General features: G+C 55.0%; 51 protein-coding genes and 1 pseudogene (1 of these 52 running past the window's edge). 5 read left to right on the plus strand and 47 right to left on the minus strand.

Annotated elements, in window-relative coordinates:
- The 3 genes in view from KCQ76_RS00725 to pyrR are tightly spaced (at most 1 nt apart) and all read right to left on the minus strand, a layout consistent with a single transcriptional unit that may run on beyond the window.
- A protein-coding gene (locus KCQ76_RS00725; protein ID WP_221914772.1) for a dihydroorotase crosses the window boundary here: on the minus strand, positions 1-1014 show its 5' portion. 351 nt of this gene lie to the left of the window's left edge; only the first 1014 of its 1365 coding nucleotides appear in the window; the start codon lies at positions 1012-1014; its stop codon lies off the left edge, out of view.
- A 1-nt stretch (position 1015) separates the two neighbouring features.
- A complete protein-coding gene (locus KCQ76_RS00730) occupies positions 1016-1972 on the minus strand; it encodes an aspartate carbamoyltransferase catalytic subunit (protein WP_046202276.1) in 957 nt (318 codons plus the stop codon).
- Positions 1969-2622 carry a bifunctional pyr operon transcriptional regulator/uracil phosphoribosyltransferase PyrR gene (gene pyrR / locus KCQ76_RS00735; protein ID WP_046202275.1) on the minus strand — a complete coding sequence of 218 codons (654 nt, stop codon included), beginning with the start codon at positions 2620-2622 and terminating at the stop codon, positions 1969-1971. Before pyrR ends, KCQ76_RS00730 begins: the two co-directional genes overlap by 4 nt.
- Positions 2623-3029: 407 nt before the next feature.
- On the opposite strand from pyrR, the gene KCQ76_RS10695 reads away from it, so the two are divergent.
- Complete coding sequence (locus KCQ76_RS10695; RefSeq protein WP_046202409.1) at positions 3030-4205, plus strand: phosphatase PAP2 family protein; 1176 nt, start codon at positions 3030-3032, stop codon at positions 4203-4205.
- A gap of 732 nt (positions 4206-4937) precedes the next feature.
- Here KCQ76_RS10695 and nusB read toward each other — a convergent pair.
- From nusB to aspS, 19 genes are all read right to left on the minus strand, one after another.
- On the minus strand, positions 4938-5513 hold the full coding sequence (nusB, locus tag KCQ76_RS00745) for a transcription antitermination factor NusB (RefSeq protein WP_046202408.1): 576 nt from the start codon (positions 5511-5513) through the stop codon (positions 4938-4940).
- 11 nt (positions 5514-5524) lie between these two features.
- Positions 5525-6088, minus strand: a complete 564-nt coding sequence (efp, locus tag KCQ76_RS00750; RefSeq protein WP_012731637.1) for an elongation factor P — start codon at positions 6086-6088, stop codon at positions 5525-5527.
- A 147-nt stretch (positions 6089-6235) separates the two neighbouring features.
- Positions 6236-7297, minus strand: coding sequence for a M24 family metallopeptidase (locus tag KCQ76_RS00755; protein WP_046202274.1), 1062 nt, complete (start codon positions 7295-7297; stop codon positions 6236-6238).
- A gap of 39 nt (positions 7298-7336) precedes the next feature.
- Positions 7337-7774, minus strand: coding sequence for a type II 3-dehydroquinate dehydratase (aroQ, locus tag KCQ76_RS00760; protein ID WP_046202407.1), 438 nt, complete (start codon positions 7772-7774; stop codon positions 7337-7339).
- A 23-nt stretch (positions 7775-7797) separates the two neighbouring features.
- The gene (gene aroB / locus KCQ76_RS00765) at positions 7798-8988 is read right to left on the minus strand and encodes a 3-dehydroquinate synthase (RefSeq protein ID WP_046205188.1); all 1191 of its coding nucleotides are present in this window, start codon (positions 8986-8988) and stop codon (positions 7798-7800) included.
- On the minus strand, positions 8985-9560 hold the full coding sequence (locus KCQ76_RS00770) for a shikimate kinase (RefSeq protein ID WP_046202272.1): 576 nt from the start codon (positions 9558-9560) through the stop codon (positions 8985-8987). The genes aroB and KCQ76_RS00770 overlap by 4 nt, the downstream gene beginning before the upstream one ends.
- Positions 9561-10781: a chorismate synthase gene (gene aroC, locus KCQ76_RS00775; protein WP_046202271.1), complete on the minus strand. Its 1221-nt coding sequence runs from the start codon at positions 10779-10781 to the stop codon at positions 9561-9563.
- A 138-nt stretch (positions 10782-10919) separates the two neighbouring features.
- Positions 10920-11426, minus strand: coding sequence for a prepilin peptidase (locus KCQ76_RS00780; RefSeq protein ID WP_046202270.1), 507 nt, complete (start codon positions 11424-11426; stop codon positions 10920-10922).
- A 119-nt stretch (positions 11427-11545) separates the two neighbouring features.
- Positions 11546-12526 carry a shikimate dehydrogenase gene (locus tag KCQ76_RS00785; protein WP_082089838.1) on the minus strand — a complete coding sequence of 327 codons (981 nt, stop codon included), beginning with the start codon at positions 12524-12526 and terminating at the stop codon, positions 11546-11548.
- Positions 12516-13682 (minus strand): endolytic transglycosylase MltG, encoded by a 1167-nt coding sequence (gene mltG / locus KCQ76_RS00790; RefSeq protein ID WP_046202269.1) that lies wholly within the window; start codon positions 13680-13682, stop codon positions 12516-12518. Before mltG ends, KCQ76_RS00785 begins: the two co-directional genes overlap by 11 nt.
- A 159-nt stretch (positions 13683-13841) precedes the next feature.
- Positions 13842-14366 carry a Holliday junction resolvase RuvX gene (gene ruvX, locus KCQ76_RS00795; RefSeq protein ID WP_046202268.1) on the minus strand — a complete coding sequence of 175 codons (525 nt, stop codon included), beginning with the start codon at positions 14364-14366 and terminating at the stop codon, positions 13842-13844.
- Positions 14344-17004 (minus strand): alanine--tRNA ligase, encoded by a 2661-nt coding sequence (gene alaS / locus KCQ76_RS00800; RefSeq protein ID WP_046202267.1) that lies wholly within the window; start codon positions 17002-17004, stop codon positions 14344-14346. Before alaS ends, ruvX begins: the two co-directional genes overlap by 23 nt.
- A 313-nt stretch (positions 17005-17317) precedes the next feature.
- The gene (locus KCQ76_RS00805) at positions 17318-18397 is read right to left on the minus strand and encodes a glycine betaine ABC transporter substrate-binding protein (RefSeq protein ID WP_231725283.1); all 1080 of its coding nucleotides are present in this window, start codon (positions 18395-18397) and stop codon (positions 17318-17320) included.
- Positions 18394-19245 (minus strand): ABC transporter permease, encoded by an 852-nt coding sequence (locus KCQ76_RS00810; RefSeq protein WP_200895291.1) that lies wholly within the window; start codon positions 19243-19245, stop codon positions 18394-18396. Before KCQ76_RS00810 ends, KCQ76_RS00805 begins: the two co-directional genes overlap by 4 nt.
- Positions 19238-20500: an ABC transporter ATP-binding protein gene (locus KCQ76_RS00815; RefSeq protein ID WP_046202266.1), complete on the minus strand. Its 1263-nt coding sequence runs from the start codon at positions 20498-20500 to the stop codon at positions 19238-19240. The genes KCQ76_RS00810 and KCQ76_RS00815 overlap by 8 nt, the downstream gene beginning before the upstream one ends.
- A gap of 2 nt (positions 20501-20502) precedes the next feature.
- Positions 20503-21144 (minus strand): ABC transporter permease, encoded by a 642-nt coding sequence (locus KCQ76_RS00820; RefSeq protein WP_046202265.1) that lies wholly within the window; start codon positions 21142-21144, stop codon positions 20503-20505.
- 150 nt (positions 21145-21294) lie between these two features.
- Positions 21295-22677: a replication-associated recombination protein A gene (locus tag KCQ76_RS00825; RefSeq protein WP_046202264.1), complete on the minus strand. Its 1383-nt coding sequence runs from the start codon at positions 22675-22677 to the stop codon at positions 21295-21297.
- Between the two features lie 19 nt (positions 22678-22696).
- Positions 22697-23974: a phosphotransferase family protein gene (locus tag KCQ76_RS00830; protein ID WP_046202263.1), complete on the minus strand. Its 1278-nt coding sequence runs from the start codon at positions 23972-23974 to the stop codon at positions 22697-22699.
- A gap of 86 nt (positions 23975-24060) precedes the next feature.
- A complete protein-coding gene (gene aspS / locus KCQ76_RS00835) occupies positions 24061-25854 on the minus strand; it encodes an aspartate--tRNA ligase (RefSeq protein ID WP_046202262.1) in 1794 nt (597 codons plus the stop codon).
- Positions 25855-26016: 162 nt separating this feature from the next.
- On the opposite strand from aspS, the gene ypfJ reads away from it, so the two are divergent.
- Positions 26017-26862, plus strand: coding sequence for a KPN_02809 family neutral zinc metallopeptidase (gene ypfJ, locus KCQ76_RS00840; protein ID WP_012731655.1), 846 nt, complete (start codon positions 26017-26019; stop codon positions 26860-26862).
- A gap of 67 nt (positions 26863-26929) precedes the next feature.
- The gene (locus KCQ76_RS00845; RefSeq protein WP_082089837.1) at positions 26930-28390 is read left to right on the plus strand and encodes an FAD-binding oxidoreductase; all 1461 of its coding nucleotides are present in this window, start codon (positions 26930-26932) and stop codon (positions 28388-28390) included.
- Here the strand turns inward: KCQ76_RS00845 and hisS are convergent.
- Positions 28379-29659, minus strand: coding sequence for a histidine--tRNA ligase (gene hisS, locus KCQ76_RS00850; RefSeq protein WP_046202261.1), 1281 nt, complete (start codon positions 29657-29659; stop codon positions 28379-28381). The genes KCQ76_RS00845 and hisS overlap by 12 nt on opposite strands.
- A 90-nt stretch (positions 29660-29749) precedes the next feature.
- Positions 29750-30463 (minus strand): MBL fold metallo-hydrolase, encoded by a 714-nt coding sequence (locus KCQ76_RS00855; protein ID WP_082089836.1) that lies wholly within the window; start codon positions 30461-30463, stop codon positions 29750-29752.
- A 134-nt stretch (positions 30464-30597) separates the two neighbouring features.
- Here KCQ76_RS00855 and KCQ76_RS00860 point away from each other — a divergent pair, with 134 nt between their 5' ends.
- Positions 30598-31410, plus strand: coding sequence for a peptidylprolyl isomerase (locus KCQ76_RS00860; protein WP_046202260.1), 813 nt, complete (start codon positions 30598-30600; stop codon positions 31408-31410).
- A gap of 149 nt (positions 31411-31559) precedes the next feature.
- On the opposite strand, the gene KCQ76_RS00865 is transcribed toward KCQ76_RS00860, so the two are convergent.
- A complete protein-coding gene (locus KCQ76_RS00865) occupies positions 31560-32225 on the minus strand; it encodes an MBL fold metallo-hydrolase (RefSeq protein ID WP_046202259.1) in 666 nt (221 codons plus the stop codon).
- A gap of 2 nt (positions 32226-32227) precedes the next feature.
- A pseudogene (locus tag KCQ76_RS00870) lies at positions 32228-33365 on the minus strand (S-(hydroxymethyl)mycothiol dehydrogenase).
- Positions 33366-33586: 221 nt separating this feature from the next.
- On the opposite strand from KCQ76_RS00870, the gene KCQ76_RS00875 reads away from it, so the two are divergent.
- A complete protein-coding gene (locus KCQ76_RS00875; RefSeq protein ID WP_046202257.1) occupies positions 33587-34396 on the plus strand; it encodes an Fpg/Nei family DNA glycosylase in 810 nt (269 codons plus the stop codon).
- A 5-nt stretch (positions 34397-34401) separates the two neighbouring features.
- On the opposite strand, the gene KCQ76_RS00880 is transcribed toward KCQ76_RS00875, so the two are convergent.
- From KCQ76_RS00880 to KCQ76_RS00980, 21 genes are all read right to left on the minus strand, one after another.
- A complete protein-coding gene (locus KCQ76_RS00880) occupies positions 34402-36672 on the minus strand; it encodes a RelA/SpoT family protein (RefSeq protein WP_046205186.1) in 2271 nt (756 codons plus the stop codon).
- Positions 36665-37216: an adenine phosphoribosyltransferase gene (locus KCQ76_RS00885; protein ID WP_012731664.1), complete on the minus strand. Its 552-nt coding sequence runs from the start codon at positions 37214-37216 to the stop codon at positions 36665-36667. Before KCQ76_RS00885 ends, KCQ76_RS00880 begins: the two co-directional genes overlap by 8 nt.
- Positions 37217-39121: an ABC transporter substrate-binding protein gene (locus tag KCQ76_RS00890; RefSeq protein ID WP_146003218.1), complete on the minus strand. Its 1905-nt coding sequence runs from the start codon at positions 39119-39121 to the stop codon at positions 37217-37219.
- Positions 39122-39366: 245 nt separating this feature from the next.
- Positions 39367-40605: a protein translocase subunit SecF gene (gene secF, locus KCQ76_RS00895; protein WP_046202255.1), complete on the minus strand. Its 1239-nt coding sequence runs from the start codon at positions 40603-40605 to the stop codon at positions 39367-39369.
- Complete coding sequence (gene secD / locus KCQ76_RS00900; protein ID WP_046202401.1) at positions 40605-42551, minus strand: protein translocase subunit SecD; 1947 nt, start codon at positions 42549-42551, stop codon at positions 40605-40607. Before secD ends, secF begins: the two co-directional genes overlap by 1 nt.
- A gap of 234 nt (positions 42552-42785) precedes the next feature.
- Positions 42786-43244, minus strand: coding sequence for a preprotein translocase subunit YajC (locus KCQ76_RS00905; RefSeq protein ID WP_052722262.1), 459 nt, complete (start codon positions 43242-43244; stop codon positions 42786-42788).
- 118 nt (positions 43245-43362) lie between these two features.
- A complete protein-coding gene (ruvB, locus tag KCQ76_RS00910) occupies positions 43363-44487 on the minus strand; it encodes a Holliday junction branch migration DNA helicase RuvB (protein ID WP_046202254.1) in 1125 nt (374 codons plus the stop codon).
- Positions 44488-44490: 3 nt separating this feature from the next.
- Positions 44491-45114, minus strand: a complete 624-nt coding sequence (ruvA, locus tag KCQ76_RS00915; RefSeq protein WP_046202253.1) for a Holliday junction branch migration protein RuvA — start codon at positions 45112-45114, stop codon at positions 44491-44493.
- A gap of 59 nt (positions 45115-45173) precedes the next feature.
- Positions 45174-45692, minus strand: coding sequence for a crossover junction endodeoxyribonuclease RuvC (ruvC, locus tag KCQ76_RS00920; protein ID WP_046202399.1), 519 nt, complete (start codon positions 45690-45692; stop codon positions 45174-45176).
- A 121-nt stretch (positions 45693-45813) separates the two neighbouring features.
- Complete coding sequence (locus KCQ76_RS00925; protein WP_046202252.1) at positions 45814-46566, minus strand: YebC/PmpR family DNA-binding transcriptional regulator; 753 nt, start codon at positions 46564-46566, stop codon at positions 45814-45816.
- Between the two features lie 125 nt (positions 46567-46691).
- Positions 46692-47327: a pyridoxal 5'-phosphate synthase glutaminase subunit PdxT gene (gene pdxT, locus KCQ76_RS00930; protein WP_046202251.1), complete on the minus strand. Its 636-nt coding sequence runs from the start codon at positions 47325-47327 to the stop codon at positions 46692-46694.
- A 5-nt stretch (positions 47328-47332) separates the two neighbouring features.
- Complete coding sequence (gene pdxS, locus KCQ76_RS00935) at positions 47333-48292, minus strand: pyridoxal 5'-phosphate synthase lyase subunit PdxS (protein WP_082089835.1); 960 nt, start codon at positions 48290-48292, stop codon at positions 47333-47335.
- 121 nt (positions 48293-48413) lie between these two features.
- A complete protein-coding gene (locus tag KCQ76_RS00940) occupies positions 48414-48914 on the minus strand; it encodes a hypothetical protein (RefSeq protein ID WP_052722261.1) in 501 nt (166 codons plus the stop codon).
- On the minus strand, positions 48911-50056 hold the full coding sequence (locus KCQ76_RS00945) for a glycosyltransferase family 4 protein (protein ID WP_046202250.1): 1146 nt from the start codon (positions 50054-50056) through the stop codon (positions 48911-48913). The genes KCQ76_RS00940 and KCQ76_RS00945 overlap by 4 nt, the downstream gene beginning before the upstream one ends.
- Positions 50057-50071: 15 nt before the next feature.
- Positions 50072-50968, minus strand: coding sequence for a phosphatidylinositol mannoside acyltransferase (locus tag KCQ76_RS00950; protein ID WP_046202249.1), 897 nt, complete (start codon positions 50966-50968; stop codon positions 50072-50074).
- Between the two features lie 9 nt (positions 50969-50977).
- Complete coding sequence (pgsA, locus tag KCQ76_RS00955) at positions 50978-51631, minus strand: phosphatidylinositol phosphate synthase (RefSeq protein WP_046202248.1); 654 nt, start codon at positions 51629-51631, stop codon at positions 50978-50980.
- A gap of 9 nt (positions 51632-51640) precedes the next feature.
- The gene (locus tag KCQ76_RS00960) at positions 51641-52237 is read right to left on the minus strand and encodes an ATP adenylyltransferase (RefSeq protein ID WP_046202247.1); all 597 of its coding nucleotides are present in this window, start codon (positions 52235-52237) and stop codon (positions 51641-51643) included.
- A complete protein-coding gene (gene thrS / locus KCQ76_RS00965) occupies positions 52215-54206 on the minus strand; it encodes a threonine--tRNA ligase (protein WP_180962458.1) in 1992 nt (663 codons plus the stop codon). Before thrS ends, KCQ76_RS00960 begins: the two co-directional genes overlap by 23 nt.
- A 241-nt stretch (positions 54207-54447) precedes the next feature.
- The gene (locus KCQ76_RS00970) at positions 54448-55716 is read right to left on the minus strand and encodes a Dyp-type peroxidase (RefSeq protein WP_046202396.1); all 1269 of its coding nucleotides are present in this window, start codon (positions 55714-55716) and stop codon (positions 54448-54450) included.
- A gap of 378 nt (positions 55717-56094) precedes the next feature.
- Positions 56095-56772 carry a copper chaperone PCu(A)C gene (locus KCQ76_RS00975; RefSeq protein ID WP_046202245.1) on the minus strand — a complete coding sequence of 226 codons (678 nt, stop codon included), beginning with the start codon at positions 56770-56772 and terminating at the stop codon, positions 56095-56097.
- 99 nt (positions 56773-56871) lie between these two features.
- On the minus strand, positions 56872-57546 hold the full coding sequence (locus tag KCQ76_RS00980; RefSeq protein WP_046202244.1) for a copper resistance CopC family protein: 675 nt from the start codon (positions 57544-57546) through the stop codon (positions 56872-56874).
- Between the last annotated feature and the right edge of the window lie 125 nt (positions 57547-57671).

A 57671-nucleotide genomic window follows, 5' to 3' on the forward strand; every position in this document is an offset into this window, starting at 1 on the left:
ACGGGCATGGTCGAACTCACAGCATTTCTCTTCGGATCCGTGCGGGGCGTGGTCAGTGGCGACACAATCGATGATGCCGTCACGCAGCGCATCACGAAGCGCGAGAACATCCCGCTCTTCGCGAAGAGGCGGGTTAACTTTGTTGACACCGTCATAGGTGCGAAGGCGCTCATCAGTAAGAATAAGGTGATGGGGCGTGACCTCGGCGGTGACAGGAAGTCCCTGTTCTTTGGCCCATTTCACCAAGGAGACCGTACCTTCGGTGGAGGCGTGACAAATATGGACGCGACCGCCATAGTCCCTGGTCATGATGGAATCGCGAGCGACAATTGATTCTTCAGCAACGCGTGGCCATCCGCGAAGCCCGAGTTCGGCGGCGACCGTTCCCTCATGGGCAACAGCGCCCTGTGTTAACCGTGCGTCCTCACAATGCTGGGCGAGTAAAACGTCGAGCCCCTTGGCATATTCCACAGCTCGACGCATCACCTCGGGGTCATTCACGCATGTTCCGTCGTCGGAGAACATCCGAACTTTAGCTTCTGAATCCCGCATCATGCCGAGTTCAGCAAGCTCTTTCCCTTCACGTTGTTTTGTGATGGCTCCGACGGGATGAACATCGCAGAGGCCGATATTTTGGCCCTTGTACCACACCGATTCGACGATGGATGGGTCGTCCATCACGGGTTTGGTATTCGGCATGGTGAAGACCGCGGTGAAACCGCCACGCGCTGCAGCTTGGGAGCCGGTTAACAACGTTTCGGTGTCTTCACGGCCCGGTTCGCGTAGGTGGACGTGGATGTCAACGAATCCTGGCAACAACACCTGACCGGACAGGTCCAGGACTCGAGCGTCCTCAGGTGCGTCGATTGTTGGGGCAATTTCCGCGATAACGCCGTCGGTAATCAGAACCGACGTGGGGTCGCCTTCACCGTACGGGCGCACTCCTGTGAGAAGGATCGAACCGCGTGCAGGTGGTGCCTGTGTGCCGGTTTCCGGCCACGACTGAGCACTCAATTTATGACTCCTTCTTTGTGTGAGATTGTCCGTGGGTACCGATGATGAGCGAGAACAAGACCGCCATGCGGACGTGGACGCCATTGTTGACCTGTTGCAAAACCGCAGTTCGGGGGGCATCCGCTACGGAGTAATTAATCTCCATGCCACGAAGCATGGGGCCTGGGTGCATGATGATGGCCTTATCTTTCATCTTGGCCTCACGCGCGGTGCTCATTCCGTATAACGTGGCGTATTCGCGGTGGCTGGGGAAGAACCCTCCGGCCATGCGTTCGGCTTGAACGCGCAGCATCATGACGGCATCGGCGTCGGCAAGCTCAGAATCCATGTCATAGGAAATCCGGACCGGCCACGTCTCTACCCCATACGGGAGCAGCGTCGGCGGGGCAACGTACACAACTTCCGCCCCCAGTTTTGTCAATAACTCGGCATTAGAACGCGCGACGCGCGAGTGGAGGATATCCCCCACGATCACGATTTTTCGCCCGTTGATTCCGCCGAGGCGTTGCCGAAGAGTAAGCGCGTCCAACAGCGCCTGCGTCGGGTGTTGATGGGCACCATCACCAGCGTTGATGACGCTGGGACCGTCGCCGTTGGGAGCCACCCAGTGCGCCAATTGCTGCGCCGCTCCGGAGCTGGGATGGCGAATGATGAGAGCGTCGGCACCAATCGCTGTGAGAGTTAAACCGGTGTCTTGGAGGGACTCCCCTTTTTTCACACTTGAGGATGATGCGCTGATGTTGATGACGTCGGCGCTCATCCACTTTCCTGCTGTTTCAAAGCTGGATCGTGTGCGGGTGGAGTTTTCGTAGAACACGGTGAAGATTGTGCGGCCTCGGAGGGTGGGCAGCTTCTTGAGCTCGCGTCCTTCGAGAGCTTCCTTAAAGTTCTGGGCTTCGTCTAAGAGGCCAGTGATTTCATCGGCAGAGAGATCCGCCATCGAGAGAAGGTGCTTCATGAGTTGCTCCCCTCATGAGTGGAGTTCTCCCCCGCGGTTTCGTCCGCCGACGACGATGAAGCGCCAGTAGTTGGCCGGCGCAGGACGACACCGTCATGGCCGTCGAGTTCTTCGAGGGAGACGATAACGTCTTCTGAACGGGATGTCGGAATATTTTTCCCGACGTAGTCCGCGCGGATGGGCAGTTCGCGGTGGCCTCGGTCCACCACGACAGCAAGTTGGACGATGCTGGCGCGCCCGATATCACGCAACGCATCTAGCGCCGATCGCACGCTTCGACCGGAGTACAGAACATCGTCGACAAGAATGACCGTCTTTCCGTCGATTCCGTCGTCGGGAATTGATGTGCGTTGGAGAGCTCGGTGGGGTTTATGACGAAGATCATCGCGGTAGAGGGTGATGTCCAATGCCCCCGTGTCTACCGTGACTCCCGCGAATTCGTGAATGAGGTGAGCTAATCGCTCGGCTAAGGGAAAGCCCCCACTGGGAATTCCCAACAGGACGACGCGCTTGGCGTCGTCGGCATCCAGTGCTGTTTTTTCGATTATCTGGTGCGCGATGCGTGCAACAGTACGGCCGACGTCGTCGGATGAGAGAATCTCTGTCTCCATCGCGTCAGTAGCCGGCGTAGACGTACGTGCTGTATTCATCGTGACCTCCTTCCCTGCCTCTCGGTGCAGTCCGTTAAAGGATGTCACTCCTAATGATGTGAAATTGTTGATATCGCTCAGGACTTTACCACGGCCATGAGACGATTGCAGGCTTTCTCAGCCCTCATTTGTGTGTATCGGTTCACGTGCTTTGACGCATATGAACAGTGTTTCTGGATTACGTCGAGTGAAGCCGAGTACCCTCAACACGTTATCTTTTGTCGGTCGACTCTGCTCAGCATTGTCACCTTTTGAAGAGTAAGGATGTCAGGACTATGGCAGAAGGAGAACGTCCCACCAGCGTTCCATCTGTGGAGCCCACACACGAAGCTGAGCTATCTCAATCTTCTCGGCCAGCGAAACAGAGTCCGAAAGAGTTTCGCCCCATCCTCCCACCGTTCAGGTACATGTCGACGAAACAGCTCACGTTTACCCGTCGACTTGCCGTCTCTGTGTGGGTACTTGGACTCATAGCGTGGATCACATTTCGAGGATGGCCTTTTGGCCGTTCAACGCTGTTTATTGTGTTAACTAGCGGGCTTGCCGCACTGTCGATCGGACGCCGCCACCTCTATCAATTGATCGTTGACTGGAGCCCGTTCTTCCTGTTTCTCGTTGCGTATGACAACACGAGAACGTGGTCTTTGCAGCTTGGACTGCCCGTTCATTGGCACTTAGCTCCGGATATCGATAAGGCAATGTTCGGCGCCGTCCCCACGGTCTGGTTGCAGGAGCAGATTCGCTTCGAGAACCCGCCATGGTGGGAACTTATCTTGGCCATTGTCTACATCTCTTACTTTGTGACGCCATATATTATGGCCTTCGGCGAATGGCTCCGGTCCCGCGCCGATTTCGCGCGCTTCGCTGCCGGCATGCTGACCGTGTCGTTTATTGGGCTTATCGGCTATGTATTCGTTCCTGCCGCGCCCCCCTGGGCTGCTGGTCGATGCGCACCCGCGGATGTTGCCGACGGGCCACGTAGCGTCCGATGCATGTTTGTCGACGATCACGCTGGTGAGGGTTCTATCCTCGGCCCTGTTCATGGAAAACACGATGATACTCATCCGTGGGTTGAGCGACTGAGTGCTCGCGGGTGGGAGAAGCTTAACCACCTCAGTTTCTCGGCGGCCGTAGCCCATGCTGAAGAGACCCCGAGCGATCGTGAGACCAAGACGGTCGCGGCCGATACGTCGGAGGGTGACTCACAGTCGTCGACCTCAGACGAATCTTCAGGGATTGGTGCGCTGATCGAACGCGGTCAAAAGGAATCGAACCTTGTCGCGGCTATCCCATCCCTCCATGCCGCGCTCACCATGTACTTGGCAACGTACATGTTTGCGCGACGACGTAAAAAACTTGGTGTTGTGTGCCTTATATATGCCTTCGCGATGGGCTTTACTCTGGTCTTTTTCGCTGAGCACTATGTGTTTGACATTTTGCTGGGCTGGGGCATCGCGATCGTTGTTCCGCTCGTCGGCGTCGCGCTCGAAAAATGGTGGACTCGGAATAATCTGAGTAGCCGGCTCCCATGGAATCGCGACGCATCGAATTCGAATCGCGAACTAGCCGAATCGCTGAGCTAATGTTCAAAGCTCTATCTAAGCCCCCTAGCGGGGCTTTTTTAGTGTGTTCTCGTATGAGTGCAAACGGAGCCACAGCCGGGGTGTCATCCGCCCCCTCCGACCCAAAGCGTCTGTCACGATCCGCATTTCTCTATCGACCCAGATAGAGCCCCTCCTGCGGCGCGACGCGCTGTAGGGCCGGGATCCACAATGGTGACACCACGTCTACCGCTCCTTTGGCCCCCTTGATGAGCATGGCCCGGAATAGTGGGTAAACGCTGACTGGCTGTGGCTCCGTCGGCATGACTAGGTTATACGAACGGCAGTGGTTTTCTACATCCAGTTTTACAATGTCTTTCAATAGACCTTTCTGTCTGTTATCAGATTAATCTGGCACCGATTGCACAACGATAAGTTATTCCTATTCCAGCCATACTAAAACTCCAGCTCTTAGCTGTTATCAATCCGTAACTTTTTTGTTACATTGCTAATCGTAGAAATGACCCTCAGGTCCCTTAACTGAAATTATGGCGCAAAAATTACCCTATTTCGGGGTTATTTAGGGTGGCATGAGGGCCGGGATAGACCATGCCGCTCACCCTTCGCCGTGACTCAATTACGCCCAACGCAACGTGGTAGCGGACCACCGCACCATAAGAAAAAGGCATAGAAAAACTCCGCCGGTGAGTACTGACGGAGCTATTCGACTATGACTATTTCAGGCGCAGAGACTTCCCTACCGCGCACCGAATGTCATGATTCGCCATTCGACTGCGAACGCTGCACTTCTCCAGCGATGTCATCCAGAACCGCGTTGACATACGCCGGGGCAACATCCGTCGAGTATTCGGAAGCCAGCTCGATCCCCTCAGAAACTGCGACCTTCGGAGGCACTTCCTCATTGTGAAGCAACTCCCACGTCGACACCCTCATGACGGCTCGGTCAACAGCAGGGATACGGTCCAAGCGCCACGTCGAGGACAAGTGAGAGGCAATCGCGGAATCTATGCCGTCCAGGTTTTCTGCGACGCCTGCAACGATCGTCGCCGTGTAGTCGGACACAGGTAAGACACCGGATTCCAGATCTTGAGACAATTCCCGTCGCTGCTCGACGACATACACAGGATCTTGATCCCTGAATTCTGCCTCGAACAAAATATCGACGGCCCGACGTCGGGCTTTATAGCGCGACCCATGCCTCTTGAATCCACTACGAGTGGATTTTGACCGCTCCTGGGCGGAGGACTGGTTCTGGTGGGTCTGTTCGCCCGACTCATTCTGTAAGGGCGTGTCCGCAGATGAGGGCGCTCCAACGTTGTCGTCTGCCACGTCCATGTTCCTTAGTTATTCACGCGTGAAAGGTAGGAGCCATCACGCGTATCGATTTTCAGGACATTGCCGGTCTCAATGAAGAGAGGAACCTGCACCTCTGCTCCAGTCTCGAGGGTCGCTGGCTTCGTGCCACCCGTCGAACGGTCACCCTGCAAACCGGGATCGGTGTGCTTGACCTTCAGTTCCACGGAAACCGGCAACTCGACGAACAGGGGCTGATCCTCATAGAAAGAGACCTGGACGGGCATGTTTTCCAATAAGAACCGAGCACCGTCACCCATCAGCTCCGGCGAAAGAGGAATCTGCTCGTAGTTCTTATCGTCCATGACCACGTAATCTGTGCCATCGTTGTAGAGGTACGTCATATCACGGCGGTCTACCGTCGCGGTCTCAACTTTGACACCAGCATTGAAAGTCTTATCGACGACTTTCCCGGATACAACGTCCTTGAGCTTGGTACGGACGAACGCTGGCCCTTTACCCGGCTTGACGTGCTGAAACTCCACAATCTGCTGAAGTTTGTTGTCAAGTTTCAGAACTAGCCCATTTTTGAAATCGGCAGTAGTTGCCACTGAAAACTCCTCATCCTTCAGGACACACCATGATCCTGAGATATCGATGTCACATAACCTTGGCACTTCGTGAGTGGATATCGACAATCCGGGTTGGCTTAGCCCATTCCACTACCGTGACGAAGACCTCGTACACGATCTACCCTACTAGACGACGGTCAGCGCCGGACTGCTGGTATTGAGTGGCCGCGAACCGTCCTCGGTGACCACCAACGTGTTTTCAATTCGTGCCCCTGACAGACCGGGTACGTAAATTCCGGGTTCGATGGTCAGGGTTTGGCCGACGTCAATGGTCTTTGATTTATCGGTACGTGAAGCAGAGTATGGCCTCTCATGGACGTCGAGTCCCACTCCATGACCGGTCGAGTGGACGAAATACTCGCCATAGCCTGCGTCGTCGATAATGTCGCGGCACACCTTATCGATAGCGAACAGACCTGCTCCGGGCCGTAGCGCCTCACAACCGGCAAGGAAAGCGCGGTAGACAGTGTCCGCAATCTCGCGCTGCTTCTCCGGGGGCTCCCCGACCGATACCAATCGAGTCTGATCAGAAGCGTATCCGTTGAGGTACACACCAAAGTCAATGGTGATGAGGCCCTTGGGGATCGGGTCAGTACTTGCACTGTGGTGCGGTTTTGCACCATTAACTCCCGACGCCACAATCGTCTCGAAGGAGATTCCATCTGCGCCGAATTTCCTCATGCGGTACTCAAGTTCGGCAGCCACGATGTTTTCGGGAACGCCTTCGCGGATGACTTCATCCTCAAGAAGCGACAACCATGCCTTATCGGCCACAGCCGCTGCAGCGTCAAGCGCGGCAATTTCTGATTCGTCTTTGGTCATTCTCAGATCCTCAATGAGGTCTTGAGTGACCGTGTAATCGCCTAAGCGCTGCGCTTCACCAAGGTTGAGGCTAGTTTCAACGCTGATTTTTCCATCAAATGCTCTACGAACAGCAGGAACTGTGTCACGTTCGATGAGAACTTCAATGCCGGGGGCTTCGTCGGCAACCTGAGTGGTGTATCGACCATCAGTGCCAAGGAGTTCCTCGCCATCAGTGGTCAGCAGGAGTGCTGCGTTTGATCCACTAAACCCCGTGAGATAACGAACATTTTTTAAATTAGTAACTAAAAGAGCAGGTACATCGGCCTTGTTAAGCAACTCTCGCGCCGCATCTCGGCGTTGAGCATAAAGTTTTTCACGATCCATCAATCAATACCTCCTGAGTAGTGAAGTATTAGCAAAGTTTTACTTGTCACCGCGCGCAAGGAAATCCAGGGCGTAGGCGTAGCCCTCAACTCCCAAACCCACAATAACCCCGCGGGCAATCGGGCTCAGATAGGAATGCCGTCGGAAATCCTCACGAGAATGCACATTTGAAATGTGGACTTCTATAAAGCCCGCACCGTCAGCGATCTCAGCCAACGCATCGCGGAGGGCCACCGATGTGTGCGTCCATCCCCCCGGATTAATAACGACGGCTTCGCCCTCATCGGCGGCACGATGAATACGATCGATCATGTCGCCCTCATGGTTCGACTGATAAAAGCTCACGCTAATACCGAAGGATTCAGCGCGTTCGCGGAGCATGTTTTGGACGTCTTCGAGCGTCGTGGACCCGTAAATATCCGGCTCCCGTTTACCCAGACGATCCAGGTTGGGGCCGTTGGCAACTAATACGCGCAAAGCTGGCTTGTTATCAGTAGTCACTACGACTCTCCCCTATCATTCATGCGCATAAAGGCAGTCTGAAGGTCTTCATAACTAGGCCCAGCTAGCCGGATAGGACGTGGAACCTGGCTGGAATTATCCCCAGCCGACAACCCACTACCCGTGTCAGAATCGAGGGAATCCGAATCATGGGAAGAAAGGATCACGAATCGGATGTTCCCGTCCCTGTTCTTCTTATCCATCTTCATCGCATCGATGAGATCATCGAGCGCGGCAGCATCATAGTGCGTAGGCAAGCCCAATGATTGAAGAATCGTTCGATGCTGCTGCACGACCGCTTCACTGAGGTGCCCTGTCACGCAGGCAAGTTCTGCCTCAAAACACATTCCCACCGCAACCGCATGACCATGAGGCCATGTGTAGTGCTCGACCTTCTCAATGGCATGTCCAAAAGTGTGCCCATAATTGAGAATCTCACGCAAGCTTGATTCTTTAAGATCTTGCGAAACAACCGACGCTTTAACAGCGATGCTTCTGCGAATTAACTCGGGCAAATCCCCGGCTACATCGAGACACCGATCGGGATCACGCTCATAGAGTTTGGTGATCTCCGGATCCGCAATAAACCCGGTTTTCACGATTTCGGCGCTGCCAGCGACGATCGCCTCACGAGGAAGATCGTTAATAAAGTCGAGATCAACAAATACAGCCGATGGCTCATGGAAAGCACCCACCAAGTTTTTCCCAGCTGGTGTATTAATACCTGTTTTCCCGCCGACGGCCGCATCGACCATTCCCAACACCGTGGTCGGTACTTGAATGACATCGATGCCGCGCATCCATGTCGCCGCCACGAATCCGCCGACATCAGTTGCCGCACCACCGCCCACGCTGATAATCGCGTCCCGTCGGCCCACGCCGTGCTTGGCGCACTCGTCCCAACGCCGAGTGACGACGTCGAAGGTTTTCCCTTGTTCAGCGTCGTCAATATCTACGAGAAAGGAGGATATATCGCGTGCCGCCAATGTATCGGCTATGCGATGGGCTGCGACGGCAACTGTGGGTTGGTGGATAATTCCGACTTTTGAGTAGGAATCTGCTGCAGCTCCGATTGAGCCTACGAGGTCATGGCCTATCACGACGTCATACGGTTTATTGCCGTTCACCGGGATTGTCCACGGTCCTGTACCGCTCGCCGTGTCGGTCGACTCGCGACTAGGTGTACTCATAGAAATTCCTCTACTGCAACAGCGGATTCGTCAGCGGTGTCGGGGATCATCGACCCCCGGGACTCACTGGTTTCAAGATAATTCAGAATGCTGGCGACGACTTTCTGGGGGCCACGGCGGTCACTCCGAATGCGAAGAGTCGCGACCTCCTCATAGAGGGGCCGACGTTGCTCATCCAAATCGCGATAGCGTTGCTCTGGGTCCTCTGACTGCAGCACGGGCCGAGTGAGGGAGCCGCGGGTGCGTCGATAACCTTCCTCTGCGGATACATCGAGGAACACGACTTCATGGCCGACGAGGCGCCGACGAGTCACCGGCGAGACGACTGCCCCTCCACCGAGCGCAACAATGCCTCCAGTGGTCAAGGCGTCGGCAATGACGTCCTCTTCCACTAGTCTGAATTGCTCTTCACCCAAATGATCATAAATACGGCCACATGTCATGCCGCCCCATCGTTGTTCGATGAGTTCATCGGAGTCAACGAGGTCGAGGCCAAGAGCACGGCTGAGCCGGCGTCCGATCGTGGACTTGCCTGCGCCAGGAAGACCAATCAATACAACTCGTGGTTTCATTCACTCTCCTAGCCCAGAGTCAAAGCTCAAGCGTTGACTAACCTGATGAAGATAGCTTTTAACATTGTGCTTGGTTTCCGCAAGGCTGTCACCGCCGAATTTATCCAAAGCGGCCTGTGTCAAGACAAGGGCTACCATTGCTTCCGCGACGACGCCGGCGGCAGGAACAGCACACACGTCGGAACGCTGATGGATAGCAGATGCTGCATCACCAGTCTCCATGTCAACGGTGGATAGCGCACGCGGAACTGTGGATATTGGTTTCATCGCTGCACGCACTCGCAGTGTTTCGCCATTTGTCATTCCGCCCTCGAGGCCACCGGCTCGGTTCGTCAGCCGTTTGACGTGTCCATCGTCGCGAACCATTTCATCGTGAGCCTCCGATCCACGCCGACGAGCTTCGGCGAATCCATCGCCTATCTCGACTCCCTTAATCGCCTGAATACTCATCAATGCGCCAGCGAGACGGGCGTCCAAACGAGTCCCCGCCGACACATGCGACCCCAATCCGATGGGGAGGCCCTCGACGATGACCTCAACGACGCCGCCTAGAGTATCCCCTGCTTTTTTGGCCGCCTTGATTTCATTGATCATGGATTCTTCAGCCCACGGGCTATAAGCACGGACAGGCGATTCGTCGATGCGTGTGAGATCGCTAAAGTGCGGCTGGGCTGAGTCATCAACCTCCGACGCACCAATACTGACGACGTGACTAAAGACTTCAACGCCAAATAGTTCACGGAGGAAAGAACGAGCAACGGTGGCGATAGCTACCCGGGCAGCAGTTTCCCGGGCAGAAGCGCGCTCCAAAATGTTCCTCGCGTCATGGGTCCCGTACTTTACCATGCCCGCGAAATCTGCGTGACCAGGACGTGGCCGAGTGAGTTGTGCTCCCCGGCCGGAGTTCATAGCTGCCTGGACATCTGGATCGTCACGGTCAATCGGATCTTGCGCCATGACGGTGGTCCACTTGGGCCATTCCGTATTGCCAATCACGATGGTGATAGGACTACCCAACGTGCGGCCGTGACGTACACCAGTGAGAAGTGTGACTTCATCTTGTTCAAATTTCATCCGTGCACCACGGCCGTACCCCAGACGACGTCGTGCTAGATGATAAGCCACGTCCTGTGTTGAGAGTGGGACGCCAGCAACCATGTTTTCCATTGTGGAGACAATCGCTTCACCATGCGATTCTCCGGCGGTGCTCCAACGCAACATACAGTCATTCTTCCACGTAGTAGCCATGTAAAGCTATCAGAATTCTAAATCTACAAGCTTGGGTTGTCAGAGGGACGATAACGGGTGCATCGTTCCTCGCGGGACCGACCCGGTCTGCCTGTATTGAATGTGACCGTTTTACATCATCCCAGTCATAGTGGCGACGACTATCCCACCCATCATCGCTGGAATGTGGGCTATTTCTGGTGGTCCATGGCGGTACACGGTGTACAGGCTGCATACGATCGAAATGATGTTGGCGCAGCCTATGGCCACAATGACCAGCAACACTCCCCCATGTGTGAGCCATGCTCCGCATGCCGCACCAACTAAAATATCTGCGCCACCAATTCCCGGCCGTCGAGAACCAAGGAATGCCCCCACGAGGGCAACAGAAGCGTAGAGACCTGACCAGATGGCAGAACAGCACAGTACGTCTGTCCACTCGTGAAAAAGCCAGGATTCTCCGGCAACGACCATCGCAGAACCGATCAGAGTTAGACGCCATGGGATGAGGCGATATCGGCAGTCGAACCACACTACCCCGAGCGCCCAGAGGATACTCGCCACAATGAAAGCGGTGACACAAATGTCATGGGGCGAGACGGGAAAGCCAAATAAGAGCGGATGCTCACTCTGTTGCATGGTCGCGATTTCATCACGATCAGGGAGGGCAGAGTGATTCTATTCGCGCTCACGAACACCGAAGTTGTGGATAAAACAAGCCTGTGGATAACTTCCGGTACTATCTCACCGGAATATCCTTAGCTCGCACTCCCCGGAGCGTCGAGAACTTCGACGGGTACCCCAGAGGCTTTTTCCAAAGCCTGTCGCATCGCCGCTTGAGGAGCTTGATGCCCGGTGAACTGCTCGAATTGGCTGAGTGATTGGTAAAAAAGCATCGTTGTTCCGCCGACGCACGGCGTTCCTACCGCGAGGCAGTGCGATATCAGTGGCGTCGGCCATGGACTGTAGATCACGTCGCATACCGCCGAAGCCTTCGCTAATAGCTCTACGTAGGGTTCTGCTGCCACCGATGGGACTGTTGACACCAGGACGTCGGCATTCGCACACGCCGTCTCCGAGTGTTCGAACAGCGTCCATGAAAAGTCGACACCCAGTTCTTCCGCTAGCGGACGGAGTTGTTCCGCGCGCGATGATCGAGCTACCACAGTGACGTTGGGGCATCCCAACTGAGCAAGAGCCCATAAAGCAGGCCGGGCGGTGCCACCGTTACCCACGATGACTGCATTCGTCGCCATCGCTGAATGGGAGTCGTTTTCGGAGGACGACGAAGTCTTGGCTGTGAGAAGCTCCTGAACGGCTCCTATTACGCCCTCACCATCGGTATTGTCTGCACGCCACTGAGTTGATCCAGAAACATCATCCGTTGACAGCGTGTCACTGCTTGCTGGTTTTATTTTCACCAGCGTATTGGCGGATCCGATGAGCTTCGCGCGTTGAGTAGCTTCGGTCGCAAAGTCGAGAGCTTCGAATTTGCCCGGCATGGTGACTGAGAAGCCCTCATACTCAGGGCCTAAAGAGTTGATCGTTTTTTCAAGTTCGCCCTTGGGACAACGGATACGTTCGTACGACCAATTCTCGAGGCCAGCCGCCCGAAAGCCGTTGCCATGGAGCACGGGCGAAAGAGAATGTTGGATAGGATCTCCCAGCACTGCGGCATAATGCCGATCGAGTCCTTCTCGACTGTCGCTTCCTTGTCCTTCTTCGGAACTAACGGGCACTGTCAAGCACTCCACTTTCTTGGGCTTTTTTAATCGCTGCCTCGTGATCGGAGAAATCGTGGCTGAACACGGTTGTCCCGTTCTTGTCGATCGTCACGAAGTACAGCCAGTCACCGTCGGCAGGTTTTTCCATCGCGTGCACCGCAGATAGCGATGGCGATGCGATGGGGGTCGCAGGCAATCCTTCCATTGCGTACGTGTTCCACGGAGTCTTTTTCTCACGGTCCTCGTTCGTCGTCGCGACCTCTTGCTCGTCCAACCCGTAGTTAACCGTCGAGTCGAACTCGAGTTTCATCGGTTTATCGAGGCGATTCTTAATAACTCGGGCAACCTTCGCAAAATCCTGCTGAGGCGCTTCACGCTCGACGAGTGACGCAGCCGTCAGTAGTTGATATTCCGACAGCCCCACGGTTTGCGCTGCTGATGATAATCCGGTGCCTTCGTATGCCTTGGCACCTTCGGTGACCAGTGTTTCGAGAATATCCGTAGGCGATGCAGTGGGGTCAAAAATGTGGACACCGGGGTTGATAAGCCCCTCCAACCGTTTGGAATCGTTTCCACGCGCCGACACTGCTTTGGACGCCCATGATGGAACGCCCAATTCCTCTAAACTGCTATTCGCCGCGGCTTTTTCAAGATCACTAGTAGAAACACAATCACTATCTTTAGAAACACATGCTTGTTTAGCAACTAAAGAAAAAATGCCTGCCCGCGTCTGTCCGCCGACAACATGAACATCGTGCAAGGTAGCCCCGGTCGGAATATCGACGACCCCTCGTCGAGCTTCGTCAGACATCAGCGCGTCGATAGCAGCTTGAGAGGACATTTTTTGATGCAGGACGTAATAGCCTTGCTGCAAGTTAACAGCATTGCCCTTGCTCTTTGCCGCATTCATCAACGAACGACGCGACGACACGATCTTCTTGTCCACCAACGTCGAGGACAGCGAGGAAATCGTGTCCCCTTCGTCCACTCTGACCAGGGCAGACGTTGAGTTTCCGTTCCCCGAAAAGTCGTCCTTGTCCCCTGCTACGTTGTGGTACACGACGTAAGTAATCACGCCGGCCAACAACACAGCTAATGCCACCGTCACGGCTATGGCGTTTTGTTTATGCCCAGCAAGATGACGGCGACGACGTGTTCGGCTCGATGGCACAAATTCTCCTAGCTCCGGGGACAGGGAAAATAGATACAGGACAAATAGGTAACTGTAGCCATTCCACTAAATCAGAGAGTGTGGACGTATTCAACTACCACAAATGCTCTCTGACTGTCGAAGAATTGCTACTTTTGGTGGGCGGTCAACGCCATTCCGCTAACGTCTCGGACGCTGATCTAACCAGGTCTGAAGGATCTCGACCGCCGCTGCCTGATCGATAACCGACCGCCCCTCTTTAACACTGATACCAGCGTCATGGAGGTTGGATTGGGCCATCACGGTAGTCATCCGTTCGTCGACATATCGAATCGGTACATCAACCCCGTCGCGTTCCAGTCGACGACGGACGCGGAAACCCACATCCTGAGCGTGTTTAACCGATGAGCCGGCGGATCCGTCCAACATCCTTGGCAATCCCACGATGACTTCAACCACCGAGTAGTCGTGCGCGAGCTGAACGATGGAATCAATGTCTTCGCCATCGGGCCCACGCCTTTTCGTCGTTCGCGCGACGGTAGAGACCGGCGTGGCAAGAATGCCATCGGGATCACTCACAGCAACGCCAATACGGACCGTGCCGACGTCCAAACCCAAGCGACGACCGAGGCCAGGATCATCCTCTCCTGGACGGTCAGGGACAATGTTTTTCACCAATAAATTATCCCTGCTTCTTAAGGTCATCGAGGACGGCATCCAGTGCGTGCGAGATGCCGGTGGCGTCACTACCCGAGCCCTGGGCCATATCGGGTTTTCCGCCGCCGCGACCATTGACTGATTGGCCGATCGTTTTCACGAGCGAGTTCGCGTTGATCCCGTTACCGGTTGCCTGTTCGTTCGCTGACACGACGAAGGGCACTTTATCGCCAGTAGAACTGATCAAAATGACGACTGCAGGCTCATTGCCTAACCGGTTTCGGACGTCTAGCGCCATCGGACGCAAATCCTTGGCCTCCACGTCCGACACGCTCTCCGCTACCACCGTCACGTTGTTGAGACGCTGGGCATGAGCCACGAACTCGTCCGCCTTAGATTGGAGAGCCTGCTGGTGGGCACGTGCAACAGCGCGTTCAGCGTCGTGAAGGCGAGCAGCTAACTGGTCGACGCGCTCAGGAACGTCATCGGCCGGTGCCTTGAGCGACGTCGCCACTGTGGTCAGCGTCGACTGCTGCTGAGCCAGGTAACGGAATGAATCCATACCTGTATAGGCCTCAATGCGGCGCGCACCGGATCCCACCGACGATTCGCCCAGAACAGCGATGGGGCCAACCTGTGATGCGTGGTCAACGTGCGTGCCACCGCAGAGTTCCATAGAGAACGGGCCACCAATTTCGACGACGCGAACCCAGTCACCGTAGCTTTGACCGAAGAGCGCCAGAGCCCCCATCTTCTTTGCCTCGTCGAGGGAGGTCTCGATGGTGTTGACGGTGTAGTCAGCGTCCACCGCGGAATTGGCGATGTCCTGAATATCTTTCAACTGGCCATCGGTAAGAGGACGATTGAAATTGAAATCGAACCGCAAGTAGCCAGGCTTGTTCATAGACCCTGCCTGGACCGCTGTCGGCCCCAACACCTGCCGCAGCGCAGCGTGAATCAGGTGCGTACCCGAATGGGCTTGGCGTGCAGCGTGCCGCCACTGGGGGTCAACTTTGCCCATCACTTTCATTCCGACGGCGATCTCGCCACCGCTTACTTCGGTCTTATGCACCCACAGTTTCTTGCCGATCTTCTGCACATCGTTGACCTTCAAGCGGGCACCGGCCGTCGATAGTTCTCCGTGATCGGCCATTTGCCCGCCGGACTCTGCATAGAAGGGAGTGCGATCAAGAATGACATCGACGTGGTCACCCTCAGTTGCTTTTTCAACGAGCTGACCATTGGACACCATCCCCAAGATGATTCCCTCATCTTCCAGGGTGTCATAGCCGGTAAAGACCGTCGCATGATTATCGACGAAGGGGCGATACACCGACAGGTTCGCGTGTCCATGTTTCTTCGCACGGTTATCGGCCTTAGCCCGGGCCTTCTGGTCCTGCATGTGACGATCAAAGGCGTCACGATCCAAGGTCAGCCCTTGTTCGTTAGCCATTTCGGCAGTCAGGTCGACGGGGAAACCGTGCGTATCGTGCAGGATAAAGGCGTCGGAACCGGGGAAAACAGATTCACCTCGGGCTTTGAGGTCCTGCGCGATGGTCGTGAAGAGCTTTTCGCCCGATTCCAGCGTCGCCAAGAATGCGCGTTCCTCGGCTACAGCGGTTGACCGAATGCGCTCCCAGCTGTCTTCGATCTCAGGGTACGACGGGGTCATGGTGCGACGGACGGTTTCCATAAACCGCTCCATGGTTTCGTGCGTCGCGCCCAAAAGACGAGCAGACCGAACGATTCGCCGCAGGAGGCGTCGCAAAATGTAGCCGCGTCCCTCGTTACTGGGGGCAACGCCATCGAGAATGAGCATCAATGCGGTACGGCAGTGATCGGCTATAACTCGGAATCGGACATCATCTGCGTGACGTGCCCCGTAGCGAGCTCCCGTCAGTTCTTCAGCAACATCAATAACTGGGCGAAGAAGGTCGGTCTCGTAGACGTTATCAACGCCCTGCAGGATGCAGGCGACTCGCTCGATACCTAAACCGGTATCAATGTTTTTCTTCGGGAGCGGCCCCAGAATTTCGAAATTCTCTTTGCCGGTCCCCTCGCCGCGCTCTTTTTCCATGAACACGAGGTTCCAGATTTCGATGTAGCGAGTGTCATCGACAACAGGACCGCCTTCTTTACCGTATTCCGGTCCGCGGTCGTAATAGATTTCGGAGCTGGGGCCACAAGGTCCGGGGATACCCATCGACCAATAGTTATCCGCCATACCCAGGCGCTGGATGCGCTCACGCGGAATACCTATCTTGTCGTGCCAAATGTCGCCGGCTTCGTCGTCATCCTGATAGATAGTGACCCACAACCGATCAGGATCAAGGCCGAACCCCCCGTCGTCAACTGAACTGGTGAGCAGCTCCCAGGCGTGGGTAATTGCGCCTTCCTTGAAGTAATTGCCGAAGGAGAAATTGCCCGCCATCTGGAAAAACGTGTTGTGACGTGTCGTGATACCAACTTCGTCGATATCCAATGTGCGAACACATTTCTGGATGGAGGTAGCCCTGTTAAACGGAGGGGTTTGTTGACCCAAGAAGTACGGCTTGAAGGGAACCATTCCCGCGTTAACAAAGAGCAGGTTCGGATCGTCCAGGATCAGCGACGCGCTGGGGACGGACGTGTGCCCAGCTTTAACAAAGTGTTCCGTGAACCGTTCCCTGATCTCGTGTGTGTACACGAACGAACCTCGCTTTATACATGGTGAAGCCCCACAGTCTATCGGCCGGCGTACGTCCCCCAGAGGGCGAAAGCCACGCAGCGCATGAGCGCCTAATGGTTAACATCCTCGGATGACCGTAGACCGACAGGTGCGGAGCTGAAGTTAACAAAATGGTCGGTAAACACTGTACCGTCTAGCCAACAGAGTACAGCGTGCCGCAGTACTAAGGACAACGGGCTTCGGACTATAAAGAACGGAATAGACCAAGTGCGTTAACCGACGGATCTCTGAGCCGGAATGCCCGCAGGATGTTTGGAAACTTGCGCTTGGTCTACTTCACGAAGCCCTCCTCGCGGAGCCAATCCCACGCTACCTCAGAGGGCTCATCGCCATCCACGTCGACTTTCGCGTTGAGATCTTGAAGAACATCATTGGTAAGTTTTTGTGCCACAGGCTCAAAGAGGGGTTCTAGCTGGGGATACTTCTTGATGAGGTCAGTGCGGAATACGGGAGCGACATTGTACTTGGGGAAGAAATGCTGATCGTCTTCCAGAGTTCGCAAGTTCAGCGCTTTAATACGACCATCCGTTGTGAAGACTTCACCAAAGTTGCATCCCCCACGATCAGTTGCGGAATAAATAGCGCCTGTATCCATCAATGAAATGTTGGACGAGGGTACTGGAGGAATCCCGTATTTCGCGAGCATCGGCTGGAAACCATCATTACGATTGGCAAATTCCGCCTCGAGGCAGAACGTTCTTTCGTTCAGCGGAAGATCCTTCAGCTGAGAAATCTTCGTGATATTGAGCTGCTTAGCTTTCCCCTGCCGTATTGCTAACCCATACGTATTGTTCATAGGAGCTGGCGGTAACCAAGTTAAGCCGTTCTTTCTATCAGCATCACGAACGGCAATGTACTGCTGGTGGCTATCCTCAATAGGATCATCGTGACCGAGATACGAGATCCATCCTGTGCCCGTGTATTCCCACTGCATGTCAATATTTCCGCGAAGCATCGCAGATCGAGCACTATTTGATCCCGGAATATTGGTCAGATCGTCAACATGGGCACCCGCAGATTTAAGAAGTGTGACCGCAATTTTCCCCAATACAATTTGCTCAGTGAAGTTTTTGGATCCCACGGCGACATGGGCTCCATCAACAGACTTCCCCTCGACGGGACCCGCTAGCTCACCATTGTGGGTAAAACCTCCCGACGTGCCCAATCCGCACGCAGTTAGCGAACCGATTAAGAACACCGATAACACGGAAGCAACGATCGTGTACGCGGCCCTCCCCACTGAGTAAGTAACGCGCTCACCTTTAACCGGCCATCTTCCGCCGTCCGGGGTTCTTGTGCTAGATGGATGTACACCGAAGTTCTTTGAACGGTTGTGTGAACCGGATCTCATGATATTCCCTTCGGAGTCACTGCTATCTCAACTATTCGGCCGATCCAATCCACAAACAATGCCAACAATGCGACGAGTATTGCTCCGGAAACCAAGACGCGGTAACGGAATAAGACGATTCCTGATTGAATCAGAGCACCGAGCCCACCAGCGTCAATAAAGGTAGCGAAGGCTCCGACACCTACTAATAAGACCAATGCAGTGCGAACACCATTAAGAATGACAGAGGACGCCAGAGGAATTTCGATGCGCCACAGTATTTGCCACGGCGTCATTCCCATGCCCCGAGCGCTTTCAATAAGTTCTTTGTCGACGCCCTGGAGTCCGGCGATGGTATTCGCCAATACGGGGAGAAATGCATACAAAGATAGGGACAAGATAGCGACTGGAGTGCCGAAGCCCAACCACATCGCCAGGAACACGATCACACCGATAACAGGCGCCGATTGCCCCGCATTACCAATCCCGGTGACGATGGGAACTAAAAACTTCATGCGTTGTCGTGTGAGCACAATCCCCAGAGGCAGACCCACAGCGAGCACAATAATCGCCGAGATTACGACGATGCGAAGATGCTCAAGAGTTCGACGGCCAATCACTGACCACGCCAATTGCCGCATTTCCACATCCGTCAGCGTTGCGGTCGTCCGCCATATGAACCAGGCCCCGAACACCACGAGGATAAGGATGGGCGTCCCAAAGACAAGGAGCTTATCCTCCTTAGTCATCTGCAGATTGCGCATCTTGCTGGAGAGCCCACGACGTGGTGCGCGATGGGTATTGTGCGGTTGCTCTGGTTGACGGCTTCGTGCCGTGGACAAGTCTTGTTGGTCCGTCACTTTAGACATCGACATCACGTTCCGTGCCCGAGTTCCAGAGGATGGGTTTTGCCTCGTGATCCGGTCGTGTTTGCTGGTGGACATACTGATTAACTTTGTCGTAGTTAATAGTGCCGACGTACCGGTCGCGATCTGTCACCATCGCACCCCCATGGCTCGAGGACAGCATGGAGTCCAAGGCATTGTTGAGCGTAGATCGGAGGTCCACGACGGTTTGAAGTTTCACCGTTGGCGTCGGCACGTAGTCAAACCGTGAAATACCGTCGAGATAAACCCAGTCTTTGGGCCTTCCGCGTTCGTCGAGAATGACGACAGAATTCTCTCCAGCGCGCATTACCCGTTCGGTAACCTCATCGACTCGATCACCTATGTGGCATATTGGCGGTTGATCGAGTTGCATATCCGATACCCTAAGAAGCGCTAACTGCTTCAAACGAGATCCTGATCCTACGAAATCAGCGACAAAATCATTAGCCGGGGATGCCAAAATATTGTGGGGCGTGTCATATTGCTCAACAACCCCACCAACGTTAAAGATAACGATTTTGTCGCCTAGTTTGATTGCTTCATCAATGTCATGGGACACGCAGATGATCGTTTTGTGAAGATCTTCTTGAATAGAAAGAAGCTCATCTTGCAGGTGGTTTCGCGTGATCGGATCCACGGCCCCAAAAGGCTCATCCATCAAAATGACCGGAGGATCAGCGGCGAGACCACGAGCAACGCCCACACGTTGTTGCTGGCCACCAGAGAGTTCACGCGGGTAACGGTCCCGATAGACCGATGGGTCGAGGCCCACCATGTCTAAAAGCTCGTCCGTTCGAGCGCTGATATCACTCTTTTTCCACTTCAAAAGTCCAGGAACAAGCCCGACGTTATCCCCCACTGTGAGGTGTGGGAGAAGACTTCCGCCCTGAATAACGTAACCAATTTTTCGTCGAAGCTCGGTGGCATTTTTCTTGGTCACATCATCACCGTCGATAAAAATATGCCCCGACGTCGGTTCAATAAGCCGGTTAATCATTTTGAGAGAAGTGGTTTTCCCACAACCCGACGGCCCGACGAACATGACGGTATTACCGGCTTTAATCGTGAGATCTAAATGCGTGACAGCCGGCGTCTCTTGGCCCGGGAATTTTTTCTGTACGCCGTCGAGCACAATATCGACGCCTGATCGGCCTGAGGTTTCGCCGACAGGGTTTGATCCTTGTCTCGTGTGTCCCGAGTCCTGGGTCCGGTGATGATGGGTATTTAATGATGACATTTTTACCTTCTCAAGCCTTGCGGGATTGTGAGCCGGCCGAATCCAATAAGCGCAAAATCAACAATGAGTGCGACGATAACAACGCCGACTGTTCCGACTACCGCGTAGTTCACAGCGTTCGCGCCGCCAATTTGGCTCAATCCGGTGTAGATATAGCCACCAAGACCAGGCCCTAGTGCATAGGCAGCAATAGCGGCCACCCCCATGGACATTTGAGCCGACACACGAATACCCGTCATAATGACTGGCCAGGCGATAGGTAACTTTACTTTGGTTAAAATTCCAAATGAGCTCATACCTTGCCCGCGGGCAGCCTCAACTAACGTCGGACTAACTCCATCTAAACCGACCACCGCATTTCGAAGAATCGGTAACGCGGCATAAAAACACACGACGACGATAGACGGTAGAGTCCCAATTCCAACTATTGGAATTAGCATTCCCAAAAGAGCGAATGATGGAATTGTGAGCCCGATAGCAGAAATAGCATTGGCAATAGGCGCTAGTGTGCGGAAAGACGTGACAATAACTGCCAAAATTAAAGCGATAATGGAAGCGATAATCAGCGACTGGATAACGAGACTTCCATGTTGGTAGCACCGGAAAAGAATGTCTTGCCACCGCGCAGAAATAAATTCCGCCATGCTGTGGTCAACTCCTCGATGGCCAGGCCTTCGCAATGGCCATCAATCGTTAGAAGTACGTAGTGACCACTATAGGCCCCAGCAAAGCATTCTGCAGAGTATCGAAAAAGAACAGTAAATGAATTTTTCGTGCGTCGAAAAATTCAACAGTTACGAATTTTTTCCTCTCACAATTTTTTCGATGGCCTCGAGACGCGATTGTAAGGCTCGCTCTTCGCCATGTGCAGTAGGCACGTAATAGTGCTGGTCTACCACCTCATCCGGCGGATATTGCTGTGTGACCACGCCACGAGGATCATCATGCGGATACACATACCCAACAGCGCTACCGATACGCTTCGCACCCTCATAATGACCATCACGCAAGTGTCGGGGGATCGCTCCAGCCTTCCCCTTCCTGACATCCTTGATCGCTGAGTCAATGGCCACAATCACCGCATTTGATTTCGCAGCGGTAGCAAGGTGGATGGTCGCTTGGGCAAGCGTGATACGCGCTTCAGGCATGCCGATCATTGATACCGCGTGCATCGCCGCGACGGCAGTCTGAAGGGCACTGGTGTCCGCCATCCCGATATCTTCACTCGCAAGAATGACGAGCCGGCGCGCTATAAACCGTGGGTCCTCCCCCGCTTCCACCATCCGCGCCAGATAGTGCAAAGCAGCATCAACGTCAGATCCACGAATTGACTTAATGAAGGCACTAATCACGTCATAGTGTTGGTCACCATCACGGTCATATTTCACCAGCGCGCGATCAACATTATTGGCGACGATCTCCGGCGTTATGGTCTCGCCATCGTCCAGTGACTGTGCTGACGCCTCCACATAGGTCAGCGCACGTCGAGCGTCGCCGCCTGCCATCGCGACAATCGAGTTCACAGCGTCGTCGTCGATACGAATTCTTCCAGCGAGCCCTCGCTGTGATGAGATAGAGCGTTGAATGACCGTGCGTATAGCCTCGTCATCCAGGGGCTCCAGCTGAACAAGTAATGACCGTGAGAGCAATGGCCCGACGACTGCGAAATTCGGGTTCTCAGTTGTCGCAGCAACAAGCAGCACGGTTCGGTTTTCGACGGCCGCGAGAAGCGCATCCTGCTGGGTTTTCGAAAACCTATGGACCTCGTCAATAAAAAGGACGGTCTGGACGCCGTCGATAAGGGCTTGACGAGCCTCCTTGAGAACGCTCCGAATCTCTTTGACTCCAGAACTCAGAGCGGAGAGCACCCGGAAGCGACGCCCCGTCGTGGAGGAAACAAGGGACGCGATCGTCGTTTTACCGGTCCCCGGTGGTCCAAAGAGGATCACCGACGAATCCCCTGCCCCTTCGACGAGGCGGCGTAATGGCGAACCCTGCCCAAGAACGTGCTCTTGGCCGACCACCTCATCCAAGTTACGCGGCCGCATACGCACTGCTAGAGGCGCCGACGACCCGGGATGAAAATAGTCCGCCGACGAATCCGTTGAGGAAGAAGAAGTCTCGAGCGGGTTGCCGAACAATCCGGACTGACCCGAGTTCGTGTCATCATCCGTCATATATGGGGTTCCTCATAAGTTACGAGCCGGAGCGCTCCAGATTTTTCACTGCCGTACAGACCTCTCGACTGAACGCTGAGACTGCGGGGAATCTGGGATCCTGGCCGCGCTCGGCTAAAGCTCCGAGAGCTTCGAACGTCTGAATAATGTCGCGACGAATGATTAATTGATCTCGCGTTCGCGCGCGACCATGGAGGATATGCTGTCCCCTAAAGTCAATGGACCGGTCCAGATCCGAATCCCCAGAGTCCTTCGTGCCGACGGTTCCACCGGCAGATGCGTTGTCTTCGCCGCTATCAGTGGTGAACCGTACCTTATCGATCAGCGCGGTGAGCCCTCCAGCTTCCAAGATGGCTAGTGACAGAAGCGACCACCCAACCAGGGCGGTGACTATTCTCGCCCGCAAGCGTTCATCGTTGAGGACATTAGGCCACATTCCGCTCACTTCGTGACGCCACGCATCAACGAACTTACGGCTGAGTTCTCCGTTAAGAGCAGTCCCCTCGGCGTATTGAGGGAAGCCAGCGATAACGCACGCAACGTCGAAGGTGACATCGCGGAATCCGGCCCACTCAAAGTCGAGATACGTGATCCTGTGGTTACCACACAGAATGTTGTCGGGTGAAAGGTCGAAGGGAGTAAAGGCCCTGTGCTGCCCCGACGCCAACCGTCGTGATGAATCGGCAGCAAAGTCTGACACCTCGGCCGGAACAGAAACGCCGAGCTTTCCCACCATGCTTAATCCGTAGTCAATCGCGTCAGTAAGAACACGTCCACGAGCGACGACTAACTCACGGCCGGCTTTTGCTCGGGACATCATGCGGCGGAGTAGCGTTGCGAAATCGTCTTCGGCTCCAGCGGTTGCACGATGCATGCGTCCCAAGGATGTGCCGAGCCGCCTCACCAACTTCGCTTTATCGTCGTCAGAGCTGGTGTTCCACACCTCGATCAGATTGTCGACGGAACCAGCGTCTGTAGTGACCATCAACCGTTTATCCAGGTCATATGCCAACATGACCGGACCAGGGCGAGATTCGTTCGCCAGCGAATTGGTGAATTGATAGGCGACGATCTCACGAATGAGTGCTGGATCAGGGCCGCTCAGCGACTCTGGCGGCAGTTGCTTAATGATCACTGTTCGTTCATGCAAGAACGGGTTAGTGGCGACGCGCGCACGCAAGACTAACGCAGACCCTGACCCTCCTAGATCCTCTGGATCGGATAGGTGGGGTTGGCCGCCAAGCCTGTTACCCAATAAGTCAGAGGCTGCGCTCATGACCGCATCAGTGGATAGCACTGTGTGCCACTACTCCTTGTCTACGCCGGGACATTCCCGTTCCATCACGTACAGTAAACCCGCCGAAACGCTGTTCGCATGGAAAATCAGTTCTTCGTTTCTTTCTTCTTCGGTTTAGCGTCGATGCCTGATTCTTTGCGCTGCTCAGGAGTGATGGGCGCTGGTGCATCAGTGAGAGGATCGACGCCACCACCGGACTTCGGGAATGCAATGACATCGCGAATGGACTCGAAGCCACCCAACAGGGAGACTATACGGTCCCATCCGAAGGCGATACCACCGTGCGGCGGTGCACCGAACTTCATTGCCTCAAGGAGGAATCCGAACTTCTCCTGTGCTTCTTCGTCCGAAATACCCATGACATTGAACACACGCTGCTGCACGTCCGAGCGGTGAATACGGATTGAGCCGCCACCGATCTCGTTTCCGTTGCACACGATGTCGTAGGCGTAGGACAGTGCAGACCCAGGATCTTTATCGAAGGAGTCCATGCACTCTGGCTTCGGGGACGTGAAGGCGTGGTGGACGGCGGTCCATGCGGAGTGTCCTAAGGCCACGTCGCCCTCTGCCGTCGCGTCAGCTGCCGGCTCAAAGAGCGGAGCATCAACAACCCAGGTAAATGCCCAATCGCCTTCCTTAATGAGACCCAGCTTCCGGGCAACTTCACCGCGGGCTGCGCCTAACAAAGCACGAGATGATTTAGCATCTCCGGCCGCGAAGAAAATGCAATCGCCAGGCTTGGCTCCGACATGGTCAGCGATACCTTCGCGTTCAGCGTCGGTAATGTTCTTTGCGACGGGGCCGGAGAGTTGGCCGTCGTCGCCAACGAGAATATAAGCCAAGCCTTTGGCGCCGCGCTGCTTTGCCCAGTCCTGCCAGGCGTCCAGCTGACGTCGCGGCTGGGAGGCTCCGCCCTCCATGACGATTGCGCCAACGTAGGGGTTCTGGAAGACACGGAATGTGGTGTTAGCGAAGAACTCCGTGCACTCAACAATCTTGATGTCGAACCGGAGGTCAGGCTTGTCCGACCCGTAGTACTTCATGGCGTCGGCGTAGGTCATGCGGGGGATCGGAGTCGGAATGTCGTACCCGATCTCTTTCCAAATGGCGGTGAGGATTTCCTCGGCGACGCTAATGACATCGTCTTGGTCGACGAAGCTCATCTCGACGTCGAGCTGCGTGAACTCAGGCTGACGATCAGCGCGGAAATCTTCGTCGCGGTAGCAGCGTGCAATCTGGAAATACCGTTCCATGCCGCCAACCATCAGCAGCTGCTTAAACAGCTGAGGAGACTGCGGAAGAGCATAGAACGAGCCCGGACGTAAACGAGCCGGAACGAGGAAGTCACGAGCACCTTCCGGCGTCGACCGCGTCAACGTAGGAGTTTCGATTTCATGGAAGTCGTGCTTCAGGAGCACTGACCTCGCAGCCTGGTTGACATTCGAACGGAGAACCAAGGCATCATGCTGGGTTTTCCGTCGAAGATCCAGGTAGCGGTATTTGAGGCGAGTTTCCTCACCAACCTCTCCGGACGATGACTGATCATCAATCTGGAAAGGCAAAGCCTCCGACGCGTTCAAAATGGTCAACTCATTGACGTTTAACTCGATGGCGCCAGAGTCCAGGTTAGGATTCTCGGAGCCCTCGGGACGAGCGTCGACGACACCCGTCACCCGGATGCAGTACTCGCTGCGAAGGTGGTGCGCCTGTGCAGCAACATCAGAATCGCGGAAAACAACCTGCGCCAGACCCGATCGATCGCGTAAGTCAATGAAAATCACGCCACCGTGATCACGACGGCGAGCGACCCAACCACTCAATGTCACGGTCTGGCCTACATGGTGAGAACGAAGTTCACCGGCAAGGTGTGTGCGATGCACAGGGCAGTCCTTCCAAAATATCCTGAGAGATCTATCACTAGAGTGAGGCGATACCACCTATAAACGGTTGTTGGCACACTCGGCCCCTCACTCTACCCGATACCCGATCCTATTTGGCGTCCGGCTCTCTACTTCTGTGCAGCATTTGGCAGAATATGAGATGTGACGTTTAAGAATGATTTTCAGGCCTCGGGCTCGCGCGCTTCCCACGGTGGTGGACGGATCGCTGCAGGTGGTGGCATAGGCTCCATCGTTATAGTCGGCTTATACCTCCTACTTGGTGGAAATCCGGCTGATCTCATTAATAGCAGTGGTGGGGGTGGACATGACCAAGCGAACCGCGAGGAATGTAAATCTGGTGCTGACGCGAACAAATATGATCACTGCCGCGTCGAGTACACAGGCATTTCCCTGGACCGGGTTTGGAGCAGGATTTTGCCCGAACAGGCAAATATCGACTACACCAAGCCGGGCTTAACCCTATTTTCTGGGTCAACCTCGACGGGGTGCGGGCAGGCTAGCTCCTCAACCGGCCCGTTCTACTGCCCGTCAGACTCCACAGCCTATTTTGATACGTCATTCTTCCAACAGCTGAAAGACATGGGCGGCTCCAACGGGCCTTTCGCGCAGGAGTACGTCGTTGCCCATGAATTTGGGCACCATATCCAAAACCTTCAGGGCACGCTGGGATTGAGCGACTACAACAACCCCGGAGAAGACTCCAACGCTGTCAAGATGGAGCTTCAGGCGGATTGTTACGCCGGAATATGGGCGAACCATGCTGCTCAAGGCGATGACGCGATCCTTGAACCACTCAGCGATGACCAAGTCCAGCAAGCAGTCACTACGGCCCAAGCCATTGGCGACGACGCCATCCAGAAACAATCAGGCCAGTCCGTCAACCCAGACCAGTGGACACACGGATCATCGGAAGAGCGTAAAAGTTCTTTCCTCAAGGGGTATAAGAACGGCACGATGAGCGCGTGTAAACAATCGTTTAACGAATAACACGGTGGCTGCTTTTATGCCCTCAACTACCGTCGAATACTGATTTATTAATCCTTAGGAGTTCACTATGCCCGTCCGTGTCCCGACCCCGCACTCGTCGGCTGACTCAGATTCACCAGAATCAGGTCGCGATAGGTTGGCTCGCGAACTTGCCATCCTTGTCGACGATTTTGACGGCACGATTACCTTTGACGACGATGTTATCGCTGCGCATTCCCACGACGAGGCTCCCCAACCGACAAGTGGTCGCGCCTTGGCCCTTGTGAGAGCCAGGAGCATCGCCGACGTCCAAGCTGTCGTCCGATTCGCATACGAACACGGCATCCCCGTCGTGCCTCAAGGAGCCCGAACTGGCTTAACCGGAGGGGCTAATGCTAAAGAAAACTGCATTCTGCTCTCAGTGAAGTCGATGGATCGCATCCTCGAAATTAGTGAACTCAACCAGACAGTCACGGTAGAGCCTGGCATTGTTAACCAGGACCTTAAAGATGCGCTCCGGCCGCACGGGCTACTGTATCCACCCGATCCGGGATCGGTGGGAATGTCCACCATCGGCGGAAATATTGCGACCAATGCGGGTGGAATGTGCTGCGTCAAATACGGAGTCACACGAGATTTCGTGCGTGAACTCAAAGTTGTCCTTCCCGACGGAACTCTGACTCGAGTTGGCCACAAAACTGCGAAAGGCGTTGCCGGCCTGGAGCTCGCTCAGCTTTTCGTCGGTTCAGAAGGAACCCTCGGAGTCATCGTCGAGGCCACCCTTCGACTAATCCCCCTACCACCTACTCCCTTGACCGCAGTGGCCACATTCGCCTCGGAGCGCGACGCTGCAGAAACGGTTGCCACCTACATGGGGGCTGGGTACCGCCCGTCCATGTTTGAGATGCTCGACGGTCTCACCATTTCTATGCTCAATGAGCTCGGGGATTTCGGTCTCGACGAAAATGTCGGCGCCATGCTGATCATGCAGTCTGATTCGACGACGGCGAAGGAAGACACCGAAGAATTCACAACGATTGCGGACAAACACAATGCCATCGACATTGCGTTTTCGGATAACCCCGCAGACAACGATGCTCTTGTTGCTGCTCGACGAATGGTTCATCCGGCCAACGAGCTGTACCAGCGGAATCACGGCGGCGGACAACTGATTGAGGATATATGTATTCCTCGCTCCTCCATGGCGGATTTCTTCGATGGTTTGGCCGCGATTCGGAAAAACACCGGGGTCGTCATTGCGGCCATTGCACATGCCGGCGACGGAAATACGCACCCGGCCTTATTCTTCGACGCCGATGATCAGGAATCCTGCGCTCGTGCCCAAGATGCGTTTGAGCAGATTATCCACCTCGGGTTATCCCTTGGAGGCACGATTACGGGTGAACATGGCGTCGGGGATCTTAAAAGCAAGTGGCTCCCCCATGAATTAGATGAGGGAGCGCAAAACCTGCACCTCGCTATCAAACAGGCGGTTGACCCGGATTCAATCATGAACCCCGGGGGCATGTACCACTATCTACGCCGATAACCGACCACGAATTTCCTGGACGACCTGATCAAGGGGGACGGCAGTTTGTTCGCCTTCGTGTAGGTCCTTGACCTGCACGATGGATTTGGCTAGCTCATCTTCCCCAATGACCAGGGCAAAACGCGCACCTGCGCGGTCAGCGGCTTTCATCGAACCTTTGAGCCCACGGTGCCCATAGGACATGTCCGCGCGCACTCCGGATTGACGGAGATCATTAATGATGACGGGCATGCGTCGGTGCGCCTCCTCCCCCATGGCCACCCCGTACACGTCCACTCGGCTCCCGTCGGTCACCGTCTTCTTCTCAGTTTCCAAGGCGAGAAGTGCGCGCTCCACGCCGAGTCCGAAGCCCACACCAGAGAGGTCACGGCCACCGAGTTCAGCCATCAGACCGTCGTACCGGCCTCCCCCGCCGATACCAGACTGGGCACCGAGGTCATCGTGGACAAATTCGAAGCATGTCTTCGTGTAATAGTCCAGGCCACGCACCATACGCGGATTGATCGTGTACGGAACCGACAGGTCATCCAAAATTCCGGTGACCGTCTCGAAATGTGCGCGAGCTTCGTCGGAAAGATAATCAAGCATGAGCGGTGCGTCGGCCGTCATTTCCTTAACTTCTGGACGCTTGTCATCCAGAACCCGGAGCGGATTAATCTGCGCACGGTGCTGTGTCTCTTCATCCAGAGGTAGCGACGTCAGGAAAGCCTGCAGTTTCTCCCGGTATACAGGACGGCAAGTGGAATCCCCCAATGACGTCAACTCCAGCCGGAATCCCGTCAGTCCCAAAGAAGTAAAACACCGATACGCAAGCGCAATGACCTCGGCGTCGAGGGCGGGATCATCAATACCAATGGCCTCAACACCGACTTGCTGGAACTGACGATACCGGCCGGCCTGTGGCCGCTCATAGCGGAAGCACGGTCCTGCATACACCAGCTTCGCGGGGAGCTGACCACGATCAAGTCCGTGCTCAATGACCGCCCGCATCACACCAGCTGTGCCTTCGGGACGGAGCGTCATCGAACGTCCGCCCCGGTCTTCGAACGTGTACATCTCTTTCGTGACGACGTCGCTGGACTCCCCAACTCCCCGAGCAAAGAGTGAAGTGTCCTCGAAGATTGGAAGCTCAACCGGCTCATACCCAGCTACCGTCGCGCAATGATGGAAAGTCGAGCGAACAGCGTTGAACTCGTGAGAATTCGGCGGAACATAATCAGGAACGCCTTTAGGAGCAGTGAATTTACGTGGCTTCGAGGATGTACTCACGGATTCACACTATAGCGAATAGGGGCAATCGGCTGGCCGACCGACGGCGACCCCGTTTTCTGTGACTGCCCCTCAACGAGGTGACAGTTTCTATAAGCCGCGGAGGAATGGGTTCTGCTGAAGCTCCTCCTCGATAGAGGTGCTTGGTCCATGCCCAGGAAGAATCATGGTCTTTTGCGGAAGCTTCTTAACGACGTCGGCCAGCGTCGATTTCATGGAATGCGGATTGGAGCCGGGCAAGTCCGTCCGGCCAATGCCACCGCGGAAGAGAACGTCACCTCCGAAACACGTCTCCCCCAGAAAAAGCATGGTCGATCCAGGAGAATGCCCAGGTGCGCCCACGACTGTGAGCATGCCGACGGCTGTCTCGAGGGTAGTCTGCCCGCCAATAGCGACTTCGGGATAGCTGCCACGCTGCGGATCGGTGACGGAGTCATCCATCCACGAAATGTCGTAATGCTCCACACGTTCAGGCTGTTCCATGTGGGCATGGTCAAGAATGCGATCAATGTCCCGAAAGGCGCCATCGCTGTCCTCGAGCATGAATACATCGGCCTCGTGAAGCCAAACCGGAACTGAAAAACGGTTGGCGATAATTCCCGCATCGCGGCTGTGATCCAGATGCCCGTGCGTCAAATACACTCCAGCCACGGTGAGGTCATGGTCGTCCATATACGATAAAACGGGCACATGGGCTCCGTGGCCTGGATCAATAACGATGGCCTCGTTGCCACGCGTACATATGTAGCAATTCGTGCTTAAGGCTCCCACTGTGGTCATGGTGATAGTCACGTCGTTAGTCATAAGACCATGGTAGGCATAGTAGGATGTCGGAGCGGGAAACTAGTCGCCGCCTATCACGTGCAATTATTATCACGTGCAACTATGGTTCTGCAGCCCCAACCGTCATTCACAAGACTGATAGAAAGTGATTGTTTGTGAGCACCAACAAAGAAAGGCGCGAGGAAGCCTTCTCAGCGCTAGAGAAAGAGCTGAAAAAGCGTAACCGTGTGGAGAAAGCACGGCCCCTCGGAGTCGTCGTCGCTACTGTCGTCATTCTCGTCGCAGTAGCTGGCGGGATTTATTGGGCAGCGACGTCTGGCGGTGACGACCATGATGATACAGCGGCATCTGCTGAAACAACTACCAACGGCGATTCGGTCACGTGTGACTACACCAAGGCGGACCAGCCTGATTCGAAACAAGCTGATCTCCCCAAGAGCGATAATGTGTCGAAAAAGGGAACAGTGAACGTCACCTTGCATACGAACCAGGGTGATATCCCTATCACCATGGATCGTTCCAAGTCCCCTTGCACGGTCAATGCGATTGAGTCTCTTGCTAAACAGGGGTTCTACAACGACACAGTGTGCCATCGGCTCACGACAGAGGGCATTTTCGTCCTTCAGTGCGGTGACCCCTCAGGCACGGGCAAAGGTGGCCCAGGTTTCACGTTCAAGGATGAATACCCTTCAAACTCTGTGTCCGACAGCGACAAGGAGGGGACATTTGACTACAAGCGCGGGACTCTAGCAATGGCGAACTCAGGAGAGGACACCAACGGATCTCAGTTCTTCCTTGTGTACAAGGATTCGCAGCTTCCCCCCAAGTACAACATTTTCGGTTCGATTTCCGACGACGGTCTGAAAACCATCGATGGTATTGCCGCCAAGGGCGCGAAGCCTCAGGATGAAAGCGGAAATACTGCCCCCAATGAAGAAGTCAAGATCACTAGTGCTGCGGTAAGTTAGCGCTTAAAGCTCCATCGCGATCGGGCTTCAGAATGCCGGCATCATCTTCGATGTCGGCATTTTCCATATATTCATATAACCAGTGCTGCGATACGAAAATGCCGCGTGACGGCATCTGATCAATGTGTCACGCGGCAGCACATCACCCGCTAGTATCCTCGTTCGATCCACTCCTCAAGATGCGGAGCTTCCTCACCGATCGACGTCGCATCACCGTGCCCCGTGTACACTTCCGTCCGCTCAGGCAGCGTCAAGATACGTGTCTTCAACGACTCGATAATCGTCGGGAACGATGAAAACGATCGTCCAGTCGCGCCGGGCCCACCGGCAAATAATGTGTCACCGGAAAGAAGGACATGTGCCTCGGGAAGGTACAAGCAGCACGACCCCGGTGAATGACCCGGAGTGTTAATGACCGACATCGCTGTGTCGGCGATGCTGAACTGTTCCCCATCTTCGAGGTCCTCATGAGCCACTCCGGGATGGGTTTGTTCCCACAACATCTGGTCACCGGGATGGACGAAGATCCGCGTGTCCAGTTTTTCCGCCAACTCTGGCGCGACCGTGATGTGATCGTTGTGCGCGTGGGTGCACACAATCCCTTTTACCGTGCGACCAGCGACGGCGTCGACGATCGGATCGGCCGTGTGGGCAGCGTCGATAATGATGCATTCAGAATCGTCACCGATGACCCAAATGTTGTTATCGACTTCCCACTCGCCACCGTCGAGTGCGAACACACCGTGCGTGACGACCCGGCTAATTTTCAGGCCCGATTCGCTCTGGCCTTCAGTTGTCAGTTTCCAGGAATCCATCGTTATACCACCACCACAGAGCGCAAAACATTGCCCTTCTTCATGGTCTCGAAAGCGTCCTCGACTTCATCGATGCCGACGCGCTCGCTGACGAACTTGTCCAAGGGGAATTTCCCTTGCTGGAAGAGAGAGACGTACATGGGGAAATCGCGTTCTGGTAGGCAATCTCCGTACCAGGATGGCTTGATGGCTCCTCCGTGGGAGAAGACGTCCAGGAAAGGTAGCTCGAGTTTCATGGTCGGTGTTGGAACACCAACGAGAACGACGCGGCCAGCCAGATCACGCATGTAGAACGCCTGAGTAAAGGTCTGCGGAACGCCGACAGCGTCGATGGCTACATCGACACCGAAGCCATCCGTGAGGTCCTTGACCGCCTTGACGACTGGTTGCTCTTCGGGAGATGCATCCTCATCGTCACCCTCGGAGGCCAACGACTTGGGGTTGATCGTGTGCGTCGCACCGAACTCCTTGGCTTTTTCTAATTTGTCATCGGAGACGTCGATAACGATGACCTTCGTCGCGCCGGCTAAAGCTGCACCAGCAACGGCAGCCATGCCAACACCGCCAGCGCCGATCACTGCGACGGATTCACCGCGCTTGACCTGCCCCGTATTAACGGCTGCGCCGAGTCCTGCCATCACTCCGCATCCCAACAGGCCAGCGGCGGCGGGATCGACGTCGGGATCAACCCTCGTGCACTGCTTCTCGTGGACCAGGGTCTTTTCGGCAAAAGCGCCGATTCCCAGCGCTGGTGTCAGCTCAGTTCCGTCGGTCAGTGTCATGGGCTTCGACGCATTGAACGTGTTGAAGCACAAGTGTGGCTCTCCCCGTTTACACGCGCGGCACTCGCCGCACACTGCACGCCAGTTCAAAACGACCGTGTCACCCTCGGCCACATGAGTGACTCGTGAACCAATCTGCTCGACGACGGCGGTCGCCTCATGCCCGAGTAAAAATGGATAGTCGTCGTTGATACCGCCATCGCGGTACGCCAAGTCTGTGTGGCAAACCCCCGCAGGTTTTAATCGATACAATAACGTCGTTATCGCCTGGTTCCGGAATAACGATGTCTGTTAGCTCAACGGGCTCCTTTTTTGCCCGGGAGATAACGCCCTTCACTGTTTGTGATGCTGCAGTCATTAAATATCGCCCTTTCTCATTAATGGACCGTCATCGAGTGTAATGAAGTCTTGTACACTCCGCTGTGTCATAGAAAAAGGAGATCGATCAGGGCTTATGCGATCGGGGCTGAGATTGCTGTTACCAGCAAATACACATTACTAAATATAAATTATTTTCAATAACGCACTGTAGTGCCCAATTACAACTTGTGCAGTTACCCCTCTGAAAGAAGTTAAGGAATGCCCGAAGGCCACGTCATTCATCGGCTCGCTTCATCACTGAACCGCGAATTCGCCGGACAAGAAACTGTTGTTAGCTCGCCACAGGGGCGATTCGCAACAGAGGCTGATCAGCTCAACCACACCGTGCTTAAGCACGCCGAAGCACACGGAAAACACTTGTTCATTGACTTCGAGGCTAACCGAGCAGCACACATCGTTTATATTCACTTAGGTCTCATTGGAAGCCTTCGTTTCTTAGATCTCGCGGAACCACGAGGCCAGGTTCGTTTACGAATAGCATCCGACACACGGGCAGCTGATTTACGCGGTCCACAGTGGTGCCGGCTGATCACCGATGAAGAAAAAGACGCCGCTATCGGGAAACTCGGGGCTGACCCACTCGACCCACATGCCGATCCCAGCCGCAGCTTTCAGCGAATCAAACGGTCGTCGAAACCGATTAGTACCTTGCTGATGGATCAGCACATCTTCGCAGGCGTCGGAAATATTTACCGCGCCGAAACGCTATTTAGGTTAGGGCTTAACCCTGAGCTGCGAGGTAAAGATCTTGCCGACGACGACCTTCACGCGATATGGAATGACCTCGTCGAAACGATGACGATGGGGTTGCGCGTGGGGAAAATCGACACCGTTCGGCCAGAACACATGCCTGAGGCCATGGGGCGGGAACCGCGCATCGATGCGCATGGTGGCGAGGTTTATGTTTACCGACGCGCCGGGTTCCCTTGCTACGTCTGCGGAACCACAATTGTCGAGCGCAAGGTCGACGGCAGGAACCTCTTTTGGTGCCCCACGTGCCAGGCGTGACGCCTCTAACCGCCCGACGTGACTCGGAAAACGTCGAAGACCCCTTCAATGTTCCTCAGCTGGGTCATCAAGTAGCCAAGCTGTTTGACGTCAGAGACCTCGAACGTGAAACGGACCACCGCAACGCGGTCTTCAGCAGTGTGAGAATTCGTCGCCAAGATAGCGACTTTCTGTTCTGACACGGCTCGAGTGACATCGGATAGCAACCCTTGGCGGTCAAGCCCTTCGATTTGCAGCGTCACTGTGAAGACGGCTCCACTACGTTCGGCCGCCCACGACACCGAAATCAGACGTTCAGGTTCTTCTTTCAGCTTCGGGGCATTAGTGCAGTCTGTGCGGTGGACACTCACCCCGCCGCCCCGGGTCACGAATCCGAAAATGTCGTCGCCGGGGACGGGAGTACAGCACTTGGCCAGCTTCGCCATGTAGTCGGCGTCGCCTTCAACAAGAACACCCGCCGAATCGGCACGAGAATTCTTCTTTGACCTGAGCTGGGACAAAGGAGTGCGGGCCGCAAGCGCATCTTCCGCCTCCTCCTGTCCCCCAAACTGCTCCATCAGCAGGTTAACGACGCGCCCAGCCGTGATGTTGTTATTGCCAATCGCGGTGTACAGCTGGTCGACGGAATTAAAACTCAACTGGCCTGCAATAGTTTGCATCGATTCGGGGGTAAAGAGCCGATGCATGGGCAGCCCGCCGCGCTGGATTTCCGCTGCGAGTGCATCCCGGCCTGCCTCCAAAGCAACTTCTCGACGCTCCTTCGCGAACCACTGACGAATCTTCGACTTCGCACGCGGCGACACGACGAATGATTCCCAGTCCTTCGATGGGCCGGCGTCCGGGTCTTTCGACGTAAAAACCTCGACACGATCGCCGGTGTGGAGTTCCGACTCGAGCGCGAGAAGCTTGCCGTTGACCTTCGCGCCGATACACCGGTGCCCCACTTCGGTGTGGACAGCGTAGGCGAAGTCGATAGGCGTCGACCCTGATGGCAGAGTGATCGCGTCCCCTTTCGGGGTAAACACGAAAATCTGGTTTGAGGAGAGATCAAACCGCAAATTCTCCATGAATTCGTTGGGGTCGGCAGATTCCCGTTGCCAGTCGAGAAGCTGACGCATCCATGCCATCTGGTCCAGTTCTTTTGCAGAACCTTTGTTGTGCCCCTTGGTCTCCTTGTATCGCCAATGCGCCGCAATGCCGAACTCAGCGTTATAGTGCATTTCGTGGGTCCGGATTTGGATCTCGAGAGGTTTATTATCCGGCCCAATCACCGTCGTGTGGAGCGATTCATAAACCCCATAGCGGGGCGTAGAAATATAGTCTTTGAACCTTCCTGGCATCGGTTGGTACAAAGTATGTACAGCGCCCAGAGCGGCATAACATTCCTGCACGGAATCGACGAGAACACGAAGTCCAACGAGATCGAAAATTTCATCAAAGTCTCGGCCACGAACGATCATCTTTTGGTAGATCGACCAGTAGTGTTTCGGTCGCCCCACTACCTCTGTACTGATGTGGTAGTCCTTGAGCCGGGCTTGTAGCTCTTTCGACACTCGGGCGATATATTCGTCGCGCTTCGGGGCCCGATCAGCCACCAATCGCACGATTTCTTGGTACTTCTTGGGGTACAAAATAGCGAAGGAGAGGTCTTCTAGCTCCCACTTCACGGTCGCCATTCCCAACCGATGAGCCAGCGGAGCAATGACCTCCAAGGTTTGCCGAGCTTTCCGTGCTTGCTTTTCCGGCGGGAGGAAACGCATTGTGCGCATATTATGCAGGCGATCAGCAACTTTAATGACCAGCACGCCAGGATCGTCGGCCATTGCGACAATCATTTTCCTGATTGTCTCGGCTTCCGCGGCTGACCCCAAGGCCACCTTGTCCAGCTTGGTGACCCCATCCACCAGGTGAGCCACTTCAGGACCAAAGTCGTGCTCAAGTTGTTCGAGCGTGTAATCAGTGTCTTCCACCGTATCGTGCAGCAGCGCTGCGACAATCGTGGTGGTATCCATGCCGATCTCAGCGCAAATCGTCGCTACGGCAAGCGGGTGAGTGATGTACGGTTCACCAGACTTACGAAAAACACCGTCATGCAATTGCGCCGCGGTCTCATAGGCACGGTTGATGAGAACAACATCCGCTTTCGGGTGAACCTTGCGATGAATAGTCAGCATCGGTTCCAAAACCGGATTATATTTTGCACGATTCTGCCCCGTCAGGCTTCGAGCCAGACGAGCACTCACCGAACCAACCCGAGAGGGCGACCGATCACTCACTACGCTCCCCTACCACCGTTAGAGGAAGGTCGGCCAGGCGTTTCCTACCTTCCAAAGCTTCAACTTCGAGAATAACGGCCAATCCAGCGACATTCGCCCCAGCTTCCTCCAGGAGAGCCCGGGAGGCACACAAGGTACCGCCTGTGGCAAGAACGTCGTCGATAAGAACAATATTCTTTCCCTGAATATTCAGGCCTTCTCGGGGAATTTCCAGCGCCGCATGGCCATATTCCAAGTCATAGCCTCGATGAAAAACCGGTGGCGGGAGCTTACCTTCCTTGCGCACTGCGAGGATTCCCAGGCCCAGTTGGTACGCCACAGCAGACCCCAAAAGGAACCCACGAGCATCGAGTCCGCCGATGATGTCTGCGTGATAACTCCGAGCAGCCTCGGCTAATTCGTCGACGATTAATCGGAAGGCGCCCGCATCTGCCAGCACCGGAGTGAGGTCTTCAAAAACCACACCTTCAGACGGAAAACCGGGCACGCGGCGAACTAAGTTTGCCACTGCATCGGCTGCGGATGAATACTCACTGTCGGTCATCTAATTCTGATCTTTCTTCCATCGATCCATGTTCCAGCCGACCCCAACATTCGAGGTGCTAGGAACTAGATTACTCACTGCGTTGTGTACGACCACGGTGCGGGGTTCAGCAGATAAGGGGATCGTCGGCATGCTATCCCATAATTCTTCTTCCGCTTGCCGGCGCTCATCAATGGTTCCACCGACGAATGTCGAGGTCGAAAAGTACGTTGTGGGGTCAACCGCCTGGAGGAAAATGTCGGCTCTGTCCGTTAGAGCAGTGCTATCCGCATGGTCTGTCGAGACATCATCGACGGTAATTCCACTCTCCTGGCAGGACTCGCGAATGGCATTTGCCATGGCGGCGTACCGATCATTCGTGCGGTCGTACGACAAACGAACTGTGGATCCCTTCGCTGCCTTTCGGGCGGCAGCGGCGTCGTGATTTCCATGCTTTAGCGCGACATCGCTGACCGCATCAAAGGATGAGCTCGTCGCCGGCGTCAATCGAAGTCCATAGGCTGGAACCTTCATCGATGAGTGGGCTGACGATGCTTCGGCAACAGCTGCCCGATCAACGCACTGCGATACTGCTTGGCGCATGCGTTTACTTGCCATGACCCCGTGGTCGGCAGGGATGAGCGAGTCAATCCGACGTGAGAGCATCGTCATTACACCGTATTTCTCCGAATCCACCGTCAAACGTGATGCAGAGGCCGAGGAGCCACCGTCGTGCGGAACTGAGAATGCGGGAAATCCCTCATTATCGTTCGTGGCTGGTTTATTTTCTTCCGACGACGGAAGCGATTCGCTGGGAGCGTTAGATACGGAGGAGCTGGGCGCCGCTGACGAGGTTGGTACTGCTGAAGACACCAAGGCGGCTGCCGATGACGTTTCAGATGCTGGCGATGTCGTGGATGGTGATGGCTCAGAGGGTTCTGCGGAACCTTTCCCCTGCGATAGACGGAATTCGGAGGGAAGAGCTTGATCATTATCAACGACTCGGAGTGTTTTGTGGTGAGCAAGGTCGCTTAAAGATGCTGAGCGCGGATAGACCACGATGTCATCGATTTCCGCCGGGTCACCCCACCAGTGAGGATTCTTTTGAAGCGTGACTGACCGCGTATGTGTAGTCGGATCCTTATCCGTGATCGACTTCACCGAATACGGTCCAGTAGACACAATATTCTTAAGATTGTCTTCCTTCAGGAGAAAGCTCTTTTTCCACAGATCACCCACTTTTTTGACCACCTGGTAGTCCGCAGATTCCAGCGCACCAGTTAAATCGTCAACCCCAGCGTGGGAGGCAATGATGTGGGAGGGCATAACGGACCCGGCCGGAAAAAGATTCTGGTATCGGGATCCGTATCCGCGGGCAAAATTTACCCGGAACTTTTTCTCGTTATGCCGGCATGTAACTGATTCAACCTGTTCCAGAAGAGGATTATCGGAATCGAAATATTCTTTCTTATGTTGGGCAAACCATGCCAGGTAAAAGTCATCACAGGTAACCGGTTTGCCATCCGAATATTGGGCTCGTGGGTTGATGACGTATTCAGCACTTCGGTTCTCGTCGGGTGCCTGGATTGACGTGAAAAGATCGTTATTGACGAAGGACTGACCGTTAGGCCCATCGATGAAAGCTCCGGGATATAAGCGGACGGATAATCGCGCTGCATCGGAGGCCTGTCCTTGTGAACTAGCACCGTTAACAGTGGTGAGGGTGCTGCCACTTACGTAGGCAAACCCGGCGTTTGTGTGGTCATCGTCTGCATCGTCATTGGTATCGCAGGCGGCTAAACCTGTGACTAATAAGGCTCCCGAAATGGCCGTCATAATCTTGCGGACGCGGGCACGTGGGGAACGCGGTAGTGAAGGCATTGCCGACGGGAACTGAGGACGTGACTTCTTGAATCGCTGTAACACGGATGGAGCCGATCGTGTCAGAAAATGGACGTACAAAGCGCACTGATGCCGTATTCGTAAGAACACAGGATGTGCTGTTAAGAAAAGTTTAGCGCCCTTGCTTCGGATTAATGAGCAAGGGCGCTGTACGGCGGAAATTCTAACTACACGAACGGTTAAGAACGTGCCATGCGGAACGCTAAGCCAGGAAACACGATGCGTCGATCTTCTATCCGAAGAATACGCGTTGGGTACCGACTCAGCTTCTAGTTTCCATCAAAAGGTGAGTTGTTGCGACGGCGGTTGTCGTCGGGACGCCATGACGCGCCGCCTCCTTCACGACTGTGGAATCTTCCCGCCTCGGGATCTCGATCGGAGTGGTGAGCGATACGCGATGATACTCTTCTCCGTGAAGAGCGTGCCGATGGCTCAGAATCAGCGTCTTCACTAGCAGTGATCTCTGATCCATCACTGGTTACGGCAACCCGTTGATCCTCTTGGTTCGACGACTCAGCCTTCCGAGATTCTTCGACACGTTTGGTGTGCTCGGAATATTTCTTCTGACGCGATTTGAGCGAAACCAAGATTGGCGTCGCCAAGAAGATGGACGAGAACGTTCCTTCGATGACACCAAGTAGCTGCACGAGCGAGAGGTCTTTGAGTGTTCCCACGCCGAGCAACCAGACCGCGACGACCATCAATGCGCCGATCGGGAGGATCGAGAACAATGATGTCGAAATGGAACGCATCATCGTCTGGTTCACGGCGAGGTTAGCTTGCTCGGCGTAGGTCGACGTAGTCGTCTTTGTCAACCCAGCGGTGTTCTCGTGAACCTTGTCGAACACAACCACGGTGTCGTACAGCGAGTAGGACAGGACTGTCAGCAAACCGATAACTGATGCTGGTGAAACCTCGAAGCCGATGATCGAATACAGCCCTGAGACCACAATCGCGTCAACGGCAAGTGCTGATATAGCCGCGATGGCCATATCGCGCTCAAAGCGAACCGTGATGTACAGGAAGATCAGCGCGAGGAAGACGATCAGCGCTAGAACCATGCGGTGAGTAATCGTCGACCCCCACGAGTTACTCACGGTCGAATCACCGATAGAGTCGGGAGTTTCTTTACCCGAGGCGTCTTTCGGGTGGTACTTCGAGAACAAGGCTTCCCGCGCCTCGGAGATCTCGTCGTCGTTAAGATGCTTTGACTCGATCTCCACATTGCGAGCGCTACCAGAGCCAATGATCTGGACTTGCTGGGCCTCGACCCCAGTGGCCTCGTGGAAGGTGTCGGCGACTTCGGTCTTGGACACGTCACCGGCGGGCATCGTTATCTTGGTGCCACCCTCAAAGTCGATGCCCAGTGTAAATCCACGGAAAATAATGGATACGAGGCAAATCACCAAGATGATGGCGTAAATGCCATACCAGCGACGCCGCTGCGAGACGAACTCAATTCCGCCTTCACCGGTGTAGATACGTTCGAAGAAAGGCCGTTTACTCATTACTTCTCCTCCTTCGAGGTATCGACACGCGATGAGCCGCCCGACGATGACTCATCATTTTCTGAGAGACTATCGGCGAGCTTGATGTGCCGCCGTACAGGTTGATCCTCTTTGGCGTTTTCAGCGCGCTCAACGTCATACGGAAGCTTGATACCGGCAGCGCGACGACGCTCCGCAACGCGCATAACCGCTCCGAGCCCGTTCACAGACGGCTTAGAGAAGAATGGCTTGCGCGACGCCAGAATAATCAGCGGTGCCGAAACCAGGAACACCACGAACAGGTCGAAGACCGTCGTTAAACCAAGGGTGAAGGCGAAGCCTTTAACGTCACCAACAGCCAAAATGTACAACACGACAGCTGCGATCAGGGAGACCAAGTTACCGGACAAGATAGTGCGGCGAGCGCGCTCCCAGGCCTTTGGTACTGCAGATCTGAATGTTCGGCCATCGCGTATCTCATCTTTAATACGCTCGAAGTAGACCACGAAGGAGTCTGCAGTAGTACCAATACCGATGATCAAGCCGGCGATGCCCGCGAGGTCAAGGCTGTACCCAACCCACCGTCCGAGTAGGACGAGGCTTCCGTAGATGAGTAGCGCCGAGAGCAACAGCGAGAAGATCGTGATAACGCCGAGTCCGCGGTAGTAGGCCAGCGCATACAGGGCGACCAAGATTAAGCCGATGCCTCCTGCGATGAGTCCTGCTTTCAGCGAAGCAAAACCAAGCGTGGCGGGAATGGTGGTGGCGGTACCACCCTTTTCACCGTTCTCACCAGCGAAGCTGATGGGCAGCGCACCATACTTAAGGTTATTCGCTAAGTCTTTAGCCTCGGCCTCGGAGAACTTACCAGTAATCTGGGTCGTCGAGCCGGCAGGCGTCGGTGACTGAATCGTCGGAGCAGAAATCACTTCGGAGTCTAGGGTGATTGCGACCTGCTGCCCCTGATACTTTTGCGTCACTTCGGCCCACGTGTCGCCACCCTTATCTTTATTGGATGTCTTGAACTTGAACGTGATGGCCATTTGCCCGCTGTTGGAGTCGTACCCACCAGTAATCGGAGAATTGGTATCGATTTCCTCACCAGTGAGCCGCTGGGGATCTTTCTTCCCCTCCTGCCCCACTAATACTGGTGCCGCATCGAGCAGGTGAACGCTCTTATCTTGATCACACGTCACGAGCGGTTTGGCCGGATCGTCTTGACCCGCCAACGGATCCGATCCCTTACATTCCAACAGGGATCCCGCCGCTTGCAAAGTGGTCGGGTCTTCTGATTGCCGATCCTTGAGCAGCATGGCGGATGTTTGTTCACGCTGCTTGTTTTCTTCGATGGAGTTGGCTGGTTTAGCCTCTGGCTTCGCTGTGATCTTCATCGACTCGGGAATAGCAAAAGCCTCTTGCCCCTGGGCTTGACCACTGCTGTTGTATTGCTCCAACTGTTTCTTCAGCTCGTCGAGGGCCTTCTGGGCATTATCCGGCGAAATCACATCCGCTTTTACCCATCGATTAGCCATATCGACGACGGTCTGCGCCAGCTTGCCCCGATCAACTTCCTGGGCAGCAGCTTGTTGGTTAAGCACTGGGCGGAACAACAATTGGGATGTCTGTCCCAGGTTCCTCGCTTGAGCGGAATCATCGCCAGGGACAGTAATAACGAGTGTGTTCCCGTCAGTTTGCACTGTTGCCCCGGACACGCCCATGCCATTGACGCGGTTTTCTAGGATTTTCCGTGCCTGCTCAAGCTGATCATTGGACGGCTGAGAACCTTGAGGCACCAAGGTCACTCGGGTTCCGCCCTGAAGGTCAATGCCTAACTTGGGTTCAGGCTTTTTATTCCCCGTGAGGAACACCAGAAGGTACACCGCTACGAGGAAAATGACGAAGATACCGATGGCGCGATACGGCCATCGGGATTTTGTGGAGCGAGCTCTGTTCTTCCGGGCTGCCAAAAGAGTCTCCCGTCGTATGAAGGTCACATTAGGCTCATGTCGGCCTATTCAAACTTGAGAAAGTCTACCCCTAGGCTTCACGCTGCATCGTCTTACCCCGGGGTCGGCGTTTCGCGTATAGCGTTCGAACCAGCATGAAGCCGAAGGTTATGTCATGTCTGCTGCCGATGTACTGTACTCGCGCATCTACTCTGCGCGATTGTCAGTCACGACCGAACACTATCGATTGCGATTTTACTTATCGTTGGTCGACGAGTCCGTGGAGGCATCGGTGCTGCCATTGTTCTGGGCCGGCGAGTGCCGGTGGTAATCAGCAGCGGTGTCCTCACTAGCGCTCGGCTCGACAGTAGAACCGTGATCCGTCGTTGTCTCCTGCGTCGACACAGTTGACTGCCCCTGGGACCCACTAGTGGCTGGCTCAGTAGTGCTTGGCGATTCCTGTTGTGCAACTGGTCCCAAAATGCCTTTGACGGCCCACTCAACGACAACCCCAGGCGCAATTTGCAAGTCGAGGACGTCGCCCCGTACCGCAACGACGCGACCGTGCAAGCCTCCGGCTGTCTCAACAGTCATGCCAGGCTGCAGTTGGGAGCGAAACTCCTGGATGCGCTTCATGCTCTTGTTCTGCCGGACAATTTGCATGATGGGCAACGCCAGGAAAAGGATGAGGATAATTATCCATAGACCGTTCATGGCACCATCTTGGCATAGAGCAGGGACATTGAGTCAATTCTTTTAACTTGGCGGACTATCTGGTGAGCATCCCGGAAAGCTTTACTCCTGGATAACACTGTATTGATCCAGAGGTCTCTTAGAAGAAGGCACCAATTGTCCCCTCTGGCGGCTCCAGCCCCTGATGTTTCCATGCTTCGGCTGTGGCGACACGACCCCGTGGTGTGCGAGCAATCATCCCAGCCCTAATCAAGTACGGTTCGCACACCTCCTCGACGGTGGTGGGCTCTTCACCTACGGCGAGCGCCAATGTCGAGACGCCGACGGGTCCGCCCCCATGTCCCCGGACGAGCGCATCGAGAACAGCACGGTCGAGCCGGTCGAGTCCCTTCTCATCGACGTCGAAAACTAGGAGTGCAGCTTTGGCTGCTTCTACTGTGATCACGCCCCCAGAGTGGACGTCGGCGTAGTCCCTCACCCGTCGCAGCAAGCGGTTAGCTATACGGGGTGTACCTCGACTCCGCGACGCAATTTCCTTCGCGGCGTCGGCCTTAATATCAATATCGAGTAGACGTGCCGCACGCGTGACAACTTTCGTGAGGTCAGCCGCCGAGTAAAACTCCATCTGAGCGGTGAATCCGAAACGGTCACGCAGCGGCCCCGTCAACATTCCCGCTCGGGTGGTCGCCCCCACCAGGGTGAAGGGGGGTAAATCCAAGGGGATGCTCGTTGCACCCGGGCCTTTTCCGACGATGACGTCGATGCGGAAATCCTCCATCGCCATATACAGCATTTCCTCTGCCGGGCGCGCCATGCGGTGAATTTCGTCGATAAAGAGAACATCCCCCTCCATCAAATTCGAGAGCATGGCGGCGAGATCACCCGTCTTTTCCAGCGCAGGACCCGACGTCATCCGCAATGACGTCCCCATCTCTTGGGCAATAATCATCGCCATGGTTGTCTTGCCCAAGCCCGGCGGGCCAGCTAAGAGAATGTGATCAGGAACAACTCGGCGAGCCTTGGCCCCAGAGATGACCAACTCTAATTGTTCGCGGACCTTGGACTGCCCAATGAACTCATCCAAGCTGCGCGGACGCAGTGACAATTCGGCATCTGCATCGTCGCTTTGCTCGCTCGGATCAACAGGACGAATTCCGGAAGCAAATTCGTCATCTTTTCCCATCGTGGGCGCCGCCCCGCCCCGATTCTGGGAGCCGCCTTTGTCATCGGGTAGTTGGAACTCAGTTTTTTCGATGTTGCCCATCTTTTAGTTCCTCTCGGATGACATCGATCGCAAGGCGCGCTTCAGAATCTCCGACACAGATCCTCCCTCAGCCGCAGCGGACGTGGCAGTCTTTTCGGCTTGTTTTTCCGGAAAACCTAGTTCGACAAGGGCTTGAGTAACCGTGCCCACAACGCCACTGTCGGCGTCGGCATCCGAATTTGCACCCACTCCCGATTGTGGTTCGCCAGCAGAATCTCCAGAATCGAATACAGCCACCTTCGACTTTAAATCGACGATGATTCTCTCCGCTGTTCTTTTACCTATGCCCTTGACATTTCTTAATTCAGCGTCATCCTCGTTAATGATTATTCGAGCAAATTCGTCGGGCTTAAAAATAGAGCAAATTGCCATTGCGGATGTGGGTCCTACCCCCGAAACCTTACGGAGCATCGCAAACATCTGACGGGCCTCGTCGGATTCAAAAGCGTAAAGGTCAATCCCATCGTCGCGAACATTCATCGTGACAAGGATTCGAGCATCCTCCCCTTTGCGCAGCGTCCCCAGCAATGAGGGCGCAGCAGTTGCTCGATAACCGACGCCCGAGCATTCAATCACGACATAATTAAGACCGACATGAAGAACCTCGCCATGCAATGAATCGATCACAGGGACCCCTTTTCTCTACTCACGATCGTCACATCACGACGTCGGCCGCAACTATGACGTCACTTATGCCGTGAAGCGCTCCAACCCGGATTCTGCCCGCCGGATAGCCCCAACATGGGAGCGCGCCAGCAATGGCAAATAGCAAGCGCCAGAGCATCGGCCGCATCGGCGGGACGTGGTGGTTCAGCCAAGCCCAAGACCCGCGTAACCATCGCGGTGACTTGCTTTTTATCTGCACGTCCGTTCCCCGACACAGCTTTTTTCACTTCACTGGGCGTGTACATATAAACCGGAATATCTCTCCGCGCTGCACAAACAATAATCACACCCACCGCATGGGCGGTATGCATGACAGTAGAGACTACACCACGTTCAAATACACGTTCGATTGCCAGCATATCCGGATGATACTCATCCATCCACTCATCAATCTTCTTGGAAATGTCGAGAAGACGGGTGGAAAGATCGTCGGATGCGTCTGTTCGAATAACTCCCACTGCGACAGGTAGGACGGACCGCCCCCGCCCAGCTTGAACCGTAGATATCCCGCACCGGGTTAACCCGGGGTCAACCCCCATGACGCGGGTCCCCTCTAAGGAGCGCGATCCACCCTTAAACGTGGTATTCACGGGCACTGGATCGCTACTCCTATCTGCACCATCGCCAACCGCCTATTCGACACACGCTGAGGGCTTTTACTTAGTTGTCGAGTTCAGCCAGAACCTCGTCGGAAAGATCCATATTGGTGTAGACGTTCTGGACATCATCCGACTCTTCCAGTGCATCGATCAGGTGGAAGATCTTCCGAGCTCCAGACGCGTCAAGCTGAACCTTAACGTCTGCTCGGTAGTCCGGCTCTGCAGAATCGTACTCCAGCCCGGCTTCCTTCAATGCGTCGCGAACGGCAGAGAGATCCCCGGCTGCGGACACGACCTCGAAGCTTTGGCCGAGGTCATTAACCTCTTCAGCGCCGGCATCCAGGACTGCCATCAGGATGTCATCCTCAGTATTGCCTTCCTTCGGCAACTGAACGACACCCTTGCGGTTGAACATATAGGCCACGGAACCAGCGTCCGCCATATTTCCGCCGTTCTTGTTCATCGCGGTACGCACATCCGTCGCGGCACGGTTGCGGTTATCGGTCAAGCACTCGATGAGGATCGCTACCCCGCCGTTGCCATAACCTTCATACGTAACGGTCTCCCAGTCCGCGCCACCGGCTTCCTCGCCAGAGCCGCGTTTGCGGGCTCGCTCGATATTGTCATTGGGAACCGACGCCTTTTTGGCCTTTTTAATCATGTCATCCAGCGTCGGATTCGCTGAGGGGTCACCGCCACCGGTGCGAGCAGCTACCTCAATGTTCTTAATCAGCTTGGCAAATTCTTTACCGCGCTTGGCATCGTTCGCAGCTTTCTTATGCTTCGTCGTTGCCCATTTAGAGTGCCCACTCATATTTTTGTACTCCCTCAGTTGTTAACACACATGCAAGCCCCACGAAGGGGATAATCGCAACCAGTCTAATACCTGGTCCCGGCATCCCCTGCCATGGCACTGCCACCAATAAGTCTTTTGTTGGGTTACGCCATGGATTCCTCGACCATCGACACAAAATAGTCGTGGACACGGTCGTCGTCGGTCACTTCAGGATGGAACGAGGTAGCAAGTACGTTTCCCCTACCGTGACCGGAGCGAACTGCAACAATAGCGCCCTTGTCGTCGTCGGCAGGTACACGAGCAAGAACCTCGGTGTCGTCGCCGACTGATTCGACCCACGGTGCGCGAATAAAAACGGCGTGAACAGGTTGACTAATCCCCTTGAAATCGAGATCCGTCTCAAAGGAGTCGACCTGACGGCCAAATGCGTTCCGTCGAACCGTGATGTCTAGCGCGGATAGGCAGTGAGCGTCCGGACGTGTCCCCTTAACCTCACTGGCCAGCAAAATCATACCGGCGCACGTGCCGAACGTCGGCGTCCCGTTGTGAATCTTTGCCGCCAGGGGTTCGAGCAATCCCCCCAACTCGAGGAGCTTCGACATGGTCGTCGACTCTCCCCCAGGGAGAATTAACCCATCAACTCCCTCGAGATGAGCAGGACGGCGTACAAGACGCGACCGAACACCGAGGCGCTCTAACGTGCGCTGGTGTTCGATAACGCCACCCTGTACAGCGAGAATCCCGATAAGTGGGGTTCTCTCTTCGTTACTACTATCCACTCGTTTTACCAACCACGCTCTGCTAAACGGTGCGGCTTCGGGATCTCGTCGACATTGATGCCCACCATCGCTTCGCCCAAGCCACGCGAAACATTGGCGATCGTCTCGGGGTCATCGTAATTCTGCGTTGCCTGAACGATGGCGCGCGCACGATGCTCCGGGTCGCCAGACTTAAAGATGCCCGAACCGACGAACACACCCTCAGCGCCAAGTTGCATCATCATCGCTGCATCGGCTGGGGTGGCAATACCGCCGGCCGTGAACAGCACAACCGGGAGGGATCCACGCTCAGCTACCTCACGCACCAACTCGTACGGAGCTTGGAGCTCTTTCGCGGCGACATACAGCTCATCAGGCGCCATCGACTTCAATTTATTAATAGAAGCGCGAATAGTCCGCATGTGGGTCACGGCGTTGGACACGTCGCCAGTTCCCGCTTCGCCCTTTGAACGAATCATGGCAGCGCCCTCATTGATGCGTCGAAGTGCTTCGCCGAGGTTGGTCGCTCCACAGACGAATGGCACCGTGAAGTCGAATTTATCAATGTGGTTGGAATAATCGGCTGGCGTCAGCACCTCAGATTCGTCGATAAAGTCAACGCCCAGCGACTGCAAAACCTGCGCCTCAACGAAGTGACCGATGCGGGCTTTCGCCATCACCGGGATGGACACAGCGTTAATAATGCCTTCGATCATGTCGGGGTCCGACATGCGAGACACTCCACCCTCAGCACGAATATCAGCTGGGACACGCTCCAGCGCCATCACGGCTGTTGCGCCGGCATCCTCGGCGATCTTGGCCTGCTCAGGGGTGACGACGTCCATAATGACGCCACCTTTTAACATCTCCGCCAGGCCGCGCTTTACTCGTGCAGTCCCGTGGGTTGTCTCATTCGAGGAGGAATGGGCAGCCCCGCGTGGATTGTCCGTAGCATGCCGTCCGTTTTGATTTGCATTATTGCTCATATTGTCGTTCTTCTCCTTAAAACTGGACTGGCCTGTCTAGAATACGCTGAAGCCTACAGTGTACTTACTCGCCTCTGGAGCCGGAAAACTCCCCAACCAATTCTTGAGGCTACATAGTGATTTACGACGCCGGAATGTCGGATTCAATTCCAGCCACCTCAAAATACTCCGGTGGCGACGCATGACCGCCGAGATGGAAAAACCTCACGAGCGGGCGTAGCCGCAATGTCCGGGTGTCCGAGACGGCATCATTATAAAAGCGCATTGCGAGTTCTACTCGTGTGTGGGCGTCGGCTAGTGTTCTCGCACCATTAACCGTCACCGATTCGTCATCGAGATCGTGAATGCGCATGGCAAACCGGTTCTCAGCCAGTGCTCGATCCGTCGTGCACGAAGTGTCGAAAGCGATACGTTCCGTTGCTTCGGCCTCATCCGCAAGTTCTGGCCACAATGCTGACACCACCGCAGCCCGACGACCCAAGGCAGCATCCAGGCTTAACGCTGCTTCATCCGTCCGGATATTCAATCGATGCAAGCGGGTGGCTATGAAAGAAGCCCACATCCCCGCTAAGAGAACGGCCATCAGACCAACGATGACGATGGCGACCCATACCGGTATCACGACGAAAAATTCCTTTCCCCCTGAGGACCCAGCACGGTTTCATATACCCTCTCGACTTCTGTCGTAACGTGGCTCCAATCAAACCGTTGGGACCGCTCAATGCCCTTATGCGCGAGTTCTTGCCGCTTGTCTTTGTCCGAAAACAACTCGGTGACAGCCGCCACCAAGGCGTCCGTATCCCCAGGGGGAAATAGCCGACCAGCGTCGCCGTCATCGCACACAGCACGAAATGCCGGAATATCACTGGCGACGACCGCCGCACCGGCAGCCATCGCTTCGACGAGGACGATCCCAAAGCTCTCCCCACCGAGATGAGGTGCCACATAGACGTCCGATGCTTTAAAGGCTCGAGCCTTGTCGCTATTAGACAACCGGCCAAGAATGGTGATCGAATCCCTGACATGGGCTACGCGCCGCGACAAAACCTTGGCATCACCAGTCCCCACGACAACGACTTCGATACCTGGAATGGCTCGTGAGATCCGTGGCATTGCTTCGATCAGCACATCGAGCCCTTTACGTGGTTCATCAAAGCGCCCCAAGAAGATAATTCGCGGGCGGTCTGGATCGAGGCGAGAGATCGCATCATCGGCTCCTGACCATGGGTCCGCCGATGAGAAAAACTTCGTATCGACGCCGTTGGGGATGAGAATGGGATCTCCCCCCAGCTGTTCCACTTGCCACCGACGGGCCATCTCCGAGACCGCGATCCCTGCACGAACGCGCTCGAGCATCGGCGTGAGAACCGGAATAAACGTTTCCAACACACGAGACCGATCAGCCGATGCGTGATACGTCGCCACGACGGGAATCTTCGCCATTTTCAGGGCGATCATGGACACGCTTGGGGCGTTCGGCTCATGTATGTGGACAAGGTCGAATTCGTGATTATTCAACCACCTACGAACAGCATGAAATGCCGACGCTGTGAAGCTCAGACGGGCGACCGATCCGTTGTACGGGATAGGAATTGAGCGTCCGGCCCGGACGACGAAATCCGGGACATGAGTTTTCAGCGACGCTGGAGCCAGTAGGCTTACGGTGTGACCGCGCCGGATTAACTGTTCCGATAGCTCAATTGCGTGAGCTTGAACACCGCCAGGGTCGTCCATGGAATACGGACACACCATCCCGATTCGCACTCGGCCTCCACACTCTCAGTCTTCGTTCCAGATGCGTTGGAGCATATGCCAATCCTCAGGATGCTCCGAAATATTTTTCTCAAAAACGTTTGCGAGGTCTTGAACAACCTCGGGTATTGGCTTATCGGTATTCAGTGGCTCACCGACGCTATGACCCCAGCCATCCGGGGTAAACCAGCAGTGAACGCCGTGTAAGGCCGCCCCCGTTTCTTGAGCAAGCCGTACCGCCCCCACCGGCATGGTTGTTCTAGAACCGAAAAAGTCAACGCTGACACCGTGATGGGAAAGATCACGTTCGCCCAATAAGGCCACGACTCCGCCTGACTCTAAAGTTGCGCGGAGGCCATCCATCGGCTTTTGTGAACCACCGGTGAGCGGGAACACGGTAAAACCGAGTTCTTCGCGATAGTCCACGAATGCATCGAACAATTTCTCCGGCTTGAGCCGTTCTGCCACAGTAGAAAACGTACCGTAGCGCTGGGCAAGCCACAGCCCAGCCATATCCCAATTCCCACTGTGTGGCAGAGCGAGAATCACTCCCCGCCCCTGGCGATATGACTTATCAAACAAGTCCACGCCCTGGATACCTGACTCGATTGTGTCCACTAGTGAGTCCAGGGACGATGAGTGAATGATGGACGGCAAGCGGAAAGCTTCCATCCAGTATCGGGCATATGATCTCATCGCGTTCCGCACCACGACATCAAGCTCTCGGTCATCCGTGAGACCGGTCACCTTGGCAAGGTTCGACCGTAACCTCGCCGGTTCTTTCCCTCTGTGAGAAGCAATATCGGCACCGAGCATGAATAATTTCCGCGCGACGGGGGCGGGAATTCGGGTGATTCCCTTCCAGGCCCACACATACGACTCCGCGATAAGATCCTCTTTCGATAAGCCGAAGGGTCGTGTCACGTGTCGTCCTTACTTCGTGGGGAATTCTTTGGCCCCATGGGGCGCGGCGATTGTATCATTCGCGTGCGGAGATTTGCTGGCCATAACCATGCGTTGGATCACCGTGAAAATGGAGCCTATTGCAAGAATCCAGAGCGCAATACTTAACACATGCGGAACCCCCAAGCCTTCAAGGCCTAAGCCGACCAAACCGATGATCAGCCGTTCAGGGCGCTCCACCAATCCCCCGACGATGTCGAGACCGCCCGCCTCTGCTCGAGCTTTGACATAAGAAATGACCTGGCTGGTGACCAACACAATCAACGCAGCGATCAGTTGGTGACGTTCTCCCTGCTGAGCAGAGACGATCCACCAGACGATAGCGGCGAAAACAGCACCGTCGGTAATCCGGTCGCAGCTAGCATCCAGCGTCGCTCCGAACGTCGTTCCCCCGCCACGTATACGAGCCATGGTGCCGTCGACCATATCTACAGCTGTTAAGAGCCCGATAATTATTGCGGCGGCAAAAAGATGGCCGGTAGGGATCAGGATTAACGCTGCTACGCACGCACCGAGAGTGCCGACGACGGTCACTGTGTTGGGGGAAATTCCCGCCTTAACCAGTGATCGGGCAATCGGTTCGATGACAACTGCAGCCGGTTTTCGGCCATGAACGCCAAGCATTATTCTCCCTTATTCCGACTCGGAAGCCGACTGCTCAGCAGACGGTTGATCATCGGAAGTGTCCAATGATGCCCAGGCTTCCGCAAGCAACGACCGTGTCTCACGGAGAAGCTGTGGCAGGACCTTCACGCCACCAATGACGGTCATGAAGTTAGCATCGCCAGCCCATCGCGGAACTATGTGAACATGAAGATGCTCCTCGATCGAGCCACCTGATGCTTTCCCCAGATTCATTCCCACATTAATGGCATGAGGATGCGACACAGCTTTTAAGGAACGGATGGCTTTTTTCGTGAACGCCATCAGTTCGGCCGTTTCATCGGGGTTCAGGTCCTCAAGGTTCTTCACCCGACGATAAGGAACAACCATCATGTGCCCCGAGTTATAGGGGAACAGGTTGAGCAAGCAGTACACGGTCTCACCGCGCGCGATGATCAGCCCTTCTTCGTCCGAGCCTTGCGGAATGTCTTCGAACGGGTCACTGCTGTTCCGATTGTCGTCGGCAATATACGACATCCGGTAGGGTGCCCACAGCCGGGTCAATCGGTCAGCGTCACCAGCACCTGAGTCAACAAAAGTATCGTTATCCGCGGACACGAGCCTCAATCAACTCCTTTGTCGGCTGCTCGTTGTTATGCTCTTCAATCCAGGTTGAGATCACATCAACAGCCTTCTCGACGGGAACGCCGTTCACTTGAGAACCATCGAGGAACCGGAAACTCACCGCACCTGCTTCCGCATCACGGCCGCCAGCGAGAAGCATGAACGGGGCTTTATGAGTCGTATGGTTGCGAATCTTCTTTTGCATCCGATCATCCGAGGTATCGACCTCGGCGCGGACACCCCGAGCACGCAGCTTATCCACGACCTCACCCAAGTACGGCGAAAATTCATCGGCGACCGGAATTCCGACGACCTGATGTGGAGCCAGCCATGCTGGGAAGGCTCCCGCGTAGTGTTCCAGGAGAACCCCGAAGAAGCGCTCGATCGAACCGAAGAGGGCGCGGTGGATCATAATGGGGCGCTGCTTAGAGCCGTCGGGTGCCGTGTACTCCAATTCGAAACGCTCAGGCAGGTTAAAGTCCAACTGAACGGTCGACATCTGCCACGTACGCCCGATCGCGTCACGAGCCTGAACCGAAATCTTCGGACCATAGAAAGCAGCTCCACCTGGATCCGGAACAAGGTCGAGGCCGGATTTATCTGCTACACGCCGGAGAATCTCCGTCGAGCGCTCCCAGATTTCATCAGAACCAACGAACTTGTTCGGATCTTTCGTCGACAGCTCAAGATAGAAATCATCGAGCCCGTAATCCTTCAGCAGCGAAATGATGAAATCAAGAACCGTGCTGAGTTCATTTTCAAGCTGATCTTCGGTGCAGTAGATATGGGCATCGTCCTGCGTAAATCCACGGGCTCGAGTGAGACCATGAATGACGCCTGATTTTTCATACCGATACACCGTGCCGAATTCGAACAAGCGCAGAGGCAACTCGCGGTACGACCGGCCCTTAGATGCGAAGATCAGATTGTGCATCGGGCAGTTCATCGGCTTGGCGTAGTAATCCTGAGCCGGCTTCGTGATGTTCCCCTCGGCATCCCGTTCCTCATCCAACTTCATGGGAGGGAACATGCCATCCTTGTAAAAATCAAGGTGGCCGGACTTTTGGAACAAATCTCCCTTGGTCAGATGCGGAGTGTAAACAAAAGAATATCCAGCTTCGATGTGGCGCCGCCGCGAGTGCTGCTCCATTTCATTGCGGACGATACCGCCGTCAGGATGAAAGACAGGGAAACCTGAGCCGATTTCATCCGGGAAGCTGAAAAGATTCAGTTCAGCGCCGAGACGGCGGTGGTCACGGCGTTCTGCCTCTTCCATCCGCTGCTGATACTGTTGCAGCGCTTCTTTCGACTCGAAAGCCGTCCCGTAGATTCGCTGCATACCGTCGTTGTTTTGATCACCGCGCCAGTACGCAGCAGAACTCCGCTGAAGGGCGAAAGCGGCGATGTATTTCGTCGTCGGCACGTGAGGACCACGACACAGGTCGAACCATTCAACCTCACCGGTCCGGGGATTGACATTGTTATAAGCAGTTAACTGGCCAGCGGTGTCAAGGTCTGCGCCCTCATCGAGAACGGTGCCCTTTGACTTATCGTCGATAAGCTCCAACTTGTATGGCTCATCTTTCAACGCTTCGCGGGCGTCATCGAGAGACTTCCACACAACGCGCTCGAACCGCTGTCCCGATTTAATGATCTTCTTCATCCGTTTTTCGATGCGTTTAAGATCGTCGGGAGTAAACGCGTGGTCGGTGCCAAAATCGTAGTAGAAGCCGTCCGCTATAGCGGGGCCGATTCCGAGTTTGGTACCTGGAAATTCCGCCTGAACTGCCTGCGCCATCACATGAGTACAACTGTGTCGAATGACAGCTCGTCCTTCATCGCTCGTTGCGATGACCGTGGTGACCTCAGTGTCCTCAGTAGGGGCAAATGATAGATCGTGGATGGTTCCATCATTAGTCTTCACGCAAACCACTGCTTCTGGCCCCTTGGTGGGAAGGCCCAGTGGCTTCATCGCGGCCCCAGCTGGCGTACCAGCGGGGACCTGAAACGATACTGATGAGGCGCTTTTTTCCGATGACGACAGTGCAGACACTGATTGCACTCCTTAGTGGTGACATGGCTATCACATACCTGGTAACAGCCGGGGACGGATCAAAACTCTACCTCATGACCGGACAGCACGCGTAGCACCGTCGCGGAACCGGACGAACACAACCCTTGTGGCGACCATTCGTCGTCACGAATGGAACGGGTCACGCCAAGAGATCATCCGCCCAATAATTGTCTTCACCTGCGGTGCCGTGCGGAATGGCGTAGACAGCAGAACCGATGTGAGTTATCCACTCATTGAGGCGATCTGACTGATCTAACCGTTTTTGAATCGGTGTAAATTGAGTGTCTGGATTCTGCTGGAAGCAGGTAAAAATCAGTCCAGCATCGGAAATTGGCGAGTGCGGCCCAGACACCGGGAGGCTGTAGTTGAAGGCACGACGCAAAATCTGCTCATGAGTATTGTTCCCCTCATAGTGGGCTCGCGCCATATGTGATTCCGGATCAATGATCGGAAGGCCTGTGTTATCGACCTTGTCGAAATCGGGGTCGTCGAACTCTTTCTCCCCTGTAAGAGGAGCTCCCGATTTCAGTTTTCGCCCGAAGACTACTTCTCGTGATGAGCGATCCAAAATGTCCCAGCTATCAAGATTGAGGGAAATACGACGGATGACCATCGCTGTTCCCCCTCGTAACCAGGCAGGCCCATCATTAATCCACACGATATCGGAAAGTTCCTTGTCCGAACGCGGGTTAACCGTGCCATCAAGAACACCGAACAAGTTGCGCGGAGTGGATCCTTTCGCTTGGGCTCCCGCCGCATAAAGAAAGCCCTGTTGTTCCCACACAGGCTCGGTGTACCGTTGCCCGGCCCGAAGAATGAACCGTCGTGCATGAGCCAATGTGGTGGGGTCATCTGAACAGATCTGTAATGCTAAATCCGTTTGCCCCCACGCATCGTCGAGACGGTCCCGATCAAAAGCAGGAATGTCATGAAGCCACGACGGGATCTTGTCGTGCATCTGTAGCTTGTCGAGCAGAGGACGGCCGAACCCAATAGTGACAGTGAGGTTGGCGGGCCGAGAGACCATCTCCGGTTCAAGTTCAGCCAGCGGCGGTTGCCCTTGTGTCAGCTTTCGGGACGTAGACGTCCATACCTCCATGAGGCGCTGCATGGCCTTCTTATCGATGCCCTCAATGCAATTAATCCCGATGACGTTGACATACGCTTGCGAGGGAGTATCGATACCCGCCTGGTGCGGTCCATCGAATGGGACGGTCTGATCAGCAATTCCCGTGAGACCTGCTGCGTTGCTGACCGCATCCGCAGCATTTTTCTCCCGCTGATCTAAAGCTTCCGACGACGACGTCGTGGCGTTATCGTCTTCGTGACCGCAGGCAGCTAATCCTGATGCCCCCAGCGCAACCCCGGCCCCTAGGCCACCGGTGAGGAAAGAACGGCGTCGTAGCACATGGCGAAAAACGTTGCGTCGGGTGCTGTCTGCACCTCGGTCGTTTCTTTCGTCCGGTGTATTGCTTCGTTCACCATCGCTCGAGCGCTCATCGTCGTTAGAGCGTTGTATACGAGCGTTTGCGTCATCCGCGGAATTATGAGGCAAAGAGTTCATCTTCTTCGTCGAAATGATGTTGTCTCGAAATGATGCTGTGTGGGGTAAAAATTCCTGCTGACGTTGAGTTTTCCCTGATCGCTGGACGACACCACACAGCGTGGGACGCCGACCGTAACCGCAGGGGCGGATAAGGCCAGCGCTCAAACGTCGGCATCAGCAGAAATCAGTAACCAGATGATGCCTCGAATATCGCGACATCAACCGGCTGATGTAGCTGACCTAGTGGGAATGCCCGTGCATGGAGTGGTCTGCCTGACCGCCCATCTCTTGGCCACCCGGCTGAGCTGAATCGCTCATACCCGGCATGTCTGACATACCTGACATGTCAGAGCTGTCGTCGCCACCGTAGTTTTCTTCACCCGAGGGCTGTTCACGGACAGGAATAGACACTTTCTCCGTGGAACCGTCTTTGAACTTCAACTGCACATTAACTTTGTCCCCGGCAGCTAATTCATCATGATTGTCCATAATCATGATGTGTTCTCCGCCGGGTTTCATCTCCAAAGTCCCATTTGCGGGGAGCTTAAACCCTTCTTTTTGCTCGACCATTTTTCCGTCGACAACGGTGTGCAGTTCGAAATTACCTTTGACATCGGACGACGACACCGACTCGAGGACTTTCTCTTTATCGGTGTTGTTCTTCAGAGTTCCGAAAATCGCAGTCATCGCTTTATCCGGGGTCTTCGACTTCACATAGCCCTGATCCAGTGAAACATCACCGGAAGCTTTATCAGTGCTGCTCGCGGACGACGACGTTGTTGTCGTTGCGGCCGATTGTGAGCCGTCTTTATCCGAATCTTCGTCGACAGAACACGCAGCGAGCCCTAGTGACAGGGCCAGAACTGAAGCTCCGGCGACACGAACAGCCAGCCGAGATGTTGACCGTGATGTACTCATTTTCTGTAACTCCTCATTTCCTCCTGTGGAACACTAACGCCCCACAATGTGATATTCAGATTCTCGGAGACATCCTCCAAGAATCTACTGTTTGGTGTTTTATCGTGAGTCTCGATCGTCAGAGCTTGAGTCACGAAGACGTCGTAACGCAACCACGAGAGCACCGATAATGACGATGATAACGGCGATAGATAGCCACAGGGCTTTCGATCCAAATGGCGACGACGACGTCGAGGATGATGAGTCTGTGTCTTGGGAGGTTCCGTCGTTAGCATTCGGGGATGGGACAGAAGAACCGCCGGATTCATTCGTATTCCCCTCCGACTCCCCCGTCGACGCGGACTGCCCTGCAGATTCTCCCTCGTCAGAATCCCCAGAATATGTGAAGGAAATTGACCCACGTGTCGAATGCCCATCAGAACTGGTGATCTGGAACCCCACGACGTATGTGCCCGGCGAGGCATCGACATCCTCAGGAACTGTGAATGAAATAACATTTCCCGAGATAGTGGGTGTTCCTTTGGCAATGACCTTCCCGGACGATTTGTTCGACACCGCTATGGTGTTGAAATTATCTCTCGGGTTGCCTGACATTGTCAGCTGAATGTCGTGAGGAAACTCCGATACTGTCGAACCATCCTCGGGCGACGACGACACCACGCTGTCATGAGCCCAGGCCAGCGGGGAAAATGCAACCGCCGCCACCACGATAAGGATGAGGGATACGATAAGGCCACCCGCACTTCGGAACCGTACAGTTCGACTGTCGCTCATCTCAGCCCTCCCAGAGCTGTGTAAAACCAACTACTTCTCTCCATCGTGGCACACAAAATCTCTTAACCTCTACACGCCACGCGGCCACCTGGTGCTCAGGCACGGAACCACCACGGATGTGGCGA

It is taken from the genome of Corynebacterium parakroppenstedtii (assembly GCF_019754935.1).
In the GTDB taxonomy this organism is placed as follows: Bacteria; Actinomycetota; Actinomycetes; order Mycobacteriales; family Mycobacteriaceae; genus Corynebacterium; species Corynebacterium parakroppenstedtii.

Coding starts and splice junctions, on each gene's coding strand:
- KCQ76_RS00730 (WP_046202276.1), bottom strand. CDS start 1,972: ATGAAGCACCTTCTCTCGATGGCGGATCTCTCTGCCGATGAAATCACT.
- pyrR (WP_046202275.1), bottom strand. CDS start 2,622: ATGAATACAGCACGTACGTCTACGCCGGCTACTGACGCGATGGAGACA.
- KCQ76_RS10695 (WP_046202409.1), top strand. CDS start 3,030: ATGTCGACGAAACAGCTCACGTTTACCCGTCGACTTGCCGTCTCTGTG.
- KCQ76_RS00755 (WP_046202274.1), bottom strand. CDS start 7,297: ATGGATCGTGAAAAACTTTATGCTCAACGCCGAGATGCGGCGCGAGAG.
- aroB (WP_046205188.1), bottom strand. CDS start 8,988: ATGAGTACACCTAGTCGCGAGTCGACCGACACGGCGAGCGGTACAGGA.
- KCQ76_RS00770 (WP_046202272.1), bottom strand. CDS start 9,560: ATGAAACCACGAGTTGTATTGATTGGTCTTCCTGGCGCAGGCAAGTCC.
- aroC (WP_046202271.1), bottom strand. CDS start 10,781: ATGTTGCGTTGGAGCACCGCCGGAGAATCGCATGGTGAAGCGATTGTC.
- KCQ76_RS00780 (WP_046202270.1), bottom strand. CDS start 11,426: ATGCAACAGAGTGAGCATCCGCTCTTATTTGGCTTTCCCGTCTCGCCC.
- ruvX (WP_046202268.1), bottom strand. CDS start 14,366: ATGACCTTAAGAAGCAGGGATAATTTATTGGTGAAAAACATTGTCCCT.
- KCQ76_RS00805 (WP_231725283.1), bottom strand. CDS start 18,397: ATGAGATCCGGTTCACACAACCGTTCAAAGAACTTCGGTGTACATCCA.
- KCQ76_RS00810 (WP_200895291.1), bottom strand. CDS start 19,245: ATGTCTAAAGTGACGGACCAACAAGACTTGTCCACGGCACGAAGCCGT.
- KCQ76_RS00815 (WP_046202266.1), bottom strand. CDS start 20,500: ATGTCATCATTAAATACCCATCATCACCGGACCCAGGACTCGGGACAC.
- KCQ76_RS00820 (WP_046202265.1), bottom strand. CDS start 21,144: ATGGCGGAATTTATTTCTGCGCGGTGGCAAGACATTCTTTTCCGGTGC.
- KCQ76_RS00825 (WP_046202264.1), bottom strand. CDS start 22,677: ATGACGGATGATGACACGAACTCGGGTCAGTCCGGATTGTTCGGCAAC.
- KCQ76_RS00845 (WP_082089837.1), top strand. CDS start 26,930: ATGCCCGTCCGTGTCCCGACCCCGCACTCGTCGGCTGACTCAGATTCA.
- KCQ76_RS00855 (WP_082089836.1), bottom strand. CDS start 30,463: ATGACTAACGACGTGACTATCACCATGACCACAGTGGGAGCCTTAAGC.
- KCQ76_RS00865 (WP_046202259.1), bottom strand. CDS start 32,225: ATGGATTCCTGGAAACTGACAACTGAAGGCCAGAGCGAATCGGGCCTG.
- KCQ76_RS00875 (WP_046202257.1), top strand. CDS start 33,587: ATGCCCGAAGGCCACGTCATTCATCGGCTCGCTTCATCACTGAACCGC.
- KCQ76_RS00885 (WP_012731664.1), bottom strand. CDS start 37,216: ATGACCGACAGTGAGTATTCATCCGCAGCCGATGCAGTGGCAAACTTA.
- secF (WP_046202255.1), bottom strand. CDS start 40,605: ATGAGTAAACGGCCTTTCTTCGAACGTATCTACACCGGTGAAGGCGGA.
- KCQ76_RS00905 (WP_052722262.1), bottom strand. CDS start 43,244: ATGAACGGTCTATGGATAATTATCCTCATCCTTTTCCTGGCGTTGCCC.
- ruvB (WP_046202254.1), bottom strand. CDS start 44,487: ATGGGCAACATCGAAAAAACTGAGTTCCAACTACCCGATGACAAAGGC.
- ruvC (WP_046202399.1), bottom strand. CDS start 45,692: ATGGGGGTTGACCCCGGGTTAACCCGGTGCGGGATATCTACGGTTCAA.
- KCQ76_RS00925 (WP_046202252.1), bottom strand. CDS start 46,566: ATGAGTGGGCACTCTAAATGGGCAACGACGAAGCATAAGAAAGCTGCG.
- pdxS (WP_082089835.1), bottom strand. CDS start 48,292: ATGAGCAATAATGCAAATCAAAACGGACGGCATGCTACGGACAATCCA.
- pgsA (WP_046202248.1), bottom strand. CDS start 51,631: ATGCTTGGCGTTCATGGCCGAAAACCGGCTGCAGTTGTCATCGAACCG.
- thrS (WP_180962458.1), bottom strand. CDS start 54,206: ATGAAGCCACTGGGCCTTCCCACCAAGGGGCCAGAAGCAGTGGTTTGC.
- KCQ76_RS00975 (WP_046202245.1), bottom strand. CDS start 56,772: ATGAGTACATCACGGTCAACATCTCGGCTGGCTGTTCGTGTCGCCGGA.
- KCQ76_RS00980 (WP_046202244.1), bottom strand. CDS start 57,546: ATGAGCGACAGTCGAACTGTACGGTTCCGAAGTGCGGGTGGCCTTATC.